Genomic DNA, 54264 nt, shown 5'->3' with positions numbered 1-54264 from the left:
CGTGCCGGTCCTGGCCGGAGCCGAACGCGCCCTTGGAGTTGTTGGCGTGCACCAGGTCGATCCGGCCGGTGATCGCCTTAACCCGGTCCACCAGCCCGAGCAGCTCCTCGCCACCGGCGTGGGCGTGGCAGGTGTCCAGACAGAAGCCGACGCCGTAGTCGCCGACCGCGTCCCACAACCGGGCGAGCGCGTCGAGCCGGCGGGCGCAGGCGTTGTCGCCGCCGGCGGTGTTCTCGATCAGGACCGGTACGCCGAAGCCACCCGACTCCGCCGCGTACGCGAAGGTCTTGCGCCAGTTGTTGAAGCCCACCGCGAGGTCGTCACCGGCGTTGACGTGCCCGCCGTGCACGATGAGGCCCTTGGCGCCGATCGCCGCGGCCGCCTGCGCGTGCCCGAGCAGGAGCTTGCGGCTCGGGATCCGGATCCGATTGTTCAGCGTGGCGACGTTGATGACGTACGGCGCGTGCACGTAGAGGTCGACGTCGGCGGCCTTCAGCCGCTCCGCGTCCTCCCGGGGCTTCGGCGCCTTCCACCCCTGCGGGTCGGAGAGGAAGAACTGCACGGTCTCGGCCGCTCGGGCGGTCGCCTCCGCCAGCGGGTCGGTCGGATCGACGTGTGCTCCGATACGCATGCAGGGGAGCCTACGTCGCGTCCCCGACAACCGGGGTGACGCCCGCCGCCGAATCGGGCCGCCGCGTCACCGGACGGTTCGGCGCTCGTTGAGGGGAGTGGGATCGACGGTCGGCTCTCCGGCAGGTCGTGGCGCACGTCGTGCCGCCCGCTGCCGCAGACCGTCGCCAGAGCGGGGCAGCCCCCGTCGCGCGGCCCGGCGCGACGGGGGCCCGCCCCACCGGCGACCAGCGCTTCCGAAGGCCCACGAAAAGAATTGTCGGAGATTTAGCCATTTACCCCGACAAGCAGCAAGTTCCAACGTATCGTCGGGTAACAACATGATAAAGCTCCGCGGGGCGTCCCCGGTCCAACCTCATCGGTGTGGTCGTTCCTCCCCAGGTCCCACCCAAGGAATGCGGACGGGACGCCCCGCGGCCTCGTTGACGGGGGCCGGCCACGACAGTGCTGTCGAGCCGGCCCCCGTCACCGCGTCCGGCGCCGGCCGCCGCGACCTGCCCGGACATGATCGTCCGGACCGGGTATCCTGGTCCGGTTGTCCGCGCCCGGGTGGGATCCCCCGACTCCGGAGCGGGCCACGACGCACGACCTCCTGCCACGGAAGGACCGTGGCCGCTTAGCCCACAGGAGGTGAGCACGTCTTGCGTCATTACGAGATCATGGTGATCCTCGACCCCAGCCTCGAGGAGCGCACCGTCGCCCCGTCGCTCGACACGTACCTGAACGTGATCCGGACCGCGGGTGGCTCGGTGGAGAAGACCGACGTGTGGGGCCGCCGGCGCCTCGCGTACGAGATCAACAAGAAGGCCGAGGGCATCTACGCCGTCATCGACCTGCAGGCGACGCCTGCGGCGGTGGCCGAGCTGGACCGTCAGCTGCGACTCAACGAGTCGGTGCTGCGCACCAAGGTCATCCGGCCGGAGATGCGCTGAGCATTCCCCGGTAACGCCCGGATCAGCCTCACCGGGCTGTCGGAGGGTTCTGAGAACCTGTACGGCAGAACGGATGAGTGCGCGAGGAGATGGTCATGGCAGGAGACACCACCATCACGGTCATCGGCAACCTGACCGATGACCCCGAGTTGCGGTTCACCCCCTCCGGTGCCGCGGTCGCCAAGTTCCGGGTCGCCTCGACGCCCCGGTTCATGGACAAGGCGTCCGGCGAGTGGAAGGACGGCGAGCCGTTGTTCCTCTCGTGCACGGTGTGGCGGCAGGCCGCCGAGCACGTCGCGGAGTCGCTCCAGCGTGGCACCCGCGTGATCGTGTCCGGCCGGCTGCGTCAGCGGTCCTACGAGACCCGCGAGGGTGAGAAGCGCACCGTCATCGAGCTGGAGGTCGACGAGATCGGCCCGTCGCTGCGCTACGCCACGGCGAAGGTGCAGAAGATGTCCCGCTCCGGCGGCGGTGGCGGCGGCTTCGGTGGCGGTGGTGGCCAGGGCGGCGGAGGCAACTTCGACGACCCCTGGGCCTCGGCTGCCCCCGCGCCCTCCCGTTCCGGTTCGGGCGGCGGAAACTTCGACGAGGAGCCCCCGTTCTAATGGCGCCGAGCGCCCGCGATCGCAAACCAGGAGCAAGAGCAATGGCCAAGGCTGCGGCACTGCGCAAGCCGAAGAAGAAGGTGAACCCGCTCGACAAGGACGGGATCACCTACATCGATTACAAGGACACCGCGCTGCTGCGCAAGTTCATCTCCGACCGCGGCAAGATCCGCGCTCGGCGGGTGACCGGCGTCACCTCGCAGCAGCAGCGGCAGATCGCCCGTGCGGTCAAGAACGCCCGTGAGATGGCGCTCCTGCCGTACACCGCGACGGCGCGCTGAGAGGAGGCACCGACATGAAGATCATCCTGACTCAGGAGGTGTCCGGCCTCGGTGCCCCGGGCGACATCGTGGAGGTCAAGGACGGCTACGGCCGTAACTACCTGCTGCCGCAGGGCTTCGCGATCGCCTGGACCAAGGGTGCGGAGAAGCAGGTGACGCTCATCAAGCGCGCCCGCTCCGCCCGCGAGATCCGCGACCTCGGCCACGCCAACGAGGTCAAGGACCAGCTCGAGGGTCTCAAGGTCAACCTGAAGGCCCGCGCCGGCGACGGTGGCCGGCTCTTCGGCTCGGTCACCCCGGCCGAGATCGTCGACGCCGTCAAGGCCGCCGGCGGTCCGGTCCTCGACCGCCGTCGGCTGGAGCTGCCCGGTCACATCAAGTCGATCGGCTCCTACCCGGTGCGCATCAAGCTGCACCCCGAGGTGACCGCCAAGTTCGACCTCAACGTCGTCCAGGGCTGACACCCACCAGCACCACAGCAGGGCCCCGCACCGATCGACCGGTGCGGGGCCCTGCTTCTTCCCTACGTGGCGCGCCGGTTCAGCCCGTCCATCTGCGTGTGCGGCCGGCACGCCGCCGCGCTACGGACCCCGTGCGGGCGGCGTGCGGGGAACGTCAGCCGATCGGCTGGCCGGTCACCGCGCTGATCATCACCGTGGACAGGCCACCGCCCACCACTGCGGCGGCGAGCGCCACCGTGGTCGACCGCCAGGTGGTCCCCACCCGACGCAGCAGCAGCGCCACCACCAGGCTGCTCGCCAAGGCCAGCCCGAAACGCGGCATGCCCTCCAACATCGAACCGAGCGCCCGGGAACGCGGCGAGTCGCAACCACCGCCGCTGATGTCGGTCACGCAACCGGCCGGCGCCTGGCCGTCGAGGGTCAGCAACCAGAAGAAGACCATCACCGCCGGCAGCAGGTAGCAGGCGGCGGTGTAGAGCAGCGGCCGCAGCGAACCGCCCTGATCCGGGTCGAGCAGATCGTCCTCGAGACGTCGCGTCCAGGCTTGCGCGCCCACCGGCTGGGCCCGTCGTACGGCCCCCGGCGCGCCGACCGGCTCGACGCGCCGGCGTGGCGCGGAGCGCGGGCGCGGGGCGGTGTAGCCGACCACCGGCGAGCGTGGGGCCGACACCGGTGCGTCCACCCAGCGGGGGTCGTCGCCGGCCAACCGGGTGCCCGACCAGAACCCCTCCTCCGACCCGTCCTGCCCCGGCCACGACCACGTCCCGGCGGAGCCGCCCGAGCGCGGTGGCGCCGTCCGGTCCCACCCGTCGTCGGGATACCGGTCCCACTGCCCGGTGCTGTCCGGCTGGTGCCACTGGCCGGTGCTGTCCGGCTCGTCCCACCGGCCGGTGCCCGACGTCCGGTCCCAGCGGTCCGCGCCGGCGGCCGGCTGCCACGCGTGCATTCCCGAGGCGTCCCACGGATCCACCGCCGGGCGGTACGCCGGCTCGTCGGGTTCCGCGCTCCGCTCCCACGGGTCGTCGGCCGGCCGGGTCCAGGACTCGGCCGACGCCCGCCGGCTCCGCCGGGACGGCCGCTCCAGATCCGGCTCGGCGGTGGGGCCGGTGGTCTCCTCCTCGCCGCCGGACCAGATCACCTGCTGCTGACGGGACGGCGTGCGGCGCGGGCGGCTCTGCGGCGGGACTCCGGAGACCGGATCGTCACCGGCGCGGCGGCTGCCCACGTACCCCTGGCCCTGCTCCTGCGGGCGGTCGAAGGTCCACTCCCGGGTGTGGTCCGACGCGGGTGCGGCTTCGATCGCCGGAATCTCCCGCCAACTGGTCTCGGCGACGCGGCGCCAGCCGGTGGTGCTCCCACTCGCCCGCCAGTCACCCGGGGACTCGGAAGCCCTCCAGTCGCGGGTGGCCTCACCGGTACGCCAGTCGCTCACGGACTCACCCGTCCGCCAGTCGCCCGTGGCGTCGGTCGTCCGCCAGCCACCACCGGAGGATGGCGGGTCAATGTCGTCGTCGTCCGGAGCGGCGTGCCGGCCACCACCGTCGGCACTGCGTACGCCCGACTCCAGCGCCCAGCGCGGCAGGTAGGTGTCGACCGGCTCCTGCTGACCGCGCTCGATCGCCCGACGGCGGCTCGGCGTCCGGTAGCCCTCGACGTCAGCGGAGTAGGGATCCGCCGGGAGCGGACCGGCGGGATCGTCCCAGCGGGCGACCGATCGTCGCTCGCGCGGACCATCCTCTCCGCGTCCCCAGTCCCGGTAACTCACGGCCGGAGCGTGACCCTTCTCAACCGATAGCGCAATCCGCTGTCCAGGTGTAGCCGTTCGCTGGAGATAGTACGGGACGATCGACCCACGGGATCGACCGAAAACTTGCCGTCCACAGGGTGGGGATCGCGGTTCCCCAGGTCAGAGTCGTATGGCCAGGAATTCCCCAGCGGTTGTCCACAGCCTGTGCACACCCTGCGCACATGCTCGCCCACCGGCGTCCACAGGTTGTCCCGAGGCTCGTCCACCGGGGCTGTTGAGTGCCTGAGCTCGGTTTCCGTATGGTTACCCCCCGACCGACCGCGAGATGACCCCCGATCGACCCGGCCGGTCGGGAGATTGTCGTACCCCGGCGGTAGAGCTGGATGAGGATCCGACGCAGTGGAGGGGGGCCCGGTGTCGGTCACCGATGACATGCGGTCGGAGTCGCGCTCCGGAGGGCCGCCGCCCGTCCCGGCGCAGCCCGACGGGCAGTTCGACCGCACCCCGCCGCAGGACGTCGCCGCCGAGCAGTGCGTGTTGGGCGGCATGCTGCTCTCCAAGGACGCGATCGCCGACGTCGTCGAGATCCTCAAGACCAACGACTTCTACCGGCCGGTGCACGCCACCATCTTCGACACCATCCTGGAGATCTACGGCCGGGGCGAGCCGGCCGACTCGATCACGGTGGCGGCGGCGCTGGCCGACTCGGGCGACCTGGTGCGGGTGGGCGGCGCCCCCTACCTGCACACCCTGATCGCCAGCGTGCCGACCGCGGCGAACGCCGCGTACTACGCGCGGATCGTCAGCGAGCGGGCGGTGCTCCGACGACTGGTCGAGGCCGGCACCAAGATCGTGCAGCTCGGCTACGGCACCGCCAACGGCGGCAGCCGGGACGTCGACGACATCGTCGACCTCGCCCAGCAGGCGGTCTACGACGTCACCGAGCGCCGGGTCAGCGAGGACTTCGCCGTCCTCGCCGACATGCTCCAGCCGACCCTCGACGAGATCGAGGCGGTGGGTGCCCAGGGCGGTGTGATGACCGGCGTGCCGACCGGCTTCACCGATCTCGATCGGCTGCTCAACGGCCTGCACCCGGGGCAACTTATCATCGTGGCAGGCAGGCCTGGTCTGGGCAAATCGACCGCAAGTATGGACTTTGCCCGAAATGCCGCAATTCGTGCCAATCAGGCCGCGGCCATCTTTTCGCTGGAAATGAGCAAGGTCGAGATCGTCATGCGACTGCTCTCGGCCGAGGCCCGGGTGCCGCTGCACGTGCTGCGCAGCGGTCAGCTCTCCGACGACGACTGGACCAAGCTGGCCCGGTGCATGGGCGAGATCAGCGAGGCGCCGCTCTTCGTCGACGACACGCCGAGCATGAACCTGATGGAGATCCGGGCCAAGGCGCGGCGGCTCAAGCAGCGGCACGACCTGAAGATGATCGTGGTCGACTACCTCCAGCTGATGACCTCGCCGAAGCGCACCGAGAGCCGCCAGCAGGAGGTCGCGGACCTGTCCCGAGGCCTCAAGCTGCTGGCCAAGGAAGTCGAGTGCCCGGTCATCGCCGTCAGCCAGCTGAACCGTGGCCCGGAGCAGCGCACCGACAAGCGACCCCAGTTGTCCGACCTTCGGGAGTCAGGCTGCTTGACCGCCGAGACTCGGCTGATTCGCGCCGACGACAACTCAGAGGTCACGCTCGGCGAGTTGCTGAGCGCTGGAACCAGGGACGTGCCGGTCTGGGCGCTTGACGACAGCCTGCGCTACACGCCGCGCACCATGACCCATGTCTTCCCGAGCGGCACCCGTGAGGTCTTCCGGATGACGCTGGCATCCGGGAAGCAGATCGACGCGACGGCCAACCATCCCTTCCTCACCTTCGGCGGATGGATGCCACTCGCCGAACTGGCGCCAGGGACCCGGCTCGCCACGCCGAGGCACGTGCCACCACCACTTGAGATCCGGCCGTGGGCAGAGGCCGAGGTCGTGCTGCTGGCGCACCTCCTCGGCGATGGCTCGTTCGTACGTCGTCAGCCGATCCGATACGCCAGCCGCGACGAGATGAACCTTCAGGCGGTGTCGGAGGCGGCGAAGCACTTCGGCATCTCCGCAGTGCGTGACGAGTACGAAGCCGCCAGAGTGACGACCCTTCGGCTGCCCGCGCCGTACCGCCTGGCTCGCGGCCGGCGCAACCCGGTCGCCGAGTGGTTGGATGGGCTGGGCCTGTTCGGGCTCAGGTCGCACGAGAAGTTCATTCCGCAGGGGGTCTTCGGTCTGCCCAAGGAGCAGATCACCACTTTCCTGCGGCATCTGTGGGCGACTGACGGCTCGGTGACGGTCAACAGGTCAGGCCGCGGCGGCAGGGTGTACTTCGCTTCGACGAGCCGCAGGATGCTTGAGGACGTCTCACGCCTTCTGCTCAGGTACGGCATCACTGCCCGCCTGAAGGCCGTGCCTGTTACGCGTCACCGCCCCCAGTACACCCTCGACATCTCTGGGCGGGACGACCAGTTGCGCTTCCTGCGCGAGATCGGTGTGCACGGGGAACGGTCTCGTAACTGCGTCGGCCTGCTCGGCTCGTTGGAGGCGATGGAGAGCAACACCAACGTCGACACGGTGCCTCGCGAGGTCTGGACCAGGGTCAGGCAGATCCTCGCAGAGCAGGGGATGACTCATCGCGAGTTCGCCAGTGCGATCGGCACCCAGTTCTGCGGGAGCGCGCTGTGGAAGCGCGCGCCGAGTCGATCCAGACTTGCCAAGATTGCTACTGTCCTCGACGCCGCTGACCTCGACCTGCACGCCACGAACGACATCTTCTGGGATGAGATCGTATCGATCGAGTCGATCGGAGAGCGGGAGGTCTTCGACGCGACCGTGATGGGGACGCACAACTTCATCGCGAACGGCATCGCCACCCACAACTCCATCGAGCAGGATGCTGACGTTGTCATCTTGCTGCATCGGGACGACTACTACGACAAGGAGTCACCCCGGGCTGGAGAGGCGGACTTTATTGTTGCCAAGCACCGAAATGGTCCGACCGACACCATCACCGTCGCCGCGCAGCTGCACCTGTCCCGCTTCGTCGACATGGCCATCGTCTAGCCTCGTCGGCGCTCAGCCGAGCAGCGGGAACCAGCCGGCGACCTCGCCGAGTTCCAGCCGGTCGCGGTCGGTCAGCGGCAGCCGTCCGGTCGCCTTGAGCAGGAACTCCTCGTCGCTCCAGCCGGCCGGCCGGACCGCGTCGTCGCTGAGCAGGCCGTCCATGGTGGTCACCGCGACGCGTACCGCGAGCACGCCGGGGCGGGGCGCGTCGGGCAGGTCGAGCACCAGGTCGAGGTGATGGACGACCGCCTCGGTGGTGAGCGTGGCGAGGAAGTCGGGCACCCGTAGGACCTGGCCCTGGGTGCTGACGAAGCCGTCCCGGTCCGCCCGGCCGGCGGCGCGTACCGCAGCGGGGGCGGTGTCACACCAGAGCCGGACCACGCCGCTGGGTCGCTCGAAGGCGGCCGCCGAGCGGCGCACCCACCAGGCGTGCCGGGCGGCGCTGTCGTCCGCTTCGCCCGGGAAGCCCCGCCAGTAGCTGACGTCGTCCACGGTGGCCGGGCCGTCGGCGGGGCTGGCCAGCGCGACCAGCGCCCGCTGCGCGTCGCCGAGGACGTGCAGCAGCAGGTCGGCGACGAGCCAGCCGCGGCACCGGGTCGGGCGTTGCAGGTCGGCGTCGTCCAGGTCGGCCACCACCCGGGTGATCCCGTCGTACGCCTGCGCCAGCGCGATGTGCCCGGGAACGGCGGAGCCCTGCGGCGGGCCCGGCCGGGGACCGCCGACCGCGGAGATCGCCGCGCTCACGGCCGGACCGGTCGCCGCGGTGCCGGATCCCCGGCCGGCCTCCGGCTCGCTCGGTCCGCGGCTTCCCGACGGTCTCTCGGGCGTCATGGGAGGCAGCGTCGCACGGTCGGCCGGGTTCGGCACGCCGACGGGCGCGACCGGGCCGGCGAGGCGCCGGCCCGGTCGGTTTCGGTGCTCAGCCGAACATCTCGTCGAGGAAGCTCTTGTGCTTCTTGCGCCGGTAGTGCCCGTGGTAGCCGTAGTGCTGGCCGTGGCCGCCGTAGGCCGGGGCCGGCGGGTAGCCCCCCTGCGGCTGACCAGGCTGGCCGGGCTGCCCGGGCTGCCCGGCCGGAGCGGCGGCGTGCTGGCGGTTCCAGTTCGCCTCCGCCTCGAACAGCTTCTCCAGTTCGCCGCGGTCGAGGAAGATCCCCCGGCACTCCCCGCACTGGTCGATGACGACGCCACTGCGCTCGTACTGGCGCATTTCTCCGTGACACTTGGGACAGGTGAGGCTCATCACCCGACGGTACCCGGTCCGGTCACGCGGTCGCCGTCAGCGCCTCCGTGACCTCGTCGTCGGAGACCTCGTGGAAGTCGTCGTAGTAGGCGCTGACCGCCATGAACTCCGGCGGGTGCTGGGCACAGACGACCTGGTCGGCCTCGGCGGAGAGCATCTCGTACGCCTCCTGGGAGCCGACCGGCACGGCGACGACCACCCGGCGGGAGCCCAGCCGGCGGGCGACCGCCACGGCGGCCCGGGCCGTGGCGCCGGTGGCCAGCCCGTCGTCGACGATCACGGCGGTACGCCCGGAGAGGTTCAGCGGTGGCCGGCCGGCCCGGTAGAGCCGCTCCCGCCGGTCCAGTTCGGCCTGCTCGCGGCGGCTGACCTCGGCGATGTCCTCGGCGCTGAGCCGGCTCGCGATCTGGTCGTTGAGCACCTGCACGCCGCCCGGTCCGAGCGCGCCGAAGGCGACCTCGGCCGCCCAGGGCATGCCGAGCTTGCGTACCACCAGTACGTCCAGGGGCGCGCCGAGCCGTTCGGCGACCACCTCGGCCACCGGTACGCCGCCGCGCACCAGGCCGAGCACGATGACGTCCGGTTCGCCGATCAGGGCGGTGAGCCGGTCGGCGAGCATCCGGCCCGCCTCGGCCCGGTCGCGGTAGGTGGTCATGTTCCAGGTGTACGCCCTGCCGCCGTCCTTCGCCCGCCAGTTGCCGGAACCGGTCGGCCGGTGCGGTGCGCTCGGCCGCGGTCGGCTCGCCGCGCCGGCGCGAGCCTCACGGTGACGTCGTGGCGGGCGCGTTCACCGGCACCGGCCGTAGCGCGGGCGCCCAGACCAGGAACGCCACCGGGTAGAGCAGGTAGCCGAACCGGGTGGTCGGCATCAGCAGGATCGCGGCGAGCAGCCCGTACCCGCAGATCAGCGCGGCGGCGACGGCGCTGCGCGGCGGGCGGCGGGTGAGCCGGACGGCGATCGCCAGCCCGGCCGCGACGAGCAGCGCGGCGGCGGCCATCCGGCCGCCCGGGAGCGTGGTGGCGATCAGGTGCCCGGGGAAGGGGGACTGGGCCGGGCTGGTGACCAGGCCGTGGCCGAGCGGGAAGCGGAGCACGTTCTCGACCAGCGCGTCCCGGTCGACGAGCAGCACGGGCAGCAGCGCGGCGACCGGCAGGCCGAGGGCGCCGGCCGCGACCCGCAGCCCGGCCCGGCGGGTCGCTCCCCAGATGACCAGGACGAGGGCGACCGGCCAGGCGAAGAGCTTCAGCGCGCCGGCGACGCCGACCGCGACGCCCGCCGCGCCGGGCCGGTCGGCGGCGGCGAAGGCCAGCGCGAGCAGGCAGAGCGCGAGGACCGGGAGGTCGTCGCCGCCGGTGGCCAGGGTGAGCGCGCAGATCGGCAGTACGGTCGCCGCCTGCACGCCGCGCAGCAGTGCCCCGTCCCGGCCGGTGGTCCGGCCGCCCGGCCGGCGCAGGGCGCGGACGGCCAGGGCGAGGGCGACCGCGGTGCCGACCGCGAACCACACCCGGGCGTCGGTCCACCAGGTGTCGACGGCGGCCCGGGGCAGCCCGAACAGCGCCATCCCCGGCTGGTACGGGGTGTATCCGAGCAGTTGCTCGCCGGGCGGCAGGGCGGCGATCGCGTCGTGCCCGAGGTAGGGGGTGCCGGTGTCGACGAGCCGGCCGCCGGAGTCCTCGACCACCAGCACCTCCTCCTGCGCCCGGTCCGTGCGCCCACCGGCCCGTTGCACGCTCTGCGCGACCAGCGGCAGCAGGGCGGTGGTGACCCAGGCGAAGGCGGTGACCGCCCAGCGGGCCGGCAGCCCGGTCAGCGGCGACCCGGGTGACCGGCGGTGCAGCAGCAGCTGAGCGGTCGCGGCGAGGGCGGCGAGGAGGTAGCCGACCGCGGCGATGCCGCCCCAGGCCCGGTGCGGGAGCAGGGTGGAGGTGACGGCGGTGATCGCGGCGAACGCGGCGGAGACGGCGTACAGCCCGAGGTCGAGGGCGAGGCCGCCGGCGGCGGTGTCCAGCCGCTGCCAGACGGGACGTCGAGTGGTGGGGGCGGCGGTCACGCGCGCCAGTCTGGCAGACCGTCGGCGGTCGGCTCGCACGCCGACGGGGTGGAGTCGGCGGGCGCGGATCCGGTTCAGGCGGGCAGGTGCCGGTCGGTGCGGCCGCGGCCGTTCTGCCGGCGGCCCGGGGCGAGCCGGATCACCGCGCCCGCGTCGTGCAGCGGGGCCGCCAGCGATCCGGGGCTGCCGCCGGAGCCGCGTTGCAGCGCGGCCAGCAGGGTGCCGGCGGGCATCGGCCGGCCGAAGAGGTGGCCCTGCCCGGCGGCGCAGCCCAGCTCCCAGAGCGCGCGGCGCTGCGGTTCCCGCTCGACGCCCTCGGCCACGACGGCGAGGTCGAGGCTGCGCCCCAGGTCGAGGGTGGAGCGGATCACCGCGGCCGCCTCGGCCGACGTCTCCATCTCGGTGACGAAGCTCCGGTCGATCTTCAACTCGTGGACCGGGATCCGGGAGAGCAGCGACAGCGACGAGTAGCCGGTGCCGAAGTCGTCCAGGGCCAGCCGGACGCCCTCGTCGCGGAGCCGGCTGAGCACCCGGTCGACCACGTCGAGCTGGCTGAGCGTGAGGGTCTCGGTCAGTTCCAGCACCAGCCGGTCGGGTGGCAGGTCGTGGGCGCGCAGCCGGGCCAGCACCGAGCCGGGGAAGCGGGCGTCGAGCAGGCTGCGTGGGGAGACGTTGACCGCCACCGGCACGTCGAAGCCGGCGTCGCGCCAACTGCCCGCGGCGAGCAGCGCCTGGTCGAGGATCGCCTCGGCGAAGGCGGGGAGCAGGCCGGAGCGTTCCACCGCCTCCAGGAAGCGCAGCGGGTCGATCACGCCGTGCACCGGGTGGTGCCAGCGGGCCAGCGCCTCGGCGCCGGTCACCTCGCCGGTGCCCAGGTCGACGATCGGCTGGAAGTTGACGGTGAACTCCTGGTCGGCCACCGCGCGGGGCAGTTCGCCGCCGAGGGCCAGCCGGCCGAGGTCGGCGGTGTCCCGGTTGGGGGCGTAGGTGGAGGTCCGCTGGCCGGCGCGCTTCGCCTGGTACATGGCCACGTCGGCGCGGCGCAGCAGTTCGGGCATCCCGCCGCTGGCCGGGGCGGCGGCGATCCCACCGCTGGCCTCCACGCTGATCCGCATGCCGTCCAGGTCGAACGGCTCGTGCAGCGCGCCGAGCAGCGTCTCGGCCCGGTGCGCGGCCACCGCGGGCGCCGGCAGCCCGCGCAGCAGCACGGCGAACTCGTCGCCGCCGAGCCGGGCCACCAGGTCGCTGTCCTGGGCGGCGCCGCGCAGCCGGTCGGCGACCTGCACCAGCACCTGGTCGCCGGCGGCGTGCCCGAGGGTGTCGTTGACCTCCTTGAAGTGGTTGAGGTCGATCAGCACCAGGGCGGTTACCCCGTCGGCGTGCCGGGCGCTGAGCTGTTCGGTGCCCTGCTCCAGCAGGTGCCGCCGGTTGGCCAGCCCGGTGAGCGGGTCGTGGGTGGCGGCGTACGCGTGCTCGTCGGCGACCCGGGCCAGCTCGGCGTACGCCTGCGCGTTGCGCACGGCGGTGCACAGGGCCGAGGCGAAGGTGCGCAGCGTGTACTGCTCGCGTTCGGAGAGCTGAACCGGCCCCCGGAACCGCAGCCGGAGCACGCCGACGTCGACCGCCCGGTCGTGCCCCTCCAGCGCGGCCGGGACGACCGTGCCGTCCAGGGTGGTGGGCTGGCCGGCCGGTCCGTCGTAGGTGATGCCGCCGGCGCCGCCCCGGACGGTGTGGCCGCCGTCGCGGAGCTCGATCTCCACCTCGTCGGCGGAGAAGAGTTCGGCGGCCTGGGTGACCGCGGTGGTGAGGACCTTGTCGAGGTCGACCACGTTCAGCGCGTCGGTGGTGCGGGCCAGCCGCTGCCAGGCCTGCTGCTCGGTGCGGGCCCGGAACCGGGTGGAGTAGGCCAGGTGCAGGCTCAGGACGAGCAGCGGCACGGCGAGCAGCAGGCGGTTGTCGATCCTGATGATGAAGACCGTGCCGATGATGACGAGGAGTCGGGCCAGCCCTCCCCCCAGCCGGAGATCCCAGTCGCCGCGGAACAGGGCGCTGAGCCGGGTGCGGGTCGCGAGCGCGATGACCGGTAGCGTGATCGCCTCGTCGACCACCACCGCGGCCAGGTACGCCGTGGCGATCGGGCCGACCACCTCGAGGACGGCGCCGGTGTTGGTCTGCCAGCCGCTGGCGTGGAGCACCAGGCCGGCCACCGTCGCGACCAGCATGTTCTTGCCGACGCCGAAGAGCGCCTTGACGGGCGTCAAGCGGGCCAGCGCCGCGGCGATGGCGACGCCGGCGCCGGTGGCCAGGACCACCGTCGGTATCGGCGCCACCGCGAGCGCGATCATGATCGCGGTCTCGGTCCAGGCGATGTTGTGGTGGGTGGCGCGGATCCGGATCCGTACCTTGACCGTGAAGCCCACCGCCACCAGGGAGATCAGGGCCGCCCAGACGACCGCCGTGTCCGGCAGTCCGTGCAGCGGTACCCGGGTCGCGGCGACGGCTCCGGCCAGGCCGGCCACAACGACGACGAGACCGACTAGCAGCCGTAGCTGCCGATCGGTCCCAGTCTGTCGATCCTGTGGAGCCACCCGTCATCCTCGGTCGTCACCGACGGCTGCGCTCCGCAAGAGTACTGCGATCGTGGTCACCTACAGAAGGTGACTCAACGACAACTCAGCCCCATTCGTTCGACGTCATTTCGACCCCCAGCTGATCGGTAACGGCTTCGATGGGGTCAGCCTAAGGGAGCTTGCCGCTGGTTTGGGATGATAAATGTCCATATGCGCAATATGAGCTAATACGGCATTGGATTGTCACGGTCAGTTCGATGATCCTGACGCAATGCGAACGCTTCTTTCGCTATGCACTTGTCAGGTCGCTCTGCGCGACATCCACCCGTCATAGTCAATGCGTGTAATCAGTCTGACGACCGGCTTCGACAAGCTCATCGTCGGTTCGGTCAGGTGTCGAACTCAACCCCTTACGTGCCCTCATTGTCGCCGGGTTCGTGCTGGTTGGCCGGTACTTCGGGCCTTCTTTCCGCTTGCCAGGCCGCAGCCGGTGACCAACTGAATACCCGCTAAGTCGACGTGGTGGGGGCGTTGCGATTCGCGTTCTCGGCGGCTTCTCGGTGCAAGTTGCCGCCGGCACGGTGCACCCCGGGAAGGCCGACTCGGGTAGCCGTTCTCGCGGTGCCGGCGACCCCATCTGGACAACCGGTAACGGCCCACCGACCGGTGGATGAACTTCGGGGCGACGGCCGACACAATCCGCCCTGCCGAATTGTCCATCCGCATGCCGCCAAGCTGCGCCGAACCTTCCCGGATAGGCTCGCCCCCGTGACCGAACCCGCGCAGCTCACCCACGTCGACCCGGCCGGCGCGGCCCGCATGGTCGACGTCTCCGCCAAGTCGGTGTCCGGCCGGGAGGCCGTCGCGGCCGGCCGGCTGCGGACCACCCCCGAGGTGGTCGACCTGCTGCGCCGCGACGGGCTGCCCAAGGGCGACGCGCTCGCCGTCGGGCGGCTGGCCGGCATCATGGGCGCGAAGCGAACCCCCGACCTGATCCCGCTCTGCCACCCGATCGCGCTGCACGGGGTGACGGTCGACCTGACCCTCACCGACGACACAGTGGAGATCACCGCGACCGCCCGCACCGCCGACCGCACGGGCGTGGAGATGGAGGCGCTGACCGCGGTCGCCGTCGCCGGGCTGGCCCTGGTCGACATGGTCAAGGCGGTCGACCCGGCGGCCAGCGTCGACGCGGTCCGGGTGCTGCGCAAGACCGGCGGCAAGACCGGTGAGTGGATCCGCCCGGAGGGCCGGCCGTGATCCGGGCCCGGGTGATCGTGGCGTCCAACCGGGCCGCCGCCGGCGTGTACGCCGACACCAGCGGCCCGCTGCTCGTCGCCGGCCTGCGCGAGCTCGGCTGCGAGGTAGCCGAACCGGTGGTGGTGCCCGACGGCGACCCGGTCGGCGCGGCGCTGCGGGCAGCGGTGGCCGACGGGATGGACGTGGCCGTCACCAGCGGCGGCACCGGCATCAACCCGTCGGACCGGACTCCGGACGTGACCCGGGCGCTGCTCGACTACGAGATCCCCGGGATCGCCGAGGCGATCCGGGCGCACAGCCGCGACAAGGTGCCCGCCGCGGCGCTCTCCCGCGGGCTGGCCGGCGTCGCCGGCCGCACCCTGGTGGTCAACCTGCCCGGCTCCACCGGCGGCGCCCGGGACGGGCTCGCCGTGCTCGGCCCGATCCTCCGGCACGCCGTCGACCAGATTCGCGGCGGCGACCACTGACCCGCCCTCGGAGCGCTCCGCCCGGATAGGCTCGGCCGGTGAGCACGGACACCGCATCCGCCGCCGGCCGGGTCACCGCGCCGCCGCCGGCCGGCTGGGAAGAGGCCCGCGACCGGGCGTACGCGGTCGGGCTGGCCGCCGCACTGCCCGCCGAGCGCCGGCCGCTCGCCGAGACCGACGGGCACACCCTCGCCGAACCGTTGACCACCCGGACCGACCTGCCGGCCTTCCCCACCTCCAGCGTGGACGGCTGGGCGGTGCGCGGCGGCGGCCCGTGGCGGGTCGTCGGGCGGGTGCTGGCGGGCGGCACCCCAGCCCCGCTGACCGAGGACGGCACCACCGTCGAGATCGCCACCGGCGCGATGGTGCCCGAGGGCGCCACCGCCGTGCTGCGGGTCGAGGAGTCCAGCCGTACCGCCGACGGCCTGGTCGACGGCGTGCCGCGACCGGCGCCCGAGTGGCGCGCGCCCGGCGAGGAGGCGTACGCGGGTGAGGAACTGCTGCCCGCCGGCACCCCGGTCGACCCGGCGCTGATCGGCCTGGCCGCCGCCTGCGGCCAGGACACCCTCCTGGTGCGGCGGCAGCCGCGGGCCGCGCTGCTGGTCTTCGGCGACGAGCTGCTCACCGAGGGCCCGCCGGCCGCCGGCCGGGTCCGCGACGCGCTCGGCCCGGCGGTACCGGCCTGGCTGCGCCGCTACGGCTGCCAGGTGCGCCCGGCCGACGTGGTCGGCCCGGTGGCCGACACCCTGCCCGCGCACGTGGCGGCGGTACGGGCGGCGCTGGCCGAGGCGGACCTGGTGTGCACCACCGGTGGCACCATGCACGGCCCGGTCGACCACCTGCACCCGACGCTGACCGCGCTCGGCGCGGACTACGTGGTCAACACCGTGGCGGTCCGGCCCGGCTTCCCGATGCTGCTGGCCCGGCTGGTCGGCGACGACGGCCGGGTGCGCTTCGTCGCCGGGCTGCCGGGCAACCCGCAGTCCGCCGTCATCGCCCTGGTGTCCCTGGTCGTCCCGCTGCTCGCCGGCCTGGCCGGCCGGCCGATGCCGGTGCTGCCGCACGCCACCCTCGCCGAGGCGGTGCCGGGCCGCGGCGACCACACCCATCTGGCCCTGGTCCGGCTGGACCAGGTAGCGAACACCGCCTACCCGGTCCGGCACGTCGGCTCGGCGATGCTGCGCGGGCTGGCCGGTGCGGACGGCTTCGCGGTGATCCGACCGAACGCCTCCGGCGAACCGGGCGACCGGGTTCCGGTGCTGCCGCTGCCCCTGCTGCCCGGGGAGCGTGCCTGGTGACCGCCCCGACGACGAGCTACGGCGGGGTCACCGACCAGCCGCTGGACCTCGCCGCGCACGAGGCCGCGGTCGCCGACATCCGAGCCGGCGCGGTGGTCTCGTTCCAGGGCGTGGTCCGCGACCACGACCACGGCCGCGCGGTGACCAGCCTGGAGTACGAGGGCCACCCGAGCGCCGAGCGGGTGCTGCGCGAGGTGGCCGCCGAGATCGCCGCCGACCCCGAGGTGTACGCGGTCGCGGTGTCGCACCGGATCGGCCCGCTCGGCATCGGCGACGTGGCGCTGGTCGCCGCGGTGAGCACCGCCCACCGGGCGGCGGCGTTCGCGGCCTGCGCCCGGCTGGTCGACGAGGTCAAGGCGCGGCTGCCGATCTGGAAGCGGCAGGTGTTCGCGGACGGCACCGAGGAGTGGGTCAACTGCCCCTGAGCGGCGGCCCCGCTCGGCGGCGGGCGTCCGGCGGCCCGGCTCAGCGGCGGGCGTAGAGCGTGGCCTGCCGGCCGAGCCGGTCGGCGTAGAAGACCGGCTCCGCGCCGGGCCGCCAGGGCAGCGCGGCCACTAGCACGATCAGCGCCAGCGCCAGCGAGTTCTCCATCAGGGCGCCGAACAGGCCGTCCTGGTAGTGCGAGACCTCGGGCAGCTGGTGCTCGTACGGCCAGATCGGCGAGACCAGGAAGAGCAGGTAGAGCCCGGCCGCGGCCACCCCGTGCCGCATCCCGGTCAGGGTCGGGTACCAGATCGGCGGGCGCAGTCCGTTCACCCCGGGCGGCCCCCCGTACGACGACGCCTGCGCCGCCCGCTGGTTGAGGCCGCGGCTGGCCTCGCGGCGGCGTACCGCGGCGTCGGCCAGCACGATGATCGCCGGGATGACCCAGACCAGGTGGTGCGTCCAGGAGATCGGGCTGATCACGTTGGCGGTGAGCCCGACCAGGGTGAACGCGGTCAGCTCGTCGCCGTCGGCGTGCGCGTTGGCGGCCCGGGACAGGCCCAGCGCCAGCATCAGCACGGCGAACGCCAGCCAGAGCAGGCCGGGCGTCTCGATCGAGTCGTAGAGGCGGGCGAGCAGGCCGGCCAGCGACTGGTTCGGCGTCATGTCCGCCGCGCCCACCCGCTCGGTCTGCCACAGCACACTGCCCCAGTAGGCGCGGGACTCGGTGCCGACGATGGCGACGGTGCCCACGGTCACGCCGATGGCGGTGCCGATGGCGGTGGCCGCCGCGCGCCACTGCCGGGTGATCATGAGGTAGCCGATGAAGAGCGCGGGGGTCAGCTTGACAGCGGTGGCCAGGCCGATGCCGGCGCCGGCCCACGCGCCGCTGTAGACGAACCGCAGCAGCGCGCCGTCACCGTCGGCGGTGTGGGTGCCCCGGCGGGAGCGCCAGCGCAGGCCGATCAGGTCGGCCATGACCAGGGCGAAGAGCAGCACGTTGACCTGGCCGTAGCCGAGGGTCTCGCGGACCGGCTCGATCGCCGCCGCGAGCGGCACAGCGATGGCGACCGTGTACCAGAGCGGCCAGCCCAGCCGGTCGACGATCGGGCGCAGCAGCCCGGCCAGCACCACGGCCAGCGCGGCGAGGCTGCCCAGCGCGTTGACCAGCCCGGCCGCCTGGACCGGCAGGTGCGCCATCGGCAGCATGACCAGCCCGGCGAAGGGCGGGTAGGTGAAACCCAGGGTGGTGCCGGGTGCGATGAACTCATACAGCTCGTGACCGCTCGCCCACCACACCACCGCGCCGTGGTAGATCTTCATGTCGAAGAAGTTGTACGGCCGCCCGAAAGCGCCGATGGCGAGCCATGCGGCGTAGGCGACGGCGGCCACGATGCCGGTCCGTACGACTGTCCTACGATCGATCCCACGCGTTACGCGACGGACTGGGGCGAGGCGGTCCACCCGTCTTCCGACGGTCGCCGGCATGGCGTGGCCACCCCCGTACCAAGGTCGTCCTACCCGTCCAGGTCCAGTACGGAGCCTAGAACGGTGCCTCACGTTACTGCCTCCCGCGTTATGCGACCGTGTCCGATCCCACACATGTTTTTGATATTTCCACCGCGTTAACGCCTACCTGGCGGTTCAGGTGATTCGCGGCGTTGGGAGGGGTGAGACTGGTAAGGGGATGGTATAGACGCAGGTCAGCCGGGAAGTCGCCGGGCCGTCGAGGCGGACCGTACGGCGATCCGGGCCTCCCGGCGGGCGGTCCGGACGGCGCGCTGCACGGAACGTCGGGAGTGGCCGATGCGGTGGCCGGTGCGCCAGCGCAGACCGGGCTTCCCCTCGGTGTCGGCCGCGGCCAGCAGCAGGCCGCCGAACAGACCCAGGTTCTTCAGGAAGTGGATCTGGTTGTTGTTCCGCGCCGTCGGGTCGTCGTTGGTCCAGAAGGGATGCCCGGCGATGGTCACCGGGACCAGGGTGCCGGCGAGGACCAGCGCCGCCGGGCGGGCGAACTTCCCGGTGGCCAGCATCAGGCCGGCGCCGACCTGGACCGCCGAGTTGACCCGGATCAGCGTCGTGGTGTCGGTGGGGATGCGGGGGTTGGCCCGCTCCAGTAGCGGGGTCACCCGGTCCGTCACCGGCTTGGCCGCCGTCACCAACCGCTCCGGGTTGGCGAAGTTACGGGCCCCGCTGACCACGAAGATGCCGCTCAACATGGCTCGGGCGAGGGAGCGTACGGGTTTCATGGATCAGTCATACCCCGTCGCGGGCGCGCCTACCCCGGCAACCGCCGATCCGATCGGCCGACGTGGACGTCACGCCACGCCGATTCGAGCGACCGTCGCTGATGGACCGGCCCCGCCGGGTAACGTCCCCCGCGTGACCACGCTGCGGCTCCGCCCCGAGGATCCGGCCGACATCGGCCCGATCCACCGGGTGCTGGCCGCCGCGTTCGCCCGTCCCGACGTGGCCACCCCGCCCGAGGTGGGGCTGGTCGACGAGCTGCGCGGCAGCGACGCCTGGTTGCCCGAGCTGGCCATGGTGGCCGAGTACGGCGGTGAGGTGGTCGGCTACGCGCTGCTCACCCGGGTGCGGGTGCGCTCCGACGAGCACACCGCGCCGGCGCTGGCCCTCGGCCCGGTGGCGGTCGCCCCGCACCGGCAGCGGATCGGGCTCGGCACGGCGGTGGTGCAGGCGGCCCTCGACGCGGCCACCGAGCTGGGCGAGCGGCTGGTGGTGGTGCTCGGCGCGCCGGCGTACTACCGGCGGTTCGGTTTCGCGCGGGGCGACCGGATGGGCCTGACCAGCCCGTGGTCCGGGCTCGGCGAGCCGTGGCAGGCGCTGGTGCTGCCGCCGTCCACCAGCGGCGACGGCCCGCCGCCCACCGGCGAGGTGCTCTTCCCGGCGGCCTGGTCCCGGGTCTGACCCACTCGACCCGCCGGATCGCCGCGTCCGCCGGCCTCGGCTCAGGCCGGCTGGGTGCGCAGGTACCGGCCGAAGTGCGGGACGGTGAAGGCCACCGTGCCCCGCTCGCCGGAGTAGATCAGCCCCTTCTTGATCAGCGCGTCCCGGGCCGGCGAGAGGCTGGCCGGCTTGCGACCCAGCGCCCGGGCGATCTCCGCGGTCGGCACCGCGGCGTCCATGTCGTCCCGGCCGCCCCCCGCCGCCTCGCCCTCCACCAGCGAGAGGGTGGCCATCGCGCGCATGTACTCGCGCTCCGCCGGGGTGGCCCGCTCGAACCGGGAACCGAAGAAGCCGACCGCCAGCTCCGCCTCCGCCTCGGGCGCGGCCACCCGGACGTCCGCGGCGGTGATCGGCGAGCGTGGGGCGTGGTCCCAGGTGGCCTTCCCGTACGCCTGCACGAAGTAGGGGTAGCCGCCGGACTTCTCGTAGAGCAGGTCGAGCGCCTTCTGCTCGTACTCCACCTCCTCGCGCTCGGCCGGCGCGCAGAGCGCCTGGTCGGCGGCGATCCGGTCGAGCCGGTCGATCCGCTGGTACCGGAAGAGTCGCTCCGAGTACGACTTGGCGGCGCTGAGCACGGCCGGCAGGTGCGGCAGCCCGGCGCCGACCACGATCAGCGGCGCGCCGAGCTGGGACAGCTCGTGGCAGGCGGCGCAGAGCGCGGAGACGTCCTCGGGGCCGAGGTCCTGCATCTCGTCGATGAAGATGGCGATGCCGGTGCCGACGTCGCTGGCCACCCCGGCGGCGTCGGTGAGCAGCTCGACCAGGTCGATCTCGATGTCGCCCGAGTCGGCCCGGCCGCTGGCGGCGGGGACGTCGATGCCGGGCTGCCAGCGGTCCCGCAGCTTCGGCGCGGCGCCACCCCGGCCGGTCGGCGCGGAGCGCTGGGCGAACGCCTTGAGCACCCCGAGGAAGGCGTCGATCCGGTCCGGCGCGCGGTGTCGCGGAGCGAGTTCGCGGACCGCCATGTGCAGCGCTGCGGCGATCGGGCGGCGCAGCGACTGGTCCGGCCGGGCCTCGATCTTGCCGCTGCCCCAGAGTCGGTTGATCGCCTGCGAGCGGAGGGTGTTGAGCAGCACGGTCTTGCCGACGCCGCGCAGCCCGGTGAGCATCAGGCTGCGTTCCGGCCGGCCCCGCGCGATCCGCTCCAGCACGATGTCGAAGACGTCCAGCTCGCGTCCCCGCCCGGCGAGTTCGGGCGGACGCTGGCCGGCGCCCGGGGCGTACGGGTTGCGGACCGGATCCACGCATCGCACAGTATCGGGCCGTCTAGCTGGGAGGCTAGACATCCGTAGATGGGGCTACCGCGTGTCGTGCCGGCGAACTGCCCGGCCGGAGTCGCGTCGAGACAAAACTAGGGCTGTCTAGCGTCCACGCTAGACAGCCCTAGTTTTCCCGATGGCCTACCGCTTCCGCAGGCAGAGCACGTAGTCGAAGAGGTCGACCGAGTTGTCGTGCACGTAGTGCGCGGTCGACCGAGGTGCGCGTGTCTTGCACTGGTCGGCGTCCGTGGTCGCCGGCAGCCGCAGCAGCACCTCGTACGTGTTCGGGCCGCACGGCACCTTACGCAGCTCGGCGTCGTCGTCGGTGCCGTCGTTGACCACGCAGTCGCCCTTGGCGTAGTCGTCGTCGTCGCTGGTCGGGCTCGGCTCCGCGCTGCTCTCGTCCGGGCTCGGTTCGGCGGTCGGCTCGGCCGACGCGCTCGCCGACACCGACGGCGACGGGCTCGGGTCGTCGTCCTCGGCGGCCTGGTACACCGCCCAGCCGGCCAGGCCGAGGCAGGGGCAGAGGACCAGCACCACGACCAGGCCGATGATCAAGGCGATCTTCCCACCGCCGCCCCGCTTCGCCGGCGGGGCGGGTGGCGTACCGAACTGACCGGGGGCCGGCGGCGGCGCGCCCCACTGCCCGGCGGCCGGCTGGGCCGGCTGCGGCCCGGCCGGTGGGAACGGCCCGGGCGGCGGCGGGTAGCCGGCGGGCGGGTGCGGCGGCTCGGCCGGCTGCGGTGCGCCCGCCGGCGGCTGGGCCCACATCAGCGTCGTGGGCGGCTCGGCGCCGCCGGAGACGGGTTGGCTCCACTGCGGCTGGGTGGGCTGCTCCTGGCCGCCCGCCGGCGGCTGGCTCCACTGCGGCTGGGTGGGCTGCTCCTGGCCACCGGCGGGTGGCTGGCTCCACTGCTGCACGGTGGGTTGTTCCTGGCCCGCCGGCTGGCCCCACTGGGGAAGGGTGGGTTGTTCCTGGCCGCCCGCCGGTGGCTGGCCCCACTGGGGCAGCGTCGGGTCGGCGGGCGTCGGGCCCTCCGGCCCGGCCGGCGGCCGCTGCGACGGGTCGTCCGGCTGGCCGGATGGTCCGTAGGTGGTCATCTCTCTCCCAGGGGTGCGGTGTTCAGCGCTGCTTCAGGCAGAGCACGAAGTCGAGGGTGTCCAGCTCGCTGTCGAAGAAGTACCAGTTGGTGTAGCCGGCGACCCTGGCGCACTTGGCCTCGGCGTCCCGCTCGCCGCTGGTCGCGCCGTCAAAGCGGCGCAGCACCTCGTACGTCTTCGGGGCGCAGTCGCTGATCAGCAGTTTGGGCTTGCCACCGGGTGCCCCCTCGTTGCGGACGCACTGGCCGGCCTTGACGAACCGGGGGTCGGCGGACGCCTCCGGGGCCGGCGCACTGGGCACCGGGCCCGCGGCGGTCGGTTCCGCGGCGTCGCCGGGGGCCGAGGCGGAGGCCCCGGCAGCGGTGGTCGGCGGCGGGTCGTCGTCCTGGCCGAGCAGGTAGAGCACCGCCGCCCCACCGCCGAGCACGAGGACGAGCACGGCCGCCAGCACCGCGAGCAACGGGCCGCGGGAGCGCGGGCGCTCCGGGGGCGGGGCCGGTTCCCCGGAGTACGGTGCGGCCGGCACGTCGGCAGCCGGATAGCCGGCGTACGACTGCTCGGCCGGCCGGTACGGGCCGGGTCCCGGCTCGCCGTATCCGGGGCGGTACGCCGGCTCCGGAGCGTGGCGGGGATCGGTCGGGTAGCCGGGGTCGGCGGCGTACCCGGGATCGGCGGGCCGGTACGGCCCCGACCCGTACCCGGGGTCGTAGGACGGCTCGGTCGGGCGGTAGGGCTCGGCGCCGTACGGTCGCCCCGGCCGGCGTTGCTGGTAGGGGTCCTCCGACCCGTCCCACCCGCGCCGACGGTCCGGCTCGTACGGCTCGTCGGGCCCCCGCCCGCGCCACGGCTCCGGGGAACCGCCGCCCGGTGGTCCGTAGTTGGCCATGCCGTCCTCCTGGAACCAAGTGGTGAGAGGCCGGCCACCAACGAGGGACGCCGACGCCCAGGCCACCGTAGCGTGGTCCACCAATGAGCTCACCTCCGCCAAGTGCGTCCCCGTCCACCGGCTCGGCCGGCCGGCCCGGCCCGAGCACCGCCGTCGGCGACCGAGCAGCCGCCGCGCCCGCGCTGATCTGGACCGCGCTGCTGGTGGTCTACGTCCTGTGGGGCTCCACCTATCTCGGCATCCGGATCGCCGTGGAGTCCATGCCGCCGCTCGCCTCGGCGGCCGCCCGGTTCGCGGCCGCCGGGGTGGTGCTCGCCGTGGTGCTGCGGCTGCGCCGGGGGCGCGGGGCGCTGCGGGTCGACCGGCGTCAGCTCGCCTCCGCCGCGGTGGTCGGCGTGCTCCTGCTCGCCGGCGGTAACGGGCTGGTGGTGCTGGCCGAGTCCGGGCCGCCCGGGGTGGCGGTGCCGTCCGGCATCGCGGCGCTGCTGGTCGCCACCGTGCCGCTGCTGGTGGTGCTGCTCCGCTCGGCCACCGGCGACCGTCCCCGACTTTGGACGCTGGCCGGGGTGAGCCTGGGCTTCGTCGGGTTGGTGCTGCTGGTGCTGCCCAGCGGTGGGACGGGCGCGGTACCGCTCGTCGGCGCGTTGACCGTGGTGGTCGGGGCGGCCTCCTGGTCGATCGGCTCGTTCCTGTCCGGCCGGATCCGGATGCCCGCCGACCCGTTCGTCGCCACCGTGTACGAGATGTTCGCCGGGGCGGCGGTGCTCGCCGTCCTCGCCGTGGGTCGGGGCGAGCTGCGCGGCTTCGATCCGGGCACGGTCACCACCCGCTCCTGGCTCGCCCTCGGCTACCTGATGGTGGCCGGCTCGCTGGTCGCCTTCACCGCGTACGTCTGGCTGCTGCACCACGCGCCGATCTCGCTGGTCGCCACGTACGCCTACGTGAACCCGGCGGTCGCGGTGGCGCTCGGCGCGCTGCTCGTCGCGGAGCCGATCACCGCGCAGGTGCTGCTCGGCGGCGCGGTGATCGTGGCCGGGGTGGCCCTGGTGGTGAGCACCGAACGCCCGCGCCGGCCGACCGAGCCGACGACCCCGGAGCCGGCGCGCCGGTAACCGCCCGGTACGCGGCCCGCCGGCCGCCCGGCGCCCCAGCTCCGAGCACCCGATCGCCCGGCTGACGGCGCGCGTCAGATCAGCCGGAGCTGGCGGTCCTTGGGGCGGCGCGGCTCGGTCTCGCCGAAGCGTTCGAACAGGCCCGGGTCGATGGCGTCGAGGAACGGGGACGGGCGGCACTCGCGTTCCGCGCCGTGCCGGCTGCGGCGGGCGGCGTGGCTGACGTACAGCCGGTCCTGGGCGCGGGTGAGGCCGACGAAGAACAACCGCCGCTCCTCGGCCACCGCGTCGTCGTCGGGCTCGCTGCCGGGCCAGCGCAGCGGCAGCAGCCCGTCCTCGCAGCCGACCAGGAACACCACCGGGAACTCCAGCCCCTTGGCCGCGTGCAGGGTGAGCAGGGTGACCGCCTCGGCCCGCGGGTCCAGGGCGTCCACCTCGGCGCCGGTGGCCAGCTGGGACAGGAACAGCGCCAGGTCGTCGCCGCAGCGCCGGGCCAGCGGGGTGAGCAGGTCGACCGCCGCCCGGACGTCCTCCGGGCGGACCGCGCCGGCGCCGTCCAGCGTCGGCACGGCGAACCGTTCCGCCAGCACCTGGCCGGCCAGCCGGACCCGGGCGGCCAGCGAGCCGTCGAGCCCGCCGGCGTGCCGCAGTTCGCGGGCGATGGCGGCCACCCCGGGCCGGTCCCGCAGCCGGTCGTGCGAGCGCTTCTGCACCGGGATGTTGGCCCGGGCCAGGGCGTCCACGATCGGCGCGGCCTGCGCGTCGGTCCGGTAGAGCACCGCGATGTCGGAGAACGAGAGCGACGTCGAGCGGCCGTCGATCCGGCCGGAGTCCAGCGACCGGTGGGAGAGCCCGCCGACCAGTTCGTCGACGGTGCGTACCACGAAGTCGGCCTCGTCGGCGACGGACGCCGCCGGGTAGCGGCCGACCAGCGGGGCCTCCGGATCGAGCCGGGCTGGGTCCAGCCGGCGGCCGCGCACCAGCGACGACGGCGCGATGGCCTGCACCGCGGCGGCCAGGATCGGCGCCGACGAGCGGTAGTTGCGGTTCAGCCGGACCAGCCGGGCGTCGGTGAAGTCCTGGGAGAAGCGCAGGAAGTAGCCGACGTCGGCGCCGCGGAACGAGTAGATCGCCTGGTCCGGGTCGCCGATCGCGCAGAGGTTGCCGTCGGCGGGGCTGAGCAGCCGCAGCAGCTCGTACTGCACCGCGTCGACGTCCTGGTACTCGTCGACGAAGATCCACCGCCAGCGGTCCCGGTAGCGCTCGACCAGCGCCCGGTCCTCGCGCAGCAGCGCGACCGGCAGGGTGAGCAGCTCGTCCAGGTCGACCAGGCCCTGCTTGCGCAGCAGCGCGGCGTACCCGGCCTGGTCGTCGCCGGCCTCGGCGCGGGCCGCCGCCCGGTCGGCGTCGTCGGCGATCCGGAAGTCCACCGGCAGCCCGGCCGCCTCGGCGTGCTCGCGCAGGATGGTCAGCCCGAGCGAGTGGAAGGTGCCGACGGTGACGTCCTCGGCGACCGGACCGAGCAGCCCGTCGAGGCGGTGCCGCAACTCCTCGGCGGCCCGCCGGGTGAAGGTGATCGCCAGGCAGTGCTCCGGGAAGACGTTCAGCTCCGCGCACAGGTACGCGATCCGGTGGGTCAGCGTCCGGGTCTTGCCGGTGCCCGGCCCGGCGACGATGAGCAGCGGTCCGCCCGGCGCGGAGGCGGCCACCCGCTGCATCGCGTCGAGCCGGTCCAGCAGGCCGGTGCCGACCTCCTCCATGCCGGCGAGCATCGGCTCGAACGGCTCGTGCGGCGAGGGGGGTGGGGCGATCGGGGGCGGCGGTGGGCTGGCCTTCCGCTTCGGCTCGGCCTTGGCCGCCGCCGGGCGCTTGGCCCGGGGTCGGGCCGCCGGCTCCGCGGGCCTGCGCTGCGCGGGCACGGGTACGTCGAACAGCGTCTCGGCCTGCGTCCCCGGCGTCGGTCCGCCCAGCTCGGCCGGGTCGAAGAGGGTGATCACGCCGTACTCGCCGTCGTAGCCGGGGACCCGGCGCACCTCGCCCCGGCGCAGCCGGCCGATCCCCTCGGCGAGCAGTTCCCCACCGACGCGCGCGATCTCGTCCAGCGGGGTGCGGGTGAGGATCTCCAGCTCCGGGCCGAGCGCGGCGAGCAGGTCGTTGAGCTTCCCGTCGACCTTCTTGGACCGGGCGCCCACCTTGTTGATCTCGCCGAGGATCTCGGCGAGCGGCACCAGGTGGGTCACCTCGCGGGCCTGCTCGGGCCGGTGTCCGGCCGGCCGGTCGGCCAGTTCCTCGACCCGGCTGAGCACGCCGACGGTGAGCGGCTTGCCGCACTCGGGGCAGCGCCCGCCGGCCGCGCGGGTCTGCTCCGGGGCCCAGTTCACCCCGCAGAGCCGGTGCCCGTCGGCGTGGTACTTGCCCTCCTCCGGGAAGAACTCGATGGTCCCGGCGAGCCCGTCGCCGGTGCGCAGCGCGTCCCGGACGGCGAAGTAGTCGCGGGCGGTGGCGAACACGGTCGCCTCCCGGGCCAGCGCCGGCGGCGAGTGCGCGTCCGAGTTCGAGACCAGCCGGTACGCGTCCAGGCTGCCGACCCGCCAGTTCATCTCCGGGTCGGAGGAGAGGCCGGTCTCCACCGCGAAGATGTGCCCGGCCAGGTCGGCGTAGCAGTCGGCGATCGCGTCGAAGCCGGACTTCGAGCCGAGCGCGGAGAACCAGGGCGTCCAGATGTGCGCCGGCACCAGGTAGCCGTCCGGGCTGGCCTCCAGGGTGATCTCCAGCAGGTCCCGGGAGTCCAGGCCGAGGATCGGCCGGCCGTCCGAGCCGAGGTTGCCGATCCGGCCGAGCGCGGTGTTGAACCGGGCCACCGCGTCCAGGTCGGGCAGGTAGATCAGGTGGTGCACCTTGCGGGTGCGGTCGTCCCGCTTGTAGATCGTGGAGATCTCCACGCTGAGCATGAACCGCACCGGGTCGGTCTCGGCCGCGCTGGCCAGCCGGGGTGGCAGCCGCCGGGCGATGTCCCGCTCCGCCTCCGGGCTGAGCCGGTAGAGGCCGGGCTCCGCCGGATGCAGCGTCTCGCGCAGGTGGTCGTACCAGGCGGGGTGGGTGAAGTCACCGGTGCCGAGCAGGCCGATGCCCTTGCGCCGGGCCCACCAGCCGAGGTTCGGCAGGGTCAGGTCGCGGCTGCACGCGCGCGAGTACTTCGAGTGGATGTGCAGGTCCGCGACGAACGGCGGGAGGCCACCGGGGGGTGCGGCGCTGAACGGAGGCACGCCGCATCCTGCCACGGCACGGCTCGCCGCCGCGCGTCGCCACGCTCGGGGGTGAGCTGCGCTATGGCGAACGCAGCTCGACGAGGGTGATCTGCGGTTCGGCGCCGACCCGGACCGGCGGCCCCCAGAAGCCGGCGCCGTTGGTGACGTACACCTTGGTGCCGTCGACCTCGCCGAGGCCGGAGACCACCGGCTGCTGGAGCTTGACCAGCAGGTTGAACGGGACGATCTGGCCGCCGTGGGTGTGCCCGGACAGTTGCAGGTCGACGCCGAACTTCGCCGCCTCCACCGCGGCCACCGGCTGGTGGGCGAGGAGGACCACCGGGCGGGACGGGTCCCGGTCGCCCAGCGCGGCGGTGAAGTCGGCCGGCGCGGCCAGCCCGGTGCCGGCGGCCGTGACGTCGTTGACCCCGGCCAGGTCGAGCACGCCGCCGCGGGCCTGGATCTCCCGCCGATCGTTCTGCAGCACCCGCAGCCCCAGCCGGTCCAGCTCCCGCACCCACTCCTCGACGCCGGAGTAGTACTCGTGGTTGCCGGTGACGAAGTAGCTGCCGTGCCGGGAGCGCAGGTCCCGCAGCGGCGCGGCGGCCGCACCGAGCTCGGCCACCGAGCCGTCGACCAGGTCGCCGACGACCGCGACCAGGTCGGCGTCCAGGCGGTTGATCGCGGCCACGATCCGCTCGGTGTGCGCCCGGCCGCGCAGCGGCCCGAGGTGGATGTCGGAGACGGTGGCGATGCGCAGGCCGTCCATGCTCCGGGGCAGCTTGGCCAGCGGGATCTGCACCCGGTCCAGCTGCGGTGGGCCGAGCGCGGTGCGGATGCCGTACCCGGTGAGGCCGGTGGCGGTCAGCCCGGCGAAGATCGCCGCCCCCCGGGCCAGCAGTAGCCGCCGGGACGGGTCGTGGTCGGACTGCCCGACGGCGCCGGCGGCCGGCGGATCGGCCGGGCCGGCCGCGCCGACCAGGGCCGGCTCGGGCGCGGCGGCGGTCGGCTCGGCCGCGGCCACCCGACGGCGCAGCACCAGCCTGGTCACCAGCATCGGCACTTCCAGCGCGACGAGCAGGACCAGCAGGTAGAACATGATCGCGAGCCAGAGGTAGCCGGGCCACGCCAGCCAGTACAGCCCGGCCTGGGTGCCGACCATGGTGGCCGGCACCAGCAGCGCCAGCACGAGCGCGGTGATCCCGCCGACCCGCCGCCAGCGCCCCGGCGCCGTGGTGTCCCGGACCAGCCGCTTCCACAGGTAGAGGTGGATCAGGCCGGTGATCAGCGCCAGGGTCCCCACGAAACCCAGCACTGCGAGCATCTGCGCCTCCCTCAGCCGCCCGCGAAGGGGGGCAGTACGTCGATCGTGGTCCCGGCCGGCAGCGGGGCCTGACGATCGTGGCAGGTCACCCCGTCCACCAGGAAACTCGCCACCCGCAGCACGGCGGCGAGCCGGTCACCGTGCCGCCCGGTCAGTTCGGTGACGAGGTCGTCGAGGGTGCCGCCGGCCGGGACCGTCTCCTCGGTGCGGCCGGCGGCGGCGCGTGCCCCGGCGAAGTAGCGCACGGTCAGCGGCGGCAGCCCGGCGGCGGGCCGGGTCGGGTCGGTCACGGTCAGCCTCCGATGGCCGACATCGGCCGGGCGGGTTGCAGGAACGTCGGGTCGTCGATGCCGTGGCCGGCCCGCTTGCCCCACATCGCGGTCCGCCAGCGGCGGGCCAGTTCGGCGTCGTCCGCCCCGGCCCGCAGCGCCCCGCGCAGGTCGGACTCCTCGGTGGCGAACAGGCACGCGCGGACCTGGCCGTCGGCGGTGAGCCGGGTGCGGTCGCAGTCGCCGCAGAACGGCCGGGTGACGCTGGCGATCACGCCCACCCGGGCCGGGCCGCCGTCGACCAGCCAGGTCTCGGCCGGCGCCGCGCCCCGCTCGGCCGGGTCGGGTCGCAGGTCGAAGGTGGTACGCAGGGCGGCGAGGATCTCCTCGGCGGTGACCATGGCGGCCCGGTCCCAGCCGTGCTGCGCGTCCAGCGGCATCTGCTCGATGAACCGCAGCTCGTAGCCGTGGTCGAGGGCGAAGCGGAGCAGCGCCGGCGCCTCGTCGTCGTTCACGCCCCGCATCAGCACCGTGTTGACCTTGACCGGGGTGAGCCCGGCCGCGGTGGCGCCGGCCAGGCCGGCCAGTACGTCGGCGAGCCGGTCGCGGCGGGTCAGCCGGGTGAACCGGTCCGCGTCCAGGGTGTCCAGCGAGACGTTCACCCGGTCGAGCCCGGCGGCGCGCAGCGTGGGGGCGAGCCGGGCCAACCCGATGCCGTTGGTGGTCAGCGAGATCCGGGGGCGCGGTTCGAGCGCCGCCACCTCGGCGACGATGCCCACCAGCCCGGGTCGGATCAGCGGCTCGCCGCCGGTGAAGCGCACCTCGGTGACGCCGAGGTCGCGGACCGCGACCCGGACCAGCCGGACGATCTCCGCGTCGGTGAGCAGTTGCGGCCCGGCGAGCCAGGGCAGGCCCTCGGCCGGCATGCAGTACGTGCAGCGCAGGTTGCACTTGTCGGTCAGCGAGACGCGGAGGTCGCGGGCGACGCGGCCGTACCGGTCGACGAGGGGGCCGTCGGTCGGCTGGGCGGCGGTCATCCGTCGACGGTAGCGCGTGTGAGCCCGCCGAGGGCGGCCCGGGCGGCCCGGCCGACCGCATCGCGGTACGCGGCGCCGAACAGGGCGGTGTGTACCAGCAGCAGGTGGAGCTGGTGCAGCGGCACCCGGTCCCGCCATCCGTCGGCCGGCGGCCACGCCTCGGCGTACGCGGCGAGGATCCGGTCGAGGTGCGGCGCGCCGCCGAAGAGGGCGAGCTGGGCCAGGTCGGTCTCCCGGTGCCCGCCGTGCGCCGCCGGGTCGACCAGCCAGGCCCGGTCGTCGGCGCCCCAGAGCACGTTGCCCGGCCACAGGTCGCCGTGGACGCGGGCCGGCGGTTCGTCGCCGCCGAACTCCCCGATCCGGTCGACGACCTCCTCGACCAGGGCGACCTCGGCGCCGCTCAGCGCCCCGCCGTCGACCGAGCGGCGCAGGTAGGGCAGCAGCCGGCAGCGGGCGAACCAGCTCGACCAGGGGCCGGGGTCGGGCGTGTTGTCCGCCGGGAGCGCGCCGATGAACCCGGGCCAGTCGGCCCCGAAGGCCGGCGCGCCGGCCCGGTGCAGCCCGGCCAGCTCCCGGCCGAACCGCTCGGCCGCCTCGGCGGTCGGCTCGCCGGGCTCGACCCACTCCAGCGCCAGCAGCTCGGGCAGCGCCACCAGCACCTCCGGTACGGCCACCGCGTCGGCCTCGCGCAGCCAGCGCAGACCGGCCGCCTCGGTGGCGAAGAAGCCCTCCGGCACCGGCCGCCCGGCCCGCTCCGGCCAGGTCTTGGCGAAGATCGAGTGGCCGTCGTCCAGGGTCAACCGGGAGGCGGCACAGATGTCGCCCCCGGCCACCGGGGTCTCCCGGATCCGCTGGTGGGTCAGGAAGGTCGGCAGGTGGGACGGGTGCGCCCGCAGGTACGCGAGGTCCATGACGGCACGGTAGTCGCTCGCCGCCGCCGTCGCGCCCACCCCGCCCCGGCCGGCTCGCCGGCGTGGTCGCGGCGGCCCGTGGGCACGGCCGGGGGCGGGGCGGCGGGTCACGGCGGTGGCACCGGACGAGCCGCCGTGCTCCTGGGGAGATCGGCGGCCGCTTCGTGGTGGCCGGGGGCGCCGTGCGGGCAGCCCGGGGTGCCGGTTCCGCTGTGATCGCTCCGGGCGCACCGGCGTGGCGGGTCGCCGCGATCGGCGGATCGGGTTGAGCAGGGAAAACACGGAGCGTAGCTGTGGATGAGCCGCGTGTCGTCCACAGGGGCTGCCGCCCCGGGTGGCCGGCCCGCAGGCTGCGGACATGACCTCGACCGATCGCCCCCGGCTCGCCGTCCGTTCCCCCGCCGACCTGATCGCCGCCGTGCCGTACCTGCTCGGCTTCCATCCCGCCGACAGCGTGGTCGTGGTGGCCATGCGCGGTCGACGGATCACCTTCGCCGCCCGGGCCGACCTGCCCGAGCCGGCGAGCGAGGCGGATCCGCCGGCCCGGCACCTCGCCGAGGTGATCGCCCGCCAGCACGCCGACTCGGCCACCGTGATCGGGTACGGCCCGGCGGCCCGGGTCACCCCGGCCGTCGACGCGGTGCGTGCCGCGCTGGCCGGGGCCGGGCTGGCCGTGCTCGACGCGCTGCGGGTCACCGACGGGCGGTGGTGGTCGTACCTCTGCACCGAGCCGGAGTGCTGCCCGCCCGACGGCTCCCCGTACGACCCGGGGGCGAGCGCGGTGCCCGCCGCCGCGGTGGTCGCCGGCCAGGTCGCCCTGCCCGACCGGGCCGCCCTGGTGGCGCAGGTGGCCCCGGTCGGTGGCCCGGTCCGGGTGGCGATGCGCCGGGCCACCGACCGGGCCGAGCGGCGGCTGACCGACCTGCTCGACCAGGCGCCCCCGGCGGACCTGCTCGGCGGCCGGTCGCTGCGCGCGGCCGGCGTGGCGGCTGTCCGGGCGGCGCTGCGCCGGCACCGTCGCGGCGAGCGGCTCACCGACGACGAGGTGGCCTGGCTGAGCCTGCTCCTGACCCACCTGCCGGTACGCGACCACGCCTGGGACCGCACCGACGGCCGCGACGCGGACATCGCCCTCTGGACCGACGTGCTGCGCCGGGCCGAGCCGGAGCTGACCGCCGCACCGGCCAGCCTGCTCGCGTTCGCCGCGTGGCGGGCCGGGCAGGGGGCGCTGGCCGCGGTCGCGCTGGAGCGGGCGCTGACCGAGCACCCCGACTACACCCTCGCGGCGCTCCTGGACGACCTGCTCCGCCGGGGCGTACCGCCGTCGGAGCTGGACGGTTGGCCGGCGGTGGGCGAGCCCGGGGTGGTGCGCCGACGCGAGCGGCGACGTGGCCGCCGGCGCTAACGTCACCGGCCGGGTGGGACCGGCCGCTGGCGCGGGTGGGCGGTCGCCCGGTGCCGGTCGAGGATCGCCCGCGCCCGGGTGCGGCCAGCGGTCGCGACGCCGGTCACCGACGATCGCTTCCGTCGGCCTGCGGGTAGCGGGCGCCGTTGACCGTGACCCGCAGCGCGTACACGCTGATCCCGGCGGTGAGGAAGAGGTGGTTGCGCTTCGGCCCGCCGAAGGTGAGGTTGGCGACGCTCTCCGGCAGCAGCAGCTTGCCGATGAGGGTGCCGTCGGGGTCGAAGCAGTGCACGCCGTCCCAGGCGGCGGCCCAGACCCGGCCGGCGTCGTCCAACCGGAGACCGTCGAAGCGGCCGTTGTCGCATTCGGCGAAGATCTCCCCGCCGGTCAGCGTGCCGTCGGCGGTGACGTCGAAGACGCGGATGTGGCTTGGTTCCTGCCGGGTGTCCGCGATGAAGAGCCGCTGCTCGTCCGGGGAGAAGGCCAGGCCGTTGGGCCGGCAGAAGTCCTCGGCGACGACCCGCAGCTCACCGGTGGCCGGGTCGAGCCGGAGCACGTAGCAGGCGCCCCCGAACTCGCTGTCGCCCTTGTTGCCCTCGTAGTCGCTGACGATGCCGTAGCTCGGGTCGGTGAACCAGATCGTGCCGTCCGCGCGGACGACCACGTCGTTGGGGCTGTTCAGCCGCTTGCCCTGATAGCGGTCGGCCAGCACGGTGACGGTGCCGTCGTGCTCCGTGCGGGTGACCCGTCGGTTGCCCTGCTCGCAGGTGATCAGGCGGCCCTGCCGGTCGACGGTGTTGCCGTTGGCGTAACCGGAGCCGTGCCGGAAGACGCCCACGGCGCCGGTGGTCTCGTCCCAGCGCAGCAGCCGGTCGTTGGGGATGTCGCTCCACACCAGGTAGCGCCCGGCCGGGAAGTACGCCGGGCCCTCGGTCTTGCGTGAGCCGGTGTGGATGCGTTCGAGCACGAAGTCGCCGTTGATGTACTGGAAGCGCTCGTCGAGCACCTGGAACTGGGCGGGGATGGTCTCGACCATCGAGGGGCTCCTCACCGTGACCTGATGGTGTTCGGGAAAACGCTAGCACCATCGAACATGGTATGGTCAACCTACGTTTTGACTGACTCATGTTCTAGAGATTGGGGCGCGGTGGACGACACGGACCGGGCGCTGCTGGCGGAGTTGCAGTCCGACGCCACGCAGGCGTACTCGGCCCTCGGCAGGGCGGTGGGACTGTCGGCGGGATCGGCTCACGAGCGGGTGCGCAAGTTGCGCGAACGCGGGGTCATCCGCCGGACCACCATCGACGTCGATCCAGCTGCCGTCGGGCGCGGCGTGCTCGCCTTCGTCATGTTGCAGTCCAACGCCTGGATGGGCGACCCGCCGACCCGGGACGCTCTCGCGGCCATCCCGGAGATCCAGGAGGCGCACATCGTCGCCGGGTCCTCATCGCTGCTCGTGAAGATCCGCACCCCGACCACGGAGCAACTGCAAGCTGTGCTGCGCCGCGTATTCGACATCGACGGTGTCACCGGCACCGAGACCATCGTGGTGCTCGAGACGTTCTTCGAGCGACCGCTGAACGTCACCGATCCGGACCCGGCCCGGTAGGGGATCACCCGTCGACTTGGCCAGCGGCGCTAGCCCCGCGTGAGGTCGGCGACGAACGTGCGCCAGGCCGCGGGCGAGAAGGTCAGGGTGCCGCCGTCGCGGTCCTTCGTGTCGCGGACGAGGACGACCCCGGGCAAGTTGTCGGCGACCTCACGCACGCGTCGCCGTTCGAACTGCTGCGGGTGCTGGTGCGCCATTGTGCACCGGTCAGGGCATCCATGCTCGTGCCCTCAAGAGATCGATGGTCTGGTCTCGCGGAAGTGCAACCGACCTGACGGTATCCCAGACGGAGGCCGGTGGTGAGCTTGACCATCGGCAGCACGATCCGGGTGCCCGAGGACTCCTACCGCTTCGGCACCGGGCCGCTCACGCTGCATGTCACCGAGATCCTCAGCCGCGGACCGTTCGAGGGGCACGTCTGGGCGGAGGTGCGCGGGCACGACGTACGCGAGGACGGCTCGCTCGCCGTCCGTGCGCGCTTCGCCTTCGTCCGGGTCGACCGGGTGCGCGTCGTACGCGTGGTGAGCCTGTGAGCCGCCGGTCCCGTGACCACCTGCCCACCCGGCCGACCTGGCGCTGCCAGGCGTGCGGGATCGCCTGGCCGTGTTCGGTGGCCAAGCTGCGCCTGCTCGCCGAGTACCGGACGGACCGGGCGGCCCTGCTGGTCTACCTGGCCACGCTCCAGGCCGAGGCGGCCGTGGAGCTCACCGGGCTGGACCACGCCCCGCCACCGGTCGCGCTGGCCGAGCGCTTCACCACCTGGGCGCGCCCGCGCGGATGACCGTTGTCGGTCCGGGGGCACGCCGATGTGGTCCGGGTGCGTCCGCTCACCGGTGACCACGGGTCCGCCTCGCGGTACCTCGACCGGGTGAGTCGCCCGCCGTACCGCGTCGCGGCCGGTGCCGGCGCCGGGAGAATCGGCGGGTCCAGGGCCCGGGCCAGGGTGGACGCGGCCCCGACAGATGAGGAGCGGCGGTTGACCATGCCGATCCCCGCGTTCCAGGTCCAACGGTGGGTGAACTCGCCGCCGCTGACGCCGGAGGCGTTGCGCGGCCGGGTGGTGCTGATCGACGTCTGGGAGTACACCTGCGTCAACTGGATCCGCACCTCCCCGTACGTCAAGGCGTGGCACCGCGACTACGCCGAGTCGGGCCTGACCGTCATCGGCCTGCACGCGCCGGAGTTCGAGTTCGGCCGGCACGCCGAGAACATCGACCAGGGCATCCGGGACCACGAGCTGACCTACCCGATCGCGCTGGACAACGACTTCCGGGTCTGGGCGGGTCTCGGCAACATCGCCTGGCCGGCGAGGTACCTCTTCGACGCGGACGGGGATCTCGCCGACCGGTGGATCGGGGAGGGCGACTACGACCGCACCGAGGCGGAGATCCGCCGGCTCCTCCTCGCCACGGTGTCCGAGGCCGACCTGCCCCCGGTCACCCCCGAAGCGGCGGCCTTCGCCGCGACCACGCCACCGACGTACGCCAACCTCACCGAGGAGACGTACGTCGGCACCGACCGTCGGGTGCCGGGCAGCTTCACCCTCACCGGCGACTGGCGGGACAGCGGCGAGTACGTCGAACTCGCCGGCGGCACCGGTGAACTCGCCCTGCCCTTCAACGCCGGCGAGGTGAACCTCGTCGTCGACCCCGGACCGGACCGGCCGGTCGCGGTGAACGTGCTGCTCGACGGGCAGCCGATCGGTGCCGAGCGCGGCGCCGACGTCGGCCCGGACGCGGTGGCCCAGGTCGACCGGGCGGCCATGATCCGCCTCGTCACCGGCGCGTCCCGGGACGACCACCTGCTGACCCTGGTGACCGACCGACCCGGCTTCCGCGCGTACGCCTTCACCTTCGGCCCCTGAGCGACCGGGCCCTGCCTGCCGGCCCGTGCCGGCGGCGGAGGCACCTGCCGAGCACCGCGTTCGCCGGCACCTCGTGCAACGAACCGGCGTGGCGCTCGTCATCGCGATCGGCTGAGCTGGCCCGGTGACAACCATCCGGCGGGCGCCGTCGTGGTGGAGGGTATGAGCATGCGAGGCGGTCGGCGGTGAACGCCGATCCCATGGACGCACCAGAGGCTGTCGAGCTGTCTGGTGCGCAGCCGCGCGTTCAGGCCGGGTCGTCGCGGAGCCGAGACGAGCAGTTCGAGGAGTTCGTGGCCTACGTCGGGCCGTATCTCCTGCGGGTCGCGCTGCTGCTCTCCGGCGACCTCAATCGCGCCGAGGACCTGCTGCAGACCACGTTCGAACGCACCTACCGGTCCTGGGATCGCGCCCTCAGCACCGATCCCCGGGCGTATGCCCGCAGGATTCTGGTGAACCTGCGGATCGACCGCTGGCGCGGCGTCCGCCGGGAGGTGCTCACCTCCCCGGACACGCTGCCCCAGCGCACCACGGCGAGCCACGCCGACGCCGTGGACGGACGCAACGATGTCGTGCGCGCCCTGGCGGCGCTCCCCACAGCTCAGCGACGCGTGGTGGTGCTGCGTCACCTGCTCGACCTCACCGAATCCGAGACCGCCCGGGAACTGGACATCTCGGTCGGCACCGTCAAATCCCACAACGCCCGGGCCCTGGCCCGGTTGCGCACCCTGCTCACGGAAGGGCAGCAGTGATGGACCCCACCCGCGAGCCGCGGTCCGCGTCGGCCGAGCCGACCGCCCCGAGTGGCGCCCTGTCCGACGACGCCGTCGTGGCCCACCTTCGCGCCCGTGCCCCGGGCCTGCAGACCTCCCGGTACGACGCGCGTACCGTCACCTCCCGCGCGCGCGGTGCGCTACGCCGCCGGCGGCTTCGGAACTCCAAGATGGCTCTGGCCGGCGCGGCGGCCGCCTACCTGATGCTCGCGCTCGCCGGGCCGCTGCCCGTGCCGGGCGCCGGCACCGTGAGCGTCCCCGGGAGTAGTGCCATCCAGGCTCTGGCGGGAGAGTTCTTCCGGGTCGGCCCGCCAGGGCCCAGCCGTCGTCAGGCAGACGTGGACAGCCTCGAAACGGAGGTGCTGCCCGTGGTCGAGGACCTCAAGGTGTCCTTGTACCTCCTGGAGAGTGGGCCGTGCCGCATCCTGGAGTATCCCCGTGGCAACTACCGGGACGGCGATCCGGAGTGTGCGGACCTCGTGCCGTTCGACGCCGCGGCCCGGGCGGACTTCGACGAGGTGACAGCCGCGGTCGAGCGGTCCGGTGTGGCGATCGAGCGGATCTTCCGCGTCGGCGATGCGGTCGGCTTCCAGCTTCCGGACAACTCCTGGCGGTACAACTGGGAGTACGTGCACCTGCCTGGCGTCAGCTCGCCACCACCCCTGACGGGGCGCCCGATCGAGGAACGGTGGACGCACATCCACGGCGACTGGTGGTTGCACCGCGTCTACGACGACTGATCGCTACCGGCTGCGCCGGACGGCCCGTACGCCGAACGTGATCGCGCCGACGACCAGCACGACGCCCAGGAGCTGGAGGCCGGGCGAGTCGTCGGCCTCCCCGAGCACGACACCGGCGACGCCGAGCGCGACGCCGAGGAGGGCGACGACGGCGAGGACGTACTTCATGGGTTCTCCCTTCGGCGGCGGCGAGCCCGCCGCTCATTCCGACCGCACGCGCTCATTCGTCGACCCACTCGAGCAGATCACCGGGCTGGCAGTCGAGCACCCGGCACATGGCCTCCAGCGTGCTGAACCGGACCGCCTTGGCGCGGCCGTTCTTCAGCACCGCGACGTTCGCCGGGGTGAGCCCGACCCGCTCGGCGAACTCGCCGACGCTCATCTTGCGCTTGGCCAGCTCGACGTCGATGCGGACGACGATGGGCATCAGATCACCCCTTCCATGTCGGTGCGCAGCGTGGTGGCCTGGCGCAGCAGCGCCCGCATGACCACCATCAACAGCCCCAGCACGGCGACACCGGTGACCATCAGGAACAGCAGCAGGGGCAGCCCGGGGTCGTCCGCGTTGATGCCGACGTAGAGGAACACACCGACGAGCACCACCCAGGCGGCGGCGACGGCCCACACGATTGCGTCCACCCACACCAGCGAGGCCGGACTGAAGATGCGGTCGTGCTTGACCATGGTGAGCAGCTGCCAGGTGGACACGATCACCACCTGGGCGCAGAGCACCCAGAAGACCGCGAGGGCGGTCAGCGGCCACCGCAGGTAGGCCTGGTCCGGCGACTCCTCGGCCATGTGCGCGAACTGCCCAGGGAGCGAGAAGGTCTGCAGCACGACCAGGATCCCGAACAACAACACGAGGAAGACCCGGAGAGGGGCCACCGCCCGATGCTCTGTGATCATGCATCGACTATCACTCGTTACCTATCGATTGTCAATAGGTTCCGGGGTTTGTGGTGGAGGTGCTGGCAGCACCGCGCGCGGTACGCCCGACTCGTCCCCGGGGGTGTCGATCGTCCGGTGCACCTGCACAATGATCAGGTGCCCGCTCTGCTCCTCTGTCCGTCATGAGCATCGGACTGCTGCTCGCGCTCGTCGGGCTGGCGCTGGTCGACAGCACCAGCATCGGCACCCTCTTCATCCCGGTGTGGCTGCTGCTCACGCCCGGGCGGGTCGACGCCCGGCGGATCCTGGTCTACCTCGGCACGATCGCCGGCTTCTACCTCGCGGTCGGCCTGCTGCTGGTCTGGGGCGGCAGCCGACTGGCCGACGCGCTCGGCGGCGCGCTGGACAACCGGCCGGTGCTCTGGGGTCAGCTCGTCCTCGGCGTCGGGTTGTTCGCGCTCAGCTTCCGCTACGACGGCAAGCGCAACCGGCCGGGCGGCGGTGCGGTGCTGCGCTGGCGGGACCGGGCCACCTCCGGTGACTCCTCGGTCCGCTGGCTGGTCGGGCTGGCCCTGCTCGCCGCGCTGGCCGAGGTGGCGACGATGCTGCCGTACCTCGGTGCGCTGGGCCTGCTGACCACCTCCGGGCTGGGCGCGGCGGCCGTGGTGGCGCTGCTCGCCGGCTACTGCCTGGTGATGGTGCTGCCGGCGGCGCTGCTGCTGGCCGCCCGGATGGCCTGGCCGGCCTGAATCGAGCCGCTGCTGGCCCGGCTGAACGCGTGGATCGTCCGGACCTCCGGCAGCGCCATGGGCTGGATCCTCGGCATCGCCGGGTTCCTGCTGGCCCGCGACGCCGCCGCCCGGCTGGAGCTGTTCGGCCGGTTCGTCGACCGCTGACCGGCACCGGCCCGCTCAGACCGTTACCCGGTGCGGGTGGGCGTAGACGTTCATGGTGCGCCCGCGCAGGAAGCCGACCAGGGTCAGCCCGGCCTCCTGCGCCAGGTCGGCGGCGAGGGTGCTCGGCGCGGAGACCGCCGCGAGCACCGGCACCCCGGCCATCCACGCCTTCTGGGTCAGCTCGAAGCTCGCCCGCCCGGAGACCAGCAGCACGTGCCCGGCCAGCGGCAGCCGCCGTTCCCGGACGGCCCAGCCGACCACCTTGTCCACCGCGTTGTGCCGGCCCACGTCCTCGCGCAGCGCCACCAGCTCGCCGTCGGCGGTGAACAGGCCGGCCGCGTGCAGCCCGCCGGTGTGGTCGAAGCCCTTCTGCGCCGCCCGCAACCGGTCCGGCAGTTCCGCCAGGACCGCCGCGGGCACGCCGACCGGGTCGTCCGCCACCGCGAAGACCGACCGGGTACGCACCGCGTCGATGCTCGCCTTGCCGCACACCCCGCAGGAGCTGGTGGTGTAGAAGTTCCGGGCCGGGTCGGTGGTCGGCTCCGGCACGCCGGGCGCCAGCACCACGTCCACCACGTTGTACGTGTTGGGCGTCTCCGCGCCGGCGCAGAGCTGCGCGGTGTGCACGTCGTCCGCCGACCGGATCAGCCCCTCGGTCAGCAGGAAGCCGATCGCCAGGTCCAGATCGTCGCCGGGGGTACGCATGGTGACCGCGAGCGGCCGCCGGCGCCCCGGACCGGCCGGACCGACCCGAATCTCCAGCGGCTCCTCGACGCTCAGGCTGTCCCGCCGGCGGACGGCCGCGCGCCCGTCGGTCGCCGCGTCGAGGTCGATCCGGAGCACGCTCCGCCGGTCAGTCGCCCGTCCCATCCCGCCATCCTGCCCCGCCCGCCGAGCGGCCCGCAGGGCTACCGTGGCCGGGTGAGGGCGTACGCGGCGGTGGTGCTCGCGGGCGGCGCCGCGCGCCGGATGGGCGGGGTGGACAAACCGGCCCGCCCGGTCGGCGGCCGCCCGATGCGGGACCGGGTGCTGGCCGCCGTCGCCGACGCCCACCCCCGCGTCCTGGTGGGGCCGGCCGGACCGGTGCCCGAGGGGGTGCTGGTCACCCGGGAGCAGCCGCCCGGTGGCGGGCCGGTGGCCGCCACAGCCGCCGGGCTGGCCCTGCTCGACCCGGACGTCCCGGTCGTCGCGCTGCTCGCCGGCGACCTGCCGCTGCTCACCGGCGAGGCGATCGGCCACCTGCTGCGCCACCTCGACGCCGAACCCCTGCCAGGCGACCCCGCCGCGGGGGCGACCACCGGCGTTCGGCCCGGTATCGAGCCGGACGGGGCCTGCTTCGTGGACGCCGACGGGCGGCGGCAGACCCTCTGCGGGGTGTGGCGGGTGCCGCCGCTGCGGGCTGCCGTCGACCGGCTGGCCGCCGGGCGGGGGCTGGCCGGGGCCCCGATCCGCACCCTGCTGGCCGGGCTGACCGTCCGCGAGGTGCCGTGGCCCGGTGCCGGCCCGCCACCGTGGTTCGACTGCGACACTGACTCGGACGTACGCCGGGCGGAGGAGTGGGTGCGATGACGGTGATGGACGACTGGGTCACGGCGGCCTGCGCCGAACTCGGTCTGGACCCGGCCCAGGTGCCGGTGCCGGCCGTGCTCGACCTGGCCAAGGAGGTGGCCCACCAGGTGCTGCGACCGGGCGCCCCGGTCACCGCGTACCTGCTCGGGCTGGCCGTGGGACGTGGCGCGGACCCGGCCGACGCGGCGGCCCGGCTCGGCGCGCTGGCCGGCACCTGGCCGGTCGAACTCGGCGCCGACCGCCCGGACGACACCCCGGCCTGACCGCCCACCCGCCGCCGCTGTCCGATCCCGGTCGGGGCTGATTCGGCCTCCCGGCGTCGTGGGTAGGGTGACCCGTGACGGACGGAGGCGATCATGACGGCTGACCACCCCTCGGCGCCGACCGGTGGCCCGCCCGGCGGGCTGCCGGAGCACCACGAGTCGATCCTGCTCGACGAGCCGAGCACGGCCGACCTGCGGGCGAAGGTGACCCAGGCGTGGCAGGAGTTCGCCCGGGCGCTGGCCGACCGGCTGGCCGCGCTGCCGGCCGGGGCGCACCTGGAGGTGACCCTCGACCCGACCGCCTCCGGCACCGGCGACGCCATCTACTCGGTCAGCGTCGACGCCGGCGCGGAGGGGGCGCTCGCCGCCCGGGCGGTCGGCAACGCCAGCCTGCCGCAGGGCTACCGCCTGGACCGCAGCGCGGTGGCGGACATGATCGCGCTGGGCTGGTCGCCGCCGGGCGTGGTGGAGGGCTCCGGCGAGTACTTCGGGCTGGACTCCTCGACCGCGGACGCCGCGCGGCTGTCCGCGCTGCTCTCCCGCACCCTGCGCGACGTCTACGGCGCCCCGCACCCCGCCTTCCTGGTCTACCTGGTGCACGACGCGGAGGGCGAGCCGCTGCCGGTCGAGCCGCTCGGCACCGCGCGCAGCGAGTTCGGACCGGACCGGGACGTCGAGGCGGACCTGGACGAGGCGCTGGCGGCCGCGGCCGCCGCGAGCCAGTCCGGCGAGAGCGACGTGCTGGCCCTGGCCGAGCGGGTCCGCACGGTCGTGTCGACCATGCTGAAGTCGGATTCCGACCGGCTCCAGGTCGACTCGGACGGCGACATCAACATCCGGGCCGGCTCCGCGATGGTCTTCGTCCGGGTGCGCGACAACCCGCCCCTGGTCGACGTCTTCTCCCCGGTGCTCACCGAGGTCGAGCCGACCGAGCGGCTCTACGTCAAGCTCTCCGAACTGACCAACCGGATGCCGATCGGCCGGCTGTACTGCGCCGACGACACCGTCTGGGCGTCCATCCCGGTGTTCGGCCGCAACTTCCAGCCGACCCACCTGATGCTCGCCGTGCAGGTGATGACCGGCCTCGCCGACGAGCTGGACGACCGGCTGCACGGCGAGTTCGGTGGCAAGCGCTTCTTCGGCGAGGGCGACAAGCCGGTCAAGCGCGACGAGGGCGAGCACCGCACCGGCATGTACCTCTGACACCCCTGGGTGGGACCCGGATTCCCCGAGAACCGGGCCCCACCCGTGGGGAGGGCGGTCAGGTCGAGGGGAGCCAGGCGAGGCTCCGCGTGGTGGCCGCGTCGGAGGCCCGCAGGCCCGCCTCGGAGACGGTCCAGAGCGTGCCGCCGACCAGCAGCGAGCGGGCCACCATGCCCGCCGCGCCCGGGTGGCGGACCGGGCCGACCGCGGTGATCGTGTCGCCGGTCACCCGGAGCAGGCGGACGTGGTCGTCGACCGGAAGGGCGACCAGGCCGCTGTCGGGGTGGTACAGGAAGGCGTGCGGGTCGAACTCCGCCGAGGAGTACGCGCCGGGCACGTGGTACTGGTCGAGCCGGGTCGGTCGGGCCGGGTCCCGGACGTCGAAGAGCGAGACCTGGAGCCCCTGCGTCCGTCCCCGGCGGTCGGCCTCCTGCCCCACGCCGAGCAGCCGCCCGTCGGGCAGTGGGTGCAGGTACGCCGAGTAGCCGGTGATCTTCAGCTCGCCGGTCACCCGGGGTGCGGTCGGTTCGGTCAGGTCGAGCGAGTAGAGCGGGTCGGTCTGCCGGAAGGTGACCACGTAGCCCACCTGGCCGAGGAAGCGCACCGAGTAGATCCGCTCCCCCCGGCCCAGGCCGGTGACCGCGCCGACCGGGGCCAACGTGCCGCCATCGCGGCGCAGCACGCGTACGGCGGACTCCGACCGGGCGCGGCCGGCCCGGCCGTCCTCGACGGTGGTGGCGACCCGCAGGTGCCCCTGCCACTCCGACAGCGCGTACTGGTTGATGAGCCAGCCGGGTACCGAGCCGGTGGCCAGGTACCGGGGGCGGCCCGGAGCGGCGGTGTCGAACTGGTGGATCTCGGTGACCTGCTCGGGCATCGCCCGGCCCCAACGGGGTGAGCCGGGCCGGTCCGGCGGCCGCTGCCCGGCGAGGTAGAGGCTCTGCCCGGTGCCGTAGACGGTGTCCGCGTCGGCGGCCACGCTGACCGGGTCGCCGTCGCCGAGCCGGTCGGCGGCCAGGTCGAAGCTGAGCACGGTCAGCGTGGAGGCGCCGGAGAAGCGGTCCGGTCGACTCAGCCGCTCGCAGCCGACCCGGCCGGTGTGCCGGAGCGTGCCGTCGGTCCACTCGTACGCCGGCAGCCAGGTGTCGATCCCGGCCGCCGCGATCACCGCCCGGTTGGTCGCGGTCCGCTGCGCGTCGGTGGCCCGTTCCGCGTACGGGAAGGTGAGCCGGGCGGTCGACCGGATCACCACCCGGGCGGTGCTCCCGGTCAGCCGGGCGTCCGCCAGGTGGCCCTGGATCCGGTAGGTCCCGGTCACCCGGGGCGCACCGGTCAGGTCGACCAGGAGCAGCCGGGCGTCCGTGTCGGGGCGGCCGGCCGGTCGGGTGGCCGCGGTGGCCGGCTGCACGTCCACGCCCGCGGCGAGCACCAGGGCGCGGTCGCCGTGCAGCAGCAGGTTCTGCGCCGACCAGCCGACCGGCGGGGTGGTCCGGGCCAGGTCGAGGCGGCCGGTGACCCGACGGGTGGCCGGGTCGACCACCCGCAGCACGCCGCCGGTGACCGTGACGATCCGCCGGCCGTCGGTCTTGACCAGGTCCGGCTCGTCCGCGTCGGCCTCGTGGTTGTTGGTGCCGGTGTGCTCCGGGGCCGCGGCGCCGGCCTCCCGCGCGCCGGGGGCCGCCTTCGCGTCCGCCCCGGCCGCGTCGAGGGCCACGGCGGTACGCCAGCCGCCGGAAAAGCCCCACGGGCCGACCGAGGCCGACGCGGCGGCGCGCAGCGCGGCGAGCGCCTCGGCGCAGGAGTCGAAGGAGACCAGCCGGAGTGCGGCCGGTGGCGGCGCCGGCGGCGGAACGGGCGTCGGCGCTGGCGCGGAGGTGCTGCCGGCGAGCAGGGCGAGCGCGACCAGCGTGCCGGCCGCGGCGGCGGTGGGAACTCCCCGTTTCATGGCCGGTTCGACGCCGGCCGTCCCGGCCCGGTTCCCGCCCGCCCGTCCGATCTCGCCGCCGCGCTCCGGCCGGAGTGGCCCGTCTCCGGCCGGGAGTGGCCCGTCTCCGGTCGGCGGCGGTGCGTCCTGCGGACCGGCGGGTGGCGCGGAAGGTCAGCCGCCAGAGGGGCCGACGCCGGGGGACTCGACCAGCCGGGACAGCACGATGGTGCTGCGGGTGGAGGTCACGAACGGCTCGGCGCGCAGCCGTTCCAGCGCCGCCTCCAGGTGGGCGATGTCCGCAGCCCGCAGGTGCACCAGCGCGTCGGCCTCGCCGGAGACGGTGTACGCCCCGACCACCTCCGGGTGCCGGCGGGCGGCCACGCCGATCTGGGCCGGGGTGGTCCGACCGGCGCAGAACAGCTCGACGAACGCCTCGGTGGTCCAGCCGACGGCGGCCGGGTCGACGACGGCGGTGAATCCCCGGATCACCCCGGCGGCACGCAACCGGTCCACCCGGCGCTTGACCGCCGGGGCGGAGAGTGACACCCGGGTGCCGATGTCCGCGTACGAGGCGCGGGCGTCCGCGACGAGCAACGCAATGATCCGCTGGTCAACCGCATCTATCTGCAACGTTCCGCCTCTGGAATGCAATGGTTGTGGCTGTTACCAAAGTTGTACGGTACCTACTCTTGGTGACCGTGAACCAGCAGCGAGTCCCGCGAAAGCGGACATATCTCATGTGCTCGCCCGAGCACTTCGCGGTCGAGTACGCGATCAACCCGTGGATGGACGTGACCACGCCGGTCGACCCGGAGCTGGCGGTCAAGCAGTGGGATCGGCTGCGCGAGACCCTGGTCGGTCTCGGTCACGAGGTGCACCTGCTCACCGCCGAGCCGGGCCTGCCCGACATGGTGTACGCCGCCAACGGCGCCTTCGTCGTCGACGGGACGGTCTACGGCGCCCAGTTCAAGCACGAGCAGCGGACCGCCGAGGCGGCCGCGCACCGGGCCTTCTACGAGTCGCACGGCTGGCGGTTCATCGCGCCCAGCGAGACCAACGAGGGCGAGGGCGACTTCGCGTACCTGCCGGAGGCGCACGGCGGGCTGATCCTCGCCGGGCACGGCTTCCGTACCGAGCTGCCCGCGCACGCCGAGGCGCAGGAGGCGCTCGGCCGGCCGGTGGTGTCGCTGCGCCTGGTCGACCCGCGCTTCTACCACCTGGACGTGGCGCTGGCCTCGATCGACGACAGCAACATCGTCTACTTCCCGGGCGCCTTCTCCGCGGCCAGCCAGCGGGTGCTCACCCAGCTCTTCCCGGACGCCGTGGTGGCCGATGACGAGGACGCTATGACGTTCGGCCTGAACCTGGTCAGCGACGGCCTGAACGTGGTGCTCAACAGCGAGGCGACCCGGCTCGCCGGCAAGCTCAAGGCCGCCGGCTACAACCCGGTGCCGGTGGAGCTGGCCGAGCTGAAGAAGGGCGGTGGCAGCGTGAAGTGCTGCATCGCCGAGCTGCGTCACTGAGCCGGACCCCACCGGCCGGTACGACCCGGGGCCGGCCTCCCGTTCGGGAGGCCGGCCCCGGGCCGGGTAGCGGGCGGGCCGCTCAGCCGAGCGTGGCCAGCTCGTTGATCAGGATGTTGGAGAGCACCTGACCGTCGTTCTGCACCTCGCGCAGGTACCACTTCTGCTGCGGGGTGCGCGGCTGGTTGAACTGCCAGGTTCCGCGCGGGCTGTCGATCTGGCCGATCTTGCCGAGGGCCAGGTTGACCTGCTGCGGGGTGGGCTCCCCGCCGGCGAACCGGATGGCCTGGTCCAGCACCTGCGCCGCGTCGTACGAGGCCATCGCGTAGGTGGTGGGGGACTGGTTGTGCTTCTTGCGGTACGCGGCGGCGAACCGGCGGTTGGCCGCGTTGTTGATGTCGGCCGAGTAGTTCAGCGCGGTCCGGATGCCCAGCGCGTACTGCTTGGGCTTGATCTCATCGAGCACCGTGCCCTCGGTGAGGAAGCCGGGCGCGTAGATCGTCCCGGTGAAGCCGGCCTGGCGCACCTGCCGGATGAACTCGACCGCCGCCGGCCCGGAGAAGTGGCAGAACAGCGCCGCCGGCTTCCGGTTGAGCGCGGTCCGGATGTCGGCGGCGTAGTCCGACTTGTTCGGGTCCGGCTTCGCCGACGTCCAGACCACCGGGTCCTTGATCCGGGAGTCGGAGGCGCCGAACTCCTCCCGGAAGCCGCGCACCACGTCCCGGCCGCCGACGTCGTCCGGCACGATGATGGCCAGCTTGTCGGTCGGCTTCAGCTCGTCCTTCAGGTAACGGCCGAGGGCCCGGCCCGCCTCGTCCAGCACGTACGACGTACGCCAGATGTAGACGACGCTCTGCAGGCTGGTCGGCGAGGCGTTGGAGCCCACCAGGGGCACCCGGGCCTGCTCGACGGTGTCCCGGATGCCCGCCATGACCTCCGAGTCGACCACGCCGGTGAGGGCGAGCACGCCCTCCTTGAGCAGGTCCTCGACGGCCTTCTTGCCGCTCGCGGGCGAGTCGCCCTCGTCGGCGGTCAGCAGGGTGACCGGGTGGTCGCCGAGGCGCTGTTCGTTGAGGTCGAGGAAGAGCTCGAAACCCCTGACGATCTCGACACCGATCGCCTTGAGGCTGCCGGTTTGCGGCGCGACCAGGCCGATCTTGATCGGGCTTGCGGTGGTGACCGGTTCGCCCTCCGAATCCGAACCACATCCGGCTGCGAATCCGGCGGTACCCAGGGCGGCCAGCAGTTGTAGTGCCCGCCTGCGGTTCATCTGCGACACCGAGTTCCTTCCGGGAGCGTTGCAGCGCTGATCAGCGCCCCCTCGGCGTTCTACCTGCTTGGCGACGCTGCGTCAATGCTTAGTGATCTTCGCGCAAGCTTCGGAAAGCGGTTGTTACCTCGGGCCAGGCCGACGACACCGGGTCGATGAGCCCGAAGTGTTCGCATTCTGGCAGCTCGACGAGGCGGATGTCGCCCCCCGCCGCCCGGCTGGCGGCGACGAAACTCCGGCTCATCGCCACCGGAACCTGCTCATCCAGCGCGCCGTGCACGACTACTGTCCGTGTTCGGAGCGGTACCGCTGACCGCGGGTCGGCGGCCGCGTACCGGTCCGGGAACTCCGCCGGGCCGCCACCGAGCAGCGCGGCCACCGCGCCACCGTCCAGGTCCAGCCGGTACGCCTCGGCCAGGTCGCTGACCGGGGCCAGGGCCAGCACGCCGCCGACGGCGGACGGGACGGTGGCCGCCGCGTACAGCGCCAGGTGGCCGCCGGCCGAGTGGCCGACCAGGATCGGCGCCCCGGCGCCGACGAGGCCGGGCATGGCGTCGGCCGCCAGCCGGGGCAGCGCCGACACGCCCGCCACCACGTCGGAGAGCGTCCCCGGCCAGCCGCCGCCGGGCTGACCGGTCCGCCGGTACTCCAGCTGCGCCACCGGGTGACCCTGCGCGGCCAGCGCGGCGGCCAGCGGACCGGTGTGGCGCCGGTCGTACTCGGCCCGCCAGAAGCCGCCGTGCACCACCACCACGAGCGGCCGGGCCGGCCCGCCGCCGGCCGGGCGGCGCAGGTCGGCGAGCTGGTCGGGGTGCTCGCCGTAGGCGACTGTGTGGTCCGGCGCCGGTGCCGGACGGGTGAGGACGGCGCGGGGGTCGGCGGGCATGGCCAGACGGTAGCGCGCCCGCCCGGGTGGTTCCCGGCCGGCGACCCGGTCCCGGCGAGCACCGGCGGGGTCGGCTGGGTAAAGATGGATCCCATGACCGAAGCGCGCTCTGGACAGAACGACGAACCGGGTCCCGGCGACGCCGGCCACGCCGGCACCGTGGTGGTGGTCGGCCCGGACGGCCGGCCGGTCGGCACCGTGCAGACCGAGGAGGGACAGGGCGAGGACCCGACCCGGCTGGTCGAGCAGCCGGCCAAGGTGATGCGGATCGGCAGCATGATCAAGCAGCTGCTGGAGGAGGTCAAGGCGGCTCCGCTGGACGACGCCAGCCGGAACCGGATGCGGGAGATCCACGAGCGCTCCATCGTCGAGCTCAAGGAGGGCCTCGCCCCCGAGCTGCGCGACGAGCTGGAGCGGATCTCGCTGCCCTTCACCGAGGAGCAGACGCCGAGCGAGGGCGAGCTGCGCATCGCGCACGCCCAGCTGGTCGGCTGGCTGGAGGGCCTGTTCCACGGCATCCAGGCGGCCCTGGTCGCCCAGCAGATGGCGGCCCGGGTCCAGCTGGAGCAGATGCGCTCCGGCCGGCAGGCGCTGCCCAGCGGCCCCGGCGGGATGGTTCCCGGCATGCCCGGGATGGGTCAGCCGCAGGGCAACGACGGGCACAGCACCGGCCAGTACCTCTGACGGCCGCCGACCGGCTCAGCCGACCCCGAAGACCTGCTCCAGGTACGCCGCCACGCCGTCCGCGGAGTTCGCCGAGGTGACCTCGTCGGCGATCTCCAGGACGGCGCGGTGCGCGTTGGCCACCGCCACCCCACGGCCGGCCCAGGTCAGCATCGGCACGTCGTTGGGCATGTCGCCGAAGGCCAGCACGTCCCGGGCGTCGATGCCGAGCCGGGCGCAGTACCAGGCCAGCCCCGCCGCCTTCGTCACCCCGGCCGCGGAGATCTCCACCAGCCCCGAGTACGACGAGTGGGTGGCCTCGGCCAGCCCCTCCAACGCCCCGGCGACCAGCGCCAGGAACGCGTCCGGGTCCTGCTCCCCGGCACGCGCCAGCAGCTTCACCGCCGGGGCGGCGAGCAGCTCCTCGGGCGTCTCGACCGCCCGGATCGCGTCGAGGTCGGCGTCCCAGCGCAGCGGGTAGTGCGCCTCGTGCCGCATCTGCCGGCTGTCCACGATCTCCACCGCGAAGCTCACCCCGGGCACCTCGGCGCGCAGCCGGCGGGCCACCTCGGCGAGCAGCTGCGGATCGAGCGGGTCGGCCCGGAGCACCTCGTCGGCGACCGGGTCGTAGACCACCGCGCCGTTGGCGCAGATCGCCGGCAGCGGCTCGGCGAGCTGGTCGTACACCAGCTCAAGCCAGCGGATGGGACGGCCGGTGACCAGGACTACCGGCGTGCCCCCGGCGGTGATCCGGGCCAGCGCCGCCGCCGTGCGCGGACTCACCGTCCGGTCGTCGGTCAGCAGGGTGCCGTCGATGTCGGTGGCGATCAGCCGGGGTGTCTCTGCCATCAGCGGGACAGTAGCCGATCGAGGTACACCGCCACCCCGTCGTCGTCGTTGCGCAGGGTGATCTCGTCGGCGGCGGACCGGACCGCCGGGTGGGCGTTCGACACCGCCACCCGGGCCCAGCCGGCCCACTCGAACATCGGCAGGTCGTTGGGCATGTCCCCGAAGACCAGCACCTCGGCCGGGTCGACCCCGAGGGTCTGCGCCACCACCGCCAGCCCGGTCGACTTGTCCACCCCGGGCGGGCAGATCTCGACGAAGCCGAGCCCGGCCTGGGTGAGCGTCGCCGCCTCCGGCGGCACGATCCGCCGCGCCCGCGCGAGCAACTCGTCGACGTGGTGGTCGGCGGTCCGGACGAACGCCTTGATCACATCGCCGGAGAGGCATTCCGCGCGGCTGCGCGCCTCGAACGCGTCCTGGTAGGGCCAGCTCGGGTGGTAGTCGCCCCAGAGCGGCGCGTCGTGCTCGTCCGACGCCTCCACCATCACGGTCAGCGGCCCCACCGCCGCCTCCAACTCGGCCAGCAGCCGGGCCAGTACCTCCCCGGCGAGCCGCTCGTCGCGCAGCACCACCGGACCGGCCGGATCGCTCTGGTCCACCACCCGGCCGCCGCCGGCCATCACCAGGAAGTCCGCGGCCCGGATGTCGTTACGGGTCAGCTCGGTCAGCCGGGGGCCGCGGCCGGTCGCGCCGACCACCGGGATCCCGGCGGCCCGCACCCGGTCGAGCACCTGGTGGGTGTACGCGGAGACGGTGTCGTCGCTGCGGACCAGCGTCCCGTCGAGGTCGGTGGCGATCAGCTTGGGCAGTCCCGGGCGGGTCATCGTTCCTCCTTTGCCCGCCGCCGTCGCAGCCAGCCGTCGAGGTCGGCGAAGTGCCTCGACCCTGCCGACGGCGGGCAGCAACCGTACCTCGCGGAACCGGCCGCAACCATGGCTTCCCGGCGAATCGGGTGCCAACGGACGGCACACCCCGGGTGACGTTCCGCGCCCCGTCCCGGCGGGCCGCCGAGGCGGTCGTACGGTTACCGGATGGCAGAACGGGACTGGCCGGCGGCGGAGATCATCGGCACCGAACGGCTGGTGCTGGAGCCGCTCCGGGTCGACCACGCCGCGGAGCTGGCCCCGATCCTCAACGACCCGGTGCTGCACGAGTACATCGGTGGCCGGCCGGCGACCCCCGACGAGCTGCGCGAGCGGTACCGGCGGCAGGTCACCGGGCGCTCACCCGACGGCAGCCAGGGCTGGCTGAACTGGGTGGTCCGGCACCGGGACACCGGGGCGGCGGTCGGCACCGTGCAGGCCACCCTCCGGCTCGACGGCGACCGGCCGGTGGCCGAGCTGGCCTGGGTGATCGCCGCCCCGCAGCAGGGTCGCGGCTACGCCGGCGAGGCCACCGCCGGCATGGTCGGCTGGCTGGAGGGGCACGGCGTACGGGCGCTGCTCGCGCACGTGCACCCCGACCACCGGGCCTCCGCCCGGGTCGCCGAGCGGCTCGGGCTGCGCGCCACCGAGGTGGTGGTGGACGGCGAGATCCGCTGGGCGAAGCCGTGAGCCCGGCGGCCCGCCGGCCGGTCAGATCGGCGGTTCGGGGCGAGCGAACGGGATCGCCGGCCCCACGGTGAGGTCGGCGGGGGGCGGCAGCTCGTCCTCCTCCGCCGCGTGGCTCGAGCGGCGGCGCCGGCCGCGCACCGGCCCGGCGGGCTCCTCGTCCGCCGCGTCGGGCGGCGCCGCGCCGGCCGGGGCCAGTTTGAGCGCCGCGGCGAGCAGCGCGCAGGCGACGAACGCCATCACCAGGCCCCGTCCGTACTCGACCCGGAAGCCGTCCTCGGTCGAGTAGAAGAGGGTGCGCTGGCTGGTGTCGTCGAGCGTGGCGGCCGTCGCGGCCAGCAGGGCGAGCAGCGCCCCGGCCAGGGTCAGTCCGGCGATCCGGGCGTTCGTCCGGACGCCCGGGGTGCCGCGCAGCGCGAGCCCCACCGCGCTGGCCAGCGCCAGCAGCCCGACCAGGTAGCCGACCCCGAAGCCGCCCACGTCGGACACCCCGCCGGGCACCCGGATCGAGGTGTTCCCCTCCGGGCCGCCGTTGGGCAGGGTCATCACCAGCCACTCGCCGAGCAGCGACGCCACGGCGGCCACCGCGCCGAGCGCGGCCAGCAGCGGGGGCAGCCTGCGGTCCGCGGCCAGGCCGGCGAGCAACCGGCCGAACCGGCCTGCCGCCGGGACGGGTTCCGGCGCGCCCCACTCCACGACGGCCGTACCGTCGTCGGACCGGTCTTCCTGTCGTGGGATGGGGAGATCCTGGGACATCGCCGCACCCTTCCGCGTTCGCGGGCCTGAGCCGAATCATGACACAGCCGGCAGGGTGGGACGTGGATCGCGAACGGTCGCAGGGGGCACCGGTTTCGGCTAGCGTCGGTGCATGCCTATCCGTACCGCTTCCGCACGTTGGCAGGGCAACCTCACCGAGGGGTCCGGCACGATCCGCACCGGCAAGGGCGGGCTCGAGGGGAACTACTCCTTCAAGTCGCGTTTCGAGGAGGGTGAGGGCACCAACCCCGAGGAGCTGATCGGCGCCGCGCACGCCGGCTGCTTCTCGATGGCCTTCTCCAAGGCGCTCGCCGACGCCGGCTCGACGCCGACCTCGGTGGAGACCACCGCCAAGGTCCACCTGGACAAGACCGACGCCGGGATGACCGTGACCCGGATCGAGCTGGACACCGTCGGCCAGGTCCCCGGCATCGACGACAGCGAGTTCCAGAAGCTCGCCGAGGCGGCCAAGGCGAACTGCCCGATCTCCCGCCTGCTGTCGCCGGGCGCCGAGATCACCCTCACCGCCCGCCTCACCTCCTGACCTTTTCCGCGAAGAGTGGCCATCCGGCGCCGGATGGCCACTCTTTTCCGGACCCGGCCGATCTTGGCGGTGCCGCGGTGCGCCGCCCGTCGGGCAGAATGGGCGGGTGCCGGTGGAGATGAGCCGCGAACGCTTCGAGGAACTGGTCGGCGACGCCCTCGACGAGGTCCCCGAGGAGCTGCTCGGCCTGATGAGCAACGTGGTCATCCTGGTCGAGGACGACCCGCCGCCCGGTGACGAGGAACTGCTCGGCCTCTACGAGGGGCACGCCCTCACCGAGCGGGGCTGGGACTACGCCGGGGTGCTGCCGGACCGCATCCTGATCTACCGCCACCCGATCCTGCGCATCTGCGACACCGACGACGACGTGATCGACGAGGTCGCGGTGACCGTGGTGCACGAGATTGCCCACCACTTCGGCATCGACGACGAGCGGTTGCACGAGCTGGGCTGGGCCTGAGGGACCGCCGGGACCGGCGGCCGGAGGTCGGCCGGCGGTCCCTGACCGGCCGATACCGCCGGTTGCGGGTCTGACCTACCTTCGCAGGCAGGCATCACGACCTCAGGAGGCATTTCCATGCGCAGCGAGCTGTTCTCGGCGGAGAACCTGGAGAAGGAGTCCGCGCAGCCCGGCATGCGGCTGCAGAACTCCAAGATGTTGAAGATCGAGCTCAACGGTGAGGCGATGGCCCGGGTCGGGTCGATGGTCGCCTACCAGGGGCAGGTGCAGTTCCAGGCGCTCGGCTCGGGCGGGCTCGGCAAGTTCCTCAAGCAGAAGCTCACCGGCGAGGGCGTGCCGCTGATGAAGCTCACCGGCCGCGGTGACGTCTTCCTCGCCGACTTCGCCAAGGACGTGCACGTCATCGACCTCGAACCGGGCGACGCGCTCTCCATCAACGGCTCCAGCGTGCTGGCCTTCGACTCGACCCTCCAGTACGACATCCGGATGGTCCAGGGAGCCGGCATGGCCTCCTCGTCCGGCCTCTTCAACTGCGTCTTCACCGGCCACGGCCGGATCGCCATCACCACCAAGGGCACCCCGGTGGTGCTGAACGTGGACGCGCCCACCTACGTCGACCCGCAGGCGGCGGTCTGCTGGTCGGCCAACCTGCAGACCGGCTACCACCGCGCCGAGCAGCTCGGCCTCGGCACGCTGCTCGGCCGGCGTACCGGCGAGGCGTTCACGATGACCTTCGCCGGTCAGGGCTTCGTGGTGGTGCAGCCGTCCGAGGAGCCGCCGATCATGGGCAGCGGCGCCCAGGAGCAGCAGGGCGGCCTGCTCGGCGGCCTGCTGAGCTGACCCGTCCGGGGCGTCCCGCCGCCACGGTGGGCCGCCCCGCGCCTGGGCCGTGTTTCATAAGAACTGGCCGGCCTGCGGCGGGCCCAGACGACGACCGGCGGCGTCGCGGTTTCGTCCGGATACAACACCGGTATCCGGACGAAACCGCGCCTTGCCGGACCGCCGCCTGGACTCCGCCTCGGCTCGACCGCCCTTATGAAACACGGCCCCTAGCTCAGCTCGCCGGCCCGCAGCCGGGCCAGCCACGCCGCGGCGTCCGCGTAGTCGGTGTCGGAGAGCCCGGCGGGGGCCGGGACCGGCCGCTCACCCGCCGGCCCGGTCCAGCGGTGCCGGGGATACGAGCCGAGGAAGCGCACGTCGGCGCAGACCCGCCGGAGCCCCTGCAACGCCTCGCCGAGCCGGACGTCGGCGACGTGCCCGGTGCAGTCGAGGAAGAAGACGTACCGGCCCAGCGCCTCGCCGGTCGGCCGGGACTCGATGCGGGTCAGGTTGACCCCGCGGACGGCCAGCTCCATCAGCACCGACAGCAGCGCGCCGACCCGGTCGTGGGCGATGTAGACGGCCAGCGAGGTGACGTCGTCACCGGTCGGCGGCGTCGGCGGGCCGGGGCG

General features: G+C 73.6%; 58 protein-coding genes and 2 pseudogenes (1 of these 60 only partly in view). 28 read left to right on the top strand and 32 right to left on the bottom strand.

Annotated features, from left to right (window positions below; genetic code table 11):
* Positions 1–631 carry the 5' portion of a deoxyribonuclease IV gene (locus DLJ47_RS03730; protein ID WP_109898696.1) on the bottom strand. Its footprint begins 161 nt before the window's first position, so the window shows 631 of its 792 coding nt (coding positions 1–631); its start codon is at positions 629–631; the stop codon falls past the left edge of the window.
* A 640-nt stretch (positions 632–1271) separates the two neighbouring features.
* On the opposite strand from DLJ47_RS03730, the gene rpsF reads away from it, so the two are divergent.
* The 4 genes from rpsF (at position 1272) to rplI (ending at position 2909) form a co-directional block, all read left to right on the top strand.
* Positions 1272–1562 carry a 30S ribosomal protein S6 gene (rpsF, locus tag DLJ47_RS03725; RefSeq protein WP_076468436.1) on the top strand — a complete coding sequence of 97 codons (291 nt, stop codon included), beginning with the start codon at positions 1272–1274 and terminating at the stop codon, positions 1560–1562.
* Positions 1563–1639: 77 nt separating this feature from the next.
* Entirely contained in the window at positions 1640–2167 is a 528-nt protein-coding gene (locus DLJ47_RS03720; protein WP_199235687.1) for a single-stranded DNA-binding protein, read from the top strand.
* Positions 2168–2208: 41 nt separating this feature from the next.
* A complete protein-coding gene (rpsR, locus tag DLJ47_RS03715; RefSeq protein ID WP_007073789.1) occupies positions 2209–2448 on the top strand; it encodes a 30S ribosomal protein S18 in 240 nt (79 codons plus the stop codon).
* A gap of 14 nt (positions 2449–2462) precedes the next feature.
* A complete protein-coding gene (rplI, locus tag DLJ47_RS03710; RefSeq protein ID WP_088996664.1) occupies positions 2463–2909 on the top strand; it encodes a 50S ribosomal protein L9 in 447 nt (148 codons plus the stop codon).
* Positions 2910–3063: 154 nt separating this feature from the next.
* On the opposite strand, the gene DLJ47_RS03705 is transcribed toward rplI, so the two are convergent.
* Positions 3064–4674 (bottom strand): hypothetical protein, encoded by a 1611-nt coding sequence (locus DLJ47_RS03705; RefSeq protein WP_109898695.1) that lies wholly within the window; start codon positions 4672–4674, stop codon positions 3064–3066.
* Between the two features lie 381 nt (positions 4675–5055).
* Between DLJ47_RS03705 and DLJ47_RS03700 the strand changes: the two genes are divergently transcribed.
* Entirely contained in the window at positions 5056–7755 is a 2700-nt protein-coding gene (locus DLJ47_RS03700; RefSeq protein WP_109898694.1) for a replicative DNA helicase, read from the top strand.
* A 12-nt stretch (positions 7756–7767) separates the two neighbouring features.
* Here DLJ47_RS03700 and DLJ47_RS03695 read toward each other — a convergent pair whose 3' ends face one another.
* From DLJ47_RS03695 to DLJ47_RS03675, 5 genes are all read right to left on the bottom strand, one after another.
* Positions 7768–8499 carry a maleylpyruvate isomerase N-terminal domain-containing protein gene (locus tag DLJ47_RS03695; protein ID WP_233257637.1) on the bottom strand — a complete coding sequence of 244 codons (732 nt, stop codon included), beginning with the start codon at positions 8497–8499 and terminating at the stop codon, positions 7768–7770.
* Between the two features lie 175 nt (positions 8500–8674).
* A complete protein-coding gene (locus tag DLJ47_RS03690) occupies positions 8675–8998 on the bottom strand; it encodes a TFIIB-type zinc ribbon-containing protein (protein WP_109898692.1) in 324 nt (107 codons plus the stop codon).
* A 19-nt stretch (positions 8999–9017) separates the two neighbouring features.
* The gene (locus DLJ47_RS03685) at positions 9018–9650 is read right to left on the bottom strand and encodes a phosphoribosyltransferase (RefSeq protein WP_109898691.1); all 633 of its coding nucleotides are present in this window, start codon (positions 9648–9650) and stop codon (positions 9018–9020) included.
* A 106-nt stretch (positions 9651–9756) separates the two neighbouring features.
* The gene (locus DLJ47_RS03680; RefSeq protein ID WP_109898690.1) at positions 9757–11046 is read right to left on the bottom strand and encodes a glycosyltransferase 87 family protein; all 1290 of its coding nucleotides are present in this window, start codon (positions 11044–11046) and stop codon (positions 9757–9759) included.
* 74 nt (positions 11047–11120) lie between these two features.
* Positions 11121–13634 carry a putative bifunctional diguanylate cyclase/phosphodiesterase gene (locus DLJ47_RS03675; protein WP_109898689.1) on the bottom strand — a complete coding sequence of 838 codons (2514 nt, stop codon included), beginning with the start codon at positions 13632–13634 and terminating at the stop codon, positions 11121–11123.
* A 750-nt stretch (positions 13635–14384) separates the two neighbouring features.
* Between DLJ47_RS03675 and moaC the strand changes: the two genes are divergently transcribed.
* Genes moaC through DLJ47_RS03655 form a run of 4 tightly spaced genes read left to right on the top strand, consistent with a single transcriptional unit; the run spans position 14385 to position 17066 of the window.
* Positions 14385–14876, top strand: coding sequence for a cyclic pyranopterin monophosphate synthase MoaC (gene moaC / locus DLJ47_RS03670; protein WP_109898688.1), 492 nt, complete (start codon positions 14385–14387; stop codon positions 14874–14876).
* Positions 14873–15343 (top strand): MogA/MoaB family molybdenum cofactor biosynthesis protein, encoded by a 471-nt coding sequence (locus DLJ47_RS03665; protein ID WP_109898709.1) that lies wholly within the window; start codon positions 14873–14875, stop codon positions 15341–15343. The genes moaC and DLJ47_RS03665 overlap by 4 nt, the downstream gene beginning before the upstream one ends.
* Positions 15344–15381: 38 nt before the next feature.
* Positions 15382–16641, top strand: coding sequence for a molybdopterin molybdotransferase MoeA (locus tag DLJ47_RS03660; RefSeq protein ID WP_109898687.1), 1260 nt, complete (start codon positions 15382–15384; stop codon positions 16639–16641).
* Positions 16638–17066, top strand: coding sequence for a molybdenum cofactor biosynthesis protein MoaE (locus DLJ47_RS03655; protein WP_109898686.1), 429 nt, complete (start codon positions 16638–16640; stop codon positions 17064–17066). The genes DLJ47_RS03660 and DLJ47_RS03655 overlap by 4 nt, the downstream gene beginning before the upstream one ends.
* 40 nt (positions 17067–17106) lie before the next feature.
* On the opposite strand, the gene DLJ47_RS03650 is transcribed toward DLJ47_RS03655, so the two are convergent.
* Together DLJ47_RS03650 and DLJ47_RS03645 are read right to left on the bottom strand one after the other, a co-directional pair.
* Entirely contained in the window at positions 17107–18552 is a 1446-nt protein-coding gene (locus DLJ47_RS03650; RefSeq protein ID WP_109898685.1) for a glycosyltransferase 87 family protein, read from the bottom strand.
* A 215-nt stretch (positions 18553–18767) separates the two neighbouring features.
* The gene (locus tag DLJ47_RS03645; protein ID WP_109898684.1) at positions 18768–19313 is read right to left on the bottom strand and encodes a DoxX family protein; all 546 of its coding nucleotides are present in this window, start codon (positions 19311–19313) and stop codon (positions 18768–18770) included.
* A 133-nt stretch (positions 19314–19446) separates the two neighbouring features.
* Between DLJ47_RS03645 and DLJ47_RS03640 the strand changes: the two genes are divergently transcribed.
* A complete protein-coding gene (locus tag DLJ47_RS03640) occupies positions 19447–19992 on the top strand; it encodes a GNAT family N-acetyltransferase (RefSeq protein ID WP_109898683.1) in 546 nt (181 codons plus the stop codon).
* Positions 19993–20033: 41 nt separating this feature from the next.
* Here DLJ47_RS03640 and DLJ47_RS03635 read toward each other — a convergent pair whose 3' ends face one another.
* The 3 genes from DLJ47_RS03635 to DLJ47_RS03625 all read right to left on the bottom strand — a co-directional run bounded on the left by DLJ47_RS03635 (position 20034) and on the right by DLJ47_RS03625 (position 22917).
* A complete protein-coding gene (locus DLJ47_RS03635; RefSeq protein ID WP_109898682.1) occupies positions 20034–21275 on the bottom strand; it encodes an ATP-binding protein in 1242 nt (413 codons plus the stop codon).
* Between the two features lie 156 nt (positions 21276–21431).
* On the bottom strand, positions 21432–21848 hold the full coding sequence (locus DLJ47_RS37720; protein WP_109898708.1) for an LppU/SCO3897 family protein: 417 nt from the start codon (positions 21846–21848) through the stop codon (positions 21432–21434).
* A gap of 565 nt (positions 21849–22413) precedes the next feature.
* Entirely contained in the window at positions 22414–22917 is a 504-nt protein-coding gene (locus DLJ47_RS03625; protein ID WP_109898707.1) for an LppU/SCO3897 family protein, read from the bottom strand.
* A gap of 443 nt (positions 22918–23360) precedes the next feature.
* Between DLJ47_RS03625 and DLJ47_RS03620 the strand changes: the two genes are divergently transcribed.
* Complete coding sequence (locus tag DLJ47_RS03620) at positions 23361–24389, top strand: EamA family transporter (protein ID WP_199235684.1); 1029 nt, start codon at positions 23361–23363, stop codon at positions 24387–24389.
* A gap of 74 nt (positions 24390–24463) precedes the next feature.
* Here DLJ47_RS03620 and DLJ47_RS03615 read toward each other — a convergent pair whose 3' ends face one another.
* The 5 genes from DLJ47_RS03615 to DLJ47_RS03595 form a co-directional block, all read right to left on the bottom strand.
* Complete coding sequence (locus tag DLJ47_RS03615) at positions 24464–27655, bottom strand: UvrD-helicase domain-containing protein (protein WP_109898681.1); 3192 nt, start codon at positions 27653–27655, stop codon at positions 24464–24466.
* Positions 27656–27716: 61 nt separating this feature from the next.
* Positions 27717–28961: a metallophosphoesterase gene (locus DLJ47_RS03610; RefSeq protein WP_109898680.1), complete on the bottom strand. Its 1245-nt coding sequence runs from the start codon at positions 28959–28961 to the stop codon at positions 27717–27719.
* An 11-nt stretch (positions 28962–28972) separates the two neighbouring features.
* Positions 28973–29251: a MoaD/ThiS family protein gene (locus DLJ47_RS03605; RefSeq protein ID WP_231928440.1), complete on the bottom strand. Its 279-nt coding sequence runs from the start codon at positions 29249–29251 to the stop codon at positions 28973–28975.
* A gap of 2 nt (positions 29252–29253) precedes the next feature.
* On the bottom strand, positions 29254–30267 hold the full coding sequence (moaA, locus tag DLJ47_RS03600; protein WP_109898679.1) for a GTP 3',8-cyclase MoaA: 1014 nt from the start codon (positions 30265–30267) through the stop codon (positions 29254–29256).
* On the bottom strand, positions 30264–31178 hold the full coding sequence (locus DLJ47_RS03595; protein ID WP_109898705.1) for a fructosamine kinase family protein: 915 nt from the start codon (positions 31176–31178) through the stop codon (positions 30264–30266). Before DLJ47_RS03595 ends, moaA begins: the two co-directional genes overlap by 4 nt.
* A gap of 358 nt (positions 31179–31536) precedes the next feature.
* Between DLJ47_RS03595 and DLJ47_RS03590 the strand changes: the two genes are divergently transcribed.
* On the top strand, positions 31537–32583 hold the full coding sequence (locus tag DLJ47_RS03590) for a DUF4192 domain-containing protein (protein ID WP_109898704.1): 1047 nt from the start codon (positions 31537–31539) through the stop codon (positions 32581–32583).
* A gap of 103 nt (positions 32584–32686) precedes the next feature.
* Here DLJ47_RS03590 and DLJ47_RS03585 read toward each other — a convergent pair whose 3' ends face one another.
* Positions 32687–33619, bottom strand: a complete 933-nt coding sequence (locus tag DLJ47_RS03585; RefSeq protein ID WP_109898678.1) for an SMP-30/gluconolactonase/LRE family protein — start codon at positions 33617–33619, stop codon at positions 32687–32689.
* A gap of 111 nt (positions 33620–33730) precedes the next feature.
* Here DLJ47_RS03585 and DLJ47_RS03580 point away from each other — a divergent pair, with 111 nt between their 5' ends.
* Positions 33731–34192 (top strand): Lrp/AsnC family transcriptional regulator, encoded by a 462-nt coding sequence (locus tag DLJ47_RS03580; protein WP_396780881.1) that lies wholly within the window; start codon positions 33731–33733, stop codon positions 34190–34192.
* Positions 34193–34221: 29 nt separating this feature from the next.
* Here the strand turns inward: DLJ47_RS03580 and DLJ47_RS03575 are convergent.
* A pseudogene (locus DLJ47_RS03575) lies at positions 34222–34412 on the bottom strand (DUF397 domain-containing protein).
* Positions 34400–34483: pseudogene (locus DLJ47_RS37715) on the bottom strand (XRE family transcriptional regulator); the annotation flags it as partial. The pseudogenes DLJ47_RS03575 and DLJ47_RS37715, both read right to left, overlap by 13 nt.
* Before the next feature lie 8 nt (positions 34484–34491).
* Here DLJ47_RS37715 and DLJ47_RS03570 point away from each other — a divergent pair.
* The 5 genes from DLJ47_RS03570 to DLJ47_RS03550 all read left to right on the top strand — a co-directional run bounded on the left by DLJ47_RS03570 (position 34492) and on the right by DLJ47_RS03550 (position 37569).
* Positions 34492–34725, top strand: coding sequence for a hypothetical protein (locus tag DLJ47_RS03570; protein WP_088996639.1), 234 nt, complete (start codon positions 34492–34494; stop codon positions 34723–34725).
* Positions 34722–34973, top strand: coding sequence for a flavin reductase (locus tag DLJ47_RS03565; protein ID WP_109898675.1), 252 nt, complete (start codon positions 34722–34724; stop codon positions 34971–34973). The genes DLJ47_RS03570 and DLJ47_RS03565 overlap by 4 nt, the downstream gene beginning before the upstream one ends.
* Positions 34974–35174: 201 nt before the next feature.
* Positions 35175–36056, top strand: a complete 882-nt coding sequence (locus DLJ47_RS03560) for a redoxin domain-containing protein (protein ID WP_109898703.1) — start codon at positions 35175–35177, stop codon at positions 36054–36056.
* Positions 36057–36256: 200 nt separating this feature from the next.
* Positions 36257–36808 (top strand): SigE family RNA polymerase sigma factor, encoded by a 552-nt coding sequence (locus DLJ47_RS03555; RefSeq protein ID WP_109898674.1) that lies wholly within the window; start codon positions 36257–36259, stop codon positions 36806–36808.
* Positions 36808–37569, top strand: a complete 762-nt coding sequence (locus tag DLJ47_RS03550) for a hypothetical protein (RefSeq protein WP_109898673.1) — start codon at positions 36808–36810, stop codon at positions 37567–37569. Before DLJ47_RS03555 ends, DLJ47_RS03550 begins: the two co-directional genes overlap by 1 nt.
* 3 nt (positions 37570–37572) lie before the next feature.
* On the opposite strand, the gene DLJ47_RS36125 is transcribed toward DLJ47_RS03550, so the two are convergent.
* Genes DLJ47_RS36125 through DLJ47_RS03540 form a run of 3 tightly spaced genes read right to left on the bottom strand, consistent with a single transcriptional unit; the run spans position 37573 to position 38475 of the window.
* Entirely contained in the window at positions 37573–37737 is a 165-nt protein-coding gene (locus tag DLJ47_RS36125) for a hypothetical protein (protein ID WP_199235683.1), read from the bottom strand.
* A 52-nt stretch (positions 37738–37789) separates the two neighbouring features.
* Positions 37790–37996, bottom strand: coding sequence for a helix-turn-helix domain-containing protein (locus DLJ47_RS03545; RefSeq protein ID WP_026874506.1), 207 nt, complete (start codon positions 37994–37996; stop codon positions 37790–37792).
* Positions 37996–38475, bottom strand: coding sequence for a DUF2975 domain-containing protein (locus DLJ47_RS03540; RefSeq protein ID WP_109898672.1), 480 nt, complete (start codon positions 38473–38475; stop codon positions 37996–37998). The genes DLJ47_RS03545 and DLJ47_RS03540 overlap by 1 nt, the downstream gene beginning before the upstream one ends.
* Positions 38476–38639: 164 nt before the next feature.
* On the opposite strand from DLJ47_RS03540, the gene DLJ47_RS03535 reads away from it, so the two are divergent.
* Positions 38640–39206: a GAP family protein gene (locus DLJ47_RS03535; protein WP_233257635.1), complete on the top strand. Its 567-nt coding sequence runs from the start codon at positions 38640–38642 to the stop codon at positions 39204–39206.
* A 162-nt stretch (positions 39207–39368) separates the two neighbouring features.
* On the opposite strand, the gene fdhD is transcribed toward DLJ47_RS03535, so the two are convergent.
* Positions 39369–40223: a formate dehydrogenase accessory sulfurtransferase FdhD gene (gene fdhD, locus DLJ47_RS03530; protein WP_109898671.1), complete on the bottom strand. Its 855-nt coding sequence runs from the start codon at positions 40221–40223 to the stop codon at positions 39369–39371.
* A 6-nt stretch (positions 40224–40229) separates the two neighbouring features.
* Here fdhD and mobA point away from each other — a divergent pair, with 6 nt between their 5' ends.
* The 3 genes from mobA to DLJ47_RS03515 all read left to right on the top strand — a co-directional run bounded on the left by mobA (position 40230) and on the right by DLJ47_RS03515 (position 42388).
* Entirely contained in the window at positions 40230–40922 is a 693-nt protein-coding gene (gene mobA, locus DLJ47_RS03525; RefSeq protein WP_233257639.1) for a molybdenum cofactor guanylyltransferase, read from the top strand.
* On the top strand, positions 40919–41185 hold the full coding sequence (locus DLJ47_RS03520; RefSeq protein ID WP_109898669.1) for a DUF6457 domain-containing protein: 267 nt from the start codon (positions 40919–40921) through the stop codon (positions 41183–41185). Before mobA ends, DLJ47_RS03520 begins: the two co-directional genes overlap by 4 nt.
* A 93-nt stretch (positions 41186–41278) precedes the next feature.
* Positions 41279–42388, top strand: a complete 1110-nt coding sequence (locus DLJ47_RS03515; protein WP_109898668.1) for a T3SS (YopN, CesT) and YbjN peptide-binding chaperone 1 — start codon at positions 41279–41281, stop codon at positions 42386–42388.
* 58 nt (positions 42389–42446) lie between these two features.
* On the opposite strand, the gene DLJ47_RS03510 is transcribed toward DLJ47_RS03515, so the two are convergent.
* A complete protein-coding gene (locus DLJ47_RS03510; RefSeq protein WP_109898667.1) occupies positions 42447–44333 on the bottom strand; it encodes a beta-propeller domain-containing protein in 1887 nt (628 codons plus the stop codon).
* 153 nt (positions 44334–44486) lie between these two features.
* The gene (locus DLJ47_RS03505) at positions 44487–44945 is read right to left on the bottom strand and encodes an Lrp/AsnC family transcriptional regulator (RefSeq protein ID WP_088996627.1); all 459 of its coding nucleotides are present in this window, start codon (positions 44943–44945) and stop codon (positions 44487–44489) included.
* 59 nt (positions 44946–45004) lie between these two features.
* Here DLJ47_RS03505 and ddaH point away from each other — a divergent pair, with 59 nt between their 5' ends.
* Positions 45005–45838, top strand: a complete 834-nt coding sequence (gene ddaH, locus DLJ47_RS03500) for a dimethylargininase (RefSeq protein ID WP_342447625.1) — start codon at positions 45005–45007, stop codon at positions 45836–45838.
* A gap of 82 nt (positions 45839–45920) precedes the next feature.
* On the opposite strand, the gene DLJ47_RS03495 is transcribed toward ddaH, so the two are convergent.
* Both DLJ47_RS03495 and DLJ47_RS03490 read right to left on the bottom strand, forming a co-directional pair.
* Positions 45921–47117, bottom strand: a complete 1197-nt coding sequence (locus DLJ47_RS03495; RefSeq protein ID WP_109898665.1) for an ABC transporter substrate-binding protein — start codon at positions 47115–47117, stop codon at positions 45921–45923.
* Between the two features lie 79 nt (positions 47118–47196).
* On the bottom strand, positions 47197–47994 hold the full coding sequence (locus DLJ47_RS03490) for an alpha/beta hydrolase family protein (protein WP_109898664.1): 798 nt from the start codon (positions 47992–47994) through the stop codon (positions 47197–47199).
* Positions 47995–48078: 84 nt separating this feature from the next.
* Here DLJ47_RS03490 and DLJ47_RS03485 point away from each other — a divergent pair, with 84 nt between their 5' ends.
* On the top strand, positions 48079–48678 hold the full coding sequence (locus tag DLJ47_RS03485; RefSeq protein ID WP_109898702.1) for a bacterial proteasome activator family protein: 600 nt from the start codon (positions 48079–48081) through the stop codon (positions 48676–48678).
* A 15-nt stretch (positions 48679–48693) separates the two neighbouring features.
* On the opposite strand, the gene DLJ47_RS03480 is transcribed toward DLJ47_RS03485, so the two are convergent.
* Both DLJ47_RS03480 and DLJ47_RS03475 read right to left on the bottom strand, forming a co-directional pair.
* Positions 48694–49506, bottom strand: a complete 813-nt coding sequence (locus DLJ47_RS03480) for an HAD family hydrolase (protein ID WP_109898663.1) — start codon at positions 49504–49506, stop codon at positions 48694–48696.
* Positions 49506–50327 (bottom strand): HAD family hydrolase, encoded by an 822-nt coding sequence (locus DLJ47_RS03475; protein WP_109898662.1) that lies wholly within the window; start codon positions 50325–50327, stop codon positions 49506–49508. The genes DLJ47_RS03480 and DLJ47_RS03475 overlap by 1 nt, the downstream gene beginning before the upstream one ends.
* 207 nt (positions 50328–50534) lie before the next feature.
* Between DLJ47_RS03475 and DLJ47_RS03470 the strand changes: the two genes are divergently transcribed.
* Entirely contained in the window at positions 50535–51056 is a 522-nt protein-coding gene (locus DLJ47_RS03470) for a GNAT family N-acetyltransferase (protein ID WP_109898661.1), read from the top strand.
* 21 nt (positions 51057–51077) lie between these two features.
* Here DLJ47_RS03470 and DLJ47_RS03465 read toward each other — a convergent pair whose 3' ends face one another.
* Entirely contained in the window at positions 51078–51809 is a 732-nt protein-coding gene (locus DLJ47_RS03465; protein ID WP_109898660.1) for a hypothetical protein, read from the bottom strand.
* A 112-nt stretch (positions 51810–51921) separates the two neighbouring features.
* Here DLJ47_RS03465 and DLJ47_RS03460 point away from each other — a divergent pair, with 112 nt between their 5' ends.
* The 3 genes from DLJ47_RS03460 (at position 51922) to DLJ47_RS03450 (ending at position 53653) form a co-directional block, all read left to right on the top strand.
* Positions 51922–52353: an OsmC family protein gene (locus DLJ47_RS03460; protein ID WP_109898659.1), complete on the top strand. Its 432-nt coding sequence runs from the start codon at positions 51922–51924 to the stop codon at positions 52351–52353.
* 112 nt (positions 52354–52465) lie between these two features.
* Positions 52466–52813, top strand: coding sequence for a metallopeptidase family protein (locus tag DLJ47_RS03455; RefSeq protein WP_172899559.1), 348 nt, complete (start codon positions 52466–52468; stop codon positions 52811–52813).
* 117 nt (positions 52814–52930) lie between these two features.
* Complete coding sequence (locus DLJ47_RS03450; RefSeq protein WP_088996617.1) at positions 52931–53653, top strand: AIM24 family protein; 723 nt, start codon at positions 52931–52933, stop codon at positions 53651–53653.
* Between the two features lie 209 nt (positions 53654–53862).
* On the opposite strand, the gene DLJ47_RS03445 is transcribed toward DLJ47_RS03450, so the two are convergent.
* A partial coding sequence (locus DLJ47_RS03445; RefSeq protein ID WP_146228019.1) for an ACT domain-containing protein occupies positions 53863–54264 on the bottom strand: 402 nt, incomplete at its 5' end.

This window comes from Micromonospora sp. S4605, from assembly GCF_003176715.1.
Lineage (GTDB): Bacteria > Actinomycetota > Actinomycetes > Mycobacteriales > Micromonosporaceae > Micromonospora > Micromonospora echinaurantiaca.
The sequence above is the reverse complement of the archived record's forward strand: the minus strand, read 5'-3'. Positions and strand labels throughout refer to the sequence as shown.

Excerpts from the sequence above, each read along its gene's own strand:
- rpsR (WP_007073789.1), top strand. The coding sequence starts at position 2,209 with ATGGCCAAGGCTGCGGCACTGCGCAAGCCGAAGAAGAAGGTGAACCCG.
- rplI (WP_088996664.1), top strand. The coding sequence starts at position 2,463 with ATGAAGATCATCCTGACTCAGGAGGTGTCCGGCCTCGGTGCCCCGGGC.
- DLJ47_RS03685 (WP_109898691.1), bottom strand. The coding sequence starts at position 9,650 with ATGACCACCTACCGCGACCGGGCCGAGGCGGGCCGGATGCTCGCCGAC.
- DLJ47_RS03650 (WP_109898685.1), bottom strand. The coding sequence starts at position 18,552 with ATGCCGGCGACCGTCGGAAGACGGGTGGACCGCCTCGCCCCAGTCCGT.
- DLJ47_RS03645 (WP_109898684.1), bottom strand. The coding sequence starts at position 19,313 with ATGAAACCCGTACGCTCCCTCGCCCGAGCCATGTTGAGCGGCATCTTC.
- DLJ47_RS03620 (WP_199235684.1), top strand. The coding sequence starts at position 23,361 with ATGAGCTCACCTCCGCCAAGTGCGTCCCCGTCCACCGGCTCGGCCGGC.
- DLJ47_RS03610 (WP_109898680.1), bottom strand. The coding sequence starts at position 28,961 with ATGCTCGCAGTGCTGGGTTTCGTGGGGACCCTGGCGCTGATCACCGGC.
- moaA (WP_109898679.1), bottom strand. The coding sequence starts at position 30,267 with ATGACCGCCGCCCAGCCGACCGACGGCCCCCTCGTCGACCGGTACGGC.
- DLJ47_RS03595 (WP_109898705.1), bottom strand. The coding sequence starts at position 31,178 with ATGGACCTCGCGTACCTGCGGGCGCACCCGTCCCACCTGCCGACCTTC.
- DLJ47_RS03590 (WP_109898704.1), top strand. The coding sequence starts at position 31,537 with ATGACCTCGACCGATCGCCCCCGGCTCGCCGTCCGTTCCCCCGCCGAC.
- DLJ47_RS03585 (WP_109898678.1), bottom strand. The coding sequence starts at position 33,619 with ATGGTCGAGACCATCCCCGCCCAGTTCCAGGTGCTCGACGAGCGCTTC.
- DLJ47_RS03560 (WP_109898703.1), top strand. The coding sequence starts at position 35,175 with ATGCCGATCCCCGCGTTCCAGGTCCAACGGTGGGTGAACTCGCCGCCG.
- DLJ47_RS03555 (WP_109898674.1), top strand. The coding sequence starts at position 36,257 with ATGGACGCACCAGAGGCTGTCGAGCTGTCTGGTGCGCAGCCGCGCGTT.
- DLJ47_RS03550 (WP_109898673.1), top strand. The coding sequence starts at position 36,808 with ATGGACCCCACCCGCGAGCCGCGGTCCGCGTCGGCCGAGCCGACCGCC.
- DLJ47_RS36125 (WP_199235683.1), bottom strand. The coding sequence starts at position 37,737 with ATGAAGTACGTCCTCGCCGTCGTCGCCCTCCTCGGCGTCGCGCTCGGC.
- DLJ47_RS03545 (WP_026874506.1), bottom strand. The coding sequence starts at position 37,996 with ATGCCCATCGTCGTCCGCATCGACGTCGAGCTGGCCAAGCGCAAGATG.
- DLJ47_RS03540 (WP_109898672.1), bottom strand. The coding sequence starts at position 38,475 with ATGATCACAGAGCATCGGGCGGTGGCCCCTCTCCGGGTCTTCCTCGTG.
- DLJ47_RS03535 (WP_233257635.1), top strand. The coding sequence starts at position 38,640 with ATGAGCATCGGACTGCTGCTCGCGCTCGTCGGGCTGGCGCTGGTCGAC.
- fdhD (WP_109898671.1), bottom strand. The coding sequence starts at position 40,223 with ATGGGACGGGCGACTGACCGGCGGAGCGTGCTCCGGATCGACCTCGAC.
- DLJ47_RS03520 (WP_109898669.1), top strand. The coding sequence starts at position 40,919 with ATGACGGTGATGGACGACTGGGTCACGGCGGCCTGCGCCGAACTCGGT.
- DLJ47_RS03515 (WP_109898668.1), top strand. The coding sequence starts at position 41,279 with ATGACGGCTGACCACCCCTCGGCGCCGACCGGTGGCCCGCCCGGCGGG.
- DLJ47_RS03510 (WP_109898667.1), bottom strand. The coding sequence starts at position 44,333 with ATGAAACGGGGAGTTCCCACCGCCGCCGCGGCCGGCACGCTGGTCGCG.
- DLJ47_RS03490 (WP_109898664.1), bottom strand. The coding sequence starts at position 47,994 with ATGCCCGCCGACCCCCGCGCCGTCCTCACCCGTCCGGCACCGGCGCCG.
- DLJ47_RS03485 (WP_109898702.1), top strand. The coding sequence starts at position 48,079 with ATGGATCCCATGACCGAAGCGCGCTCTGGACAGAACGACGAACCGGGT.
- DLJ47_RS03480 (WP_109898663.1), bottom strand. The coding sequence starts at position 49,506 with ATGGCAGAGACACCCCGGCTGATCGCCACCGACATCGACGGCACCCTG.
- DLJ47_RS03475 (WP_109898662.1), bottom strand. The coding sequence starts at position 50,327 with ATGACCCGCCCGGGACTGCCCAAGCTGATCGCCACCGACCTCGACGGG.
- DLJ47_RS03470 (WP_109898661.1), top strand. The coding sequence starts at position 50,535 with ATGGCAGAACGGGACTGGCCGGCGGCGGAGATCATCGGCACCGAACGG.
- DLJ47_RS03465 (WP_109898660.1), bottom strand. The coding sequence starts at position 51,809 with ATGTCCCAGGATCTCCCCATCCCACGACAGGAAGACCGGTCCGACGAC.
- DLJ47_RS03460 (WP_109898659.1), top strand. The coding sequence starts at position 51,922 with ATGCCTATCCGTACCGCTTCCGCACGTTGGCAGGGCAACCTCACCGAG.
- DLJ47_RS03450 (WP_088996617.1), top strand. The coding sequence starts at position 52,931 with ATGCGCAGCGAGCTGTTCTCGGCGGAGAACCTGGAGAAGGAGTCCGCG.